The following is a 57,671-nucleotide window of genomic DNA, read 5'->3' as shown; positions in this document are numbered from 1 at the left end:
GTATCCTCCGTCGCATGCGCGCCGTCTTCGCCGAAAATGCAGACGCTTGTCCTCGTCGAGAGATACCTCCTTTTAGGGGCCTCCTCAGGATTGCGTGTTTGCTCCGGTGCGGACCGCCCCTCAGTTCCCAATCGAGGAGCGATTCTACAATTCACAAGTTTGGAGGTCGCTCGCTAGGTAACTCGTCTGTGAACCCTGCAAGCCGATGCTTCAGATGCCGCCCATGCAGAGGTATTTCATTTCGAGGTAGTCCTCGAGGCCATGGCGGGATCCCTCCCGCCCGATGCCGGACTGTTTTATCCCACCGAACGGCGCCGCTTCCGAAGACATCCGGCCGGTATTTACCCCGACCATTCCATATTCCAAGGCCTCGGCGACACGCCAGACACGCTTCAGGTTAGAGGCATAAAAATACGCCGCGAGGCCGTAGATCGTTTCATTGGCATCACGCACGACCTGATCCGCATCGTTGAAGCGAATAATCGGTGCGAGCGGCCCGAATGTCTCTTCTTGCGCCACGGTCATCTCGCTGGTGACACCGGTCAGGACCGTTGGTTGGAAAAACGTGCCATTCGTGCCGACGCGTTTGCCCCCGCATCGAATTGCGCCGCCTTTAGCTACGGCATCGGCAATATGGGATTCAATCTTGGCCAAAGCCTGCTTGTCGATGAGAGGCCCGATGTCCACTCCGGGGGCGAAACCGTCACCAACTTGAAGTTGGCGAGCCCGTTCCACGAATTTCTCGACGAACTCGTCGTGAACGCGCGACTGGACGTAAAGGCGGTTCGCTGAAACGCAGGTCTGGCCGGCATTGCGGTACTTCGCCTGGATCGCACCGTCAACCGCGGCATCGATATCGGCATCATCGAAGACGATGAAGGGTGCATTGCCGCCGAGCTCTAGGCTGACTTTTTTGATCTGGTCCGAGCACAGGCGCATAAGTAAGCGCCCGATCTCAGTAGACCCGGTGAAGCTGATCTTGCGGACCTTGGGATTTGTGCAAAGTTCGCGGCCGACCGCGTCACCTTCGGACGCATAGATCAGGTTGACGACGCCTTCGGGGAAGCCTGCCTGATGGGCGAGGGCGAACATTGCTCCAGCCACGAGCGGCGTCTGTTCAGCGGGCTTGAGGACAATCGTGCAGCCCGCCGCCAAGGCTGGCGAGATTTTGCGCGCCACCATCGAGGCCGGGAAATTCCATGGGGTTATCGTGCCGACCACCCCGATGGGCTGCTTGATCACCAGCATTCGGCGGTCCGTCGATGGTGCGGAGATCGTCTCGCCATAGACGCGATTTGCCTCCTCGGCGTACCATTGCAGATACGCCGCAGCATGCGATATCTCCGATTTGGCCTCGGCAAGCGGCTTGCCCATCTCCGCGGTGAGAATTGCAGCGAGATCGTCGGCGTGGTCGATGATCAACTCATGCCATCGCCATAGAACATCGCTGCGCTCACGTGCGGTAAACCCTGCCCATCCAGGCTGCGCGACATAGGCCTTCTCGATTCCAGCGCATGTCTCTTCGACTCCCATGTCGGGTAGTTCTGCCAGCACTTCGCCGGTCGACGGGTTGAGAACCTCGAATGTCCGCTCGCTAATCCGCGTGCCAAGTGTCGGCAGGCGATCAATGGATCGAAACAGGTCAGGGGATCTCAGGTGACGGGTCATCGGCAGGCACAGGGGCAATCGGTTTCCTCCTCAACGCCAGGCGTATATAGCAGGTTCGGTGTGTAGTCCGGACGTCCAAGCTCCTCATAGGACCTCGGCCAGACAGCTAGCAGACCACGGTTGCCAACTGGAAAGGGAGAATACCTGAATTCGCTAGAAGATGCCTCGCGGTTCTACTAGTCGGGCTCGGCCGGCGGTTGCGCGCGGGCAGGTCTGGCCCGCGCACAACCCTGCCAAAGGTCTTCGCGGCCAGCGCCTGGTTCTACGTGCCGGCCACGTTCGGTCGGCAATATTTGTTGTAGATCGTGAATGCGTCGGTGCCGTTCAGCTTTTCCATCTCCCGCATCCAGCCGTTTGACCGGAATGCGGTAGGGCTGATTTGGCCGCAATGTCGTGTTGACCTCCTCGTCCAGCAGACCTGCGGGTTCGTCTCTCTGCGCCAACGGCGCTCCTCCAGGATCACATTTCGCTCGGTCTTGATATCATCCTCGTTGAGGATGAGGTTGAACATGCGATCGCTCGAAGCCCATCATCTCGCCCAAAACGAGTCATAGGCGGTGAGGGCGTTATTGTAGCCGCCGCTGACTGAGACGGCTCGGTCGAACTCGCTGCCGGCGCGGTTGGTGGTCGCCTTGAAGATCAGACGCTCAAGGAAATGGGCAAGTCCGGATTTGCCGGGTGGCTCGTCGGCGGTGCTGACCTTGTACCATGTGAGTGACGACTGGCGCGCGGTGATCGGGGATGTCGACCCATGCCATTGCCGAGCAGGAAATCCGCGATCTTGCCGCCGTCGGTGGCGGCCAGAGCCGGAGCGGTCGTCACCAGGGCCAGGGCGGTGGCAGTGAACGCCTTGCGCAGCTAGGGGGGCGATCGATGGCTCCGTTTGGCAAGGCAAAGGGTTCGAGGCAAAAGTGATTTGTTCCTCATTTTGATGAACGCGCTGTGTCTTCGCCTCCCCGTGGGAGGATCAGCGGGCAGCGCCGAGCCAGATGAATCATGGGCCCAGGGCTCACTCGAGCCTCACCTTCGGATGGACCCAGGAGACCTGCGGCGGTGTTCTTGGCGAGGTGGTCATTGGAGGGATTTTCCTTGGTCCGCTACGTCTTGCGGACAACCAGGCATGCACCGTGCCAGATCAGAAAACCATTGGAGGCTGTTGACAAATCGGGCTCTGCCATGTTGCGCATCCGACATTGTTGGCGATCGAACAGGGCTGAAGGCGACGCGAGCACGCTGAGAATATCTTCTTCCTTCGGAAGACGGTCAGGCGCGCTGCCGGGGAGGGGTACAGGATGCGCTTCGAAGGCCGCTGCACCGACGGTCAGAATTGAAATGTTGTCGCTCCAGCGGACCGATGTCCTCGACAGTCAGACCGGGCGGTGCTGAAGGGTAGAGGCGTGAGCAGCGTAGCTAAGTGGGCGCGCGGAGCCAGCTCGCGCGCGAAGACGGACCTGAAAAAAAACGGCGGGTGGCGACATTCGCGAGGCGCTGGAAAACGAGGTCGTAGGACTGGGCGGGAAAAACGATGCCGTTGCTCTCTTCTGGCGTGATGGCCTGCCGCGAGGCCGTTGAACGTAATGAGTTGCTGCGGGAAGGGGAGTGTTTTCGCGGACCTTGGTCAACGTAAGAAACAAACGTCGAGCTCGCCTTGGATGGGGGCATGCAGCACATTTGCCGCTGCAGGACAGCAGCACGGAAGCTGTCCGCGCTTGCCGTCGTCCCTGGGCACCAAACAGCAGAATTTAGCGGTCGCGATTGATTTCATGTGCGTAAAATACCGCCTGGTGCGCTCGGCTGCAAATGCATGCCTGGCGGAGTGGTCGCTTAGGTCAAGAGCATCGCGTGAGTAACAGCCTGACCTTGCTCAATCTGATGCGCGCTAACCGCCTCGCCGGATTGTGGAACTGCTCGCGGGTGGCTTCTACCACAAACAGCAAGGTCATGAAATCAAGCAGGAAGTCGTCAATCGCTTGGGCGATTGTTTCTGACTTGCCCTTGAACTGGTCCAGCAAAACGCGCGCGCTATCGATCGCTTCCACGCTGGTCGCATCGATCAACCCCTCGACCCTCTTGAAACAATCCAAATCGAAACTCCTTCATGCGCTTGCCAAGCCGTTATGCTCGAAGGCAGTTCCGTGAACTACCCGGCCTTTGACCTGCGGCACGAGCAGCGGTCGGCCTTACGTCCCGTGCCTCCAAACACGAGCCACCGACGTGGCGCTGAGGAGCGTTGGAAGAAATTGGGCGCTTCCGGCCACGCTCGAGCGGTAGTGTAGGACAGTGCTTGCTGGCGGCTACGCCCACAAAGGAGTGCGCCAGCTGATCGGGGCTTAACAATTTTTCGCTTTTTGCTGCGCCCAACTCTCGGCTATGACTCGGACAGGCCTACTGGCCTGCCCACGTTGCATTGTAAAAGAAGGAACAAGTATATGCCGACTGGAACGGTAAAGTGGTTCAACAGCACCAAGGGGTTTGGATTTATCCAGCCCGACAATGGCGGTCCGGATGTTTTCGTCCACATTTCCGCTGTCGAACGCGCGGGCCTCTCGACCCTCGCTGACGGCCAGAAGATCAACTATGAGATCGAGCAGGATCGCCGCACTGGCAAGTCCTCCGCTGGCAGCCTCAGCAAAGCTGGTTGAAATTTTCTCCTGCGTCCTGGCAAGAGTAGGCACGTAGGTCCTCACGGCCGCTCGATGGGACCGAGCAAAAACTGAGGGCAGCAGATTGCTGCAGGCGTCGCGAAGTCCTCATGAAACAAAGTTGTTTGAAAGGAAGGCGGGGTTGGCCCCGCCTTTTTATATGACGCGCAGATTAAGCCGATGGCTGCAACGCTCCAGAACGAATCTCGATTGCCGAAATCAAGCCGCGACCTTCTTGCGGGTTCTCTTCGTCGGCGCAGGCTCCGGCGCTTCCGGCGCCTTCGGTTTGCGGCCGAGCCCCATCGTCTTCGCCAATGTCGAGCGCGCCGCGGCGTAGTTCGGCGCGACCATGGGATAATCCGCCGGCAGGCCCCATTTGGCCCGATATCCATCCGGCGTCAGCCCATAGTGGGTCGACAGATGGCGCTTTAGCGATTTGAATTTCTTCCCGTCCTCAAGGGAGATGATGTAGTCCGGTGTCACCGATTTCCTGATCGGGACTGCAGGCGTAAGAGCGACCGGCTCTTGCGCAGAGACACCTCCGGCCGTCGCTCTCAGAGCCGCATGCACTTGGCCGATGAGGGCAGGGAGATCCCCCACCGGGATCGGATTGTTGGAGACATAGGCCGACACGACATCGGCGGCAAGCTCAATGAGGGTGTCGACGTTTTTTCCGGCTTCTTCTGTCATGAAACTCTCCAGGCGGTGAAACATAGTCAGCGAAGCGTCGCTTCATAGGGCCGGTTGCCGCCGAAAGCAATAATGTCTCGACAGCGTTATTGCCAATGCTCGTCCAGAAGCGACATCGATGCGCCATATTTCCCGTCGTGACGCTGAGCCACTCGTTGTTGGCGACGCTGCCGAGGTGCGTGACGCGTCCCGGCTGTAACTTTGCGTCGAATTTGCTAGTAGTCTCGGGCCTAAGCGCGGTATTTTTGTCTCGGTATTACTTCTTTGGACTGTGAAATCGAGGGATCGTGATCGCTTGCTGGTGGGCGTCAGGGACGATGGACGTTCATTGGCAATGGCCAAATGTAAGTTCATCGCCCGGTGAGCCGCTCTTCCAAGGGGCTGGGAACCGCCGCTGGTAACCAAGGACATCAATGTATTTCGAGGCGTTTCTTAGCCGGTCCTCGCTGCGGACGACACCTGTTCCACGATATCGAACAGCGCGGCGACACAGGCAGCTTCTCGAATCTGGAGCGGCTTCTCGCAAGTTGGCGCCGCGCCGAGAGGCCGGGCAAGGACAGTGCGTCGCCTGCTTCAATCATACGCGTCAACCAGCCAGCGACGCTGTCCCATACGAATCCCGCGACCGGCCGTGTGATCTCGCCGGTAGTCGCCCCGGCCCTCTGCACGAAGCCTCGGGATGTGCTGATGATCAACCAGGCCACAAAGGTCGACGTCCTGAAGCAGGGATCACATGAGTTTGCCACTATGCGCAGGCTTGCCATGCGCTTCCGCGGCATTTTGCGGGGCCTGTGAATTGGGCGAGCTCGACACTTCGATCGACGTGGCGTCAACTCCGGGTCCGTCGCCATCACGCGTTTCGGTCGGGCCCTACGCCGTGACGCTGACGCCCTTCGCGATGCCATTGAACTACCGTGGAGCAACGGCCAGGCGGAAGGGCTGATCAACCGCCTGAAGACGATTAAACGTACCATTGGGCAGAGCGGGCTGCGAACTCATTAGGGCACGCATGCTGCCACTCAGCCGGCCTGATCACCACACAAAGCGAGGAAGAACCTGGTCAAGTGCAAAGCGACAATTGCCTCGACAGCGGGTCCCGGAAGGTTTATGCTGCCCAATGTTACCGCAATCCGGAATGTAGATTGAGTACCTTCACGAGTGAAGGGAGTGAAACTTCTTTGTCGGCCAAATTGTTGACGGAACGCCCGGCGCCCATTGTAGCTACATGTCTAGATTCTTGGGGCGTTTTGGATGATGCGATCCACCATCTCACTCCAAAGGGCAGTGGAATCTGGAACAATGTCGCTTTTGTTCGCACGACATCCTTCGTGCCGGATTGGCATATCGTCTTTAACTCTGCTTCTCTTTTCGGGCTCCCTGTTGATATCGAGGCGAGCCCAAACAGGACAATTTTTGCAATCGGCGAACCGCCGACGAAAGCTCATCGCGCGTTTCATGAAGGGCAGGGGAAAAATACTATCGTCCTGACGTGTGACGCAGAGCTGGCTGCTCGGCAGAATGCAGCGCGCCGATTCGTTTTGTCTCCACCTATCACTCGGTCTTGGTCTGTAAACAAGACATATGACCAACTTCTGGTCAGCGAAGTCGTGGATAAGCCGCTTCGGCTCTCATGGATTACCAGTGACATCGCCCTGCTTAAAGGACATCGATATCGGCTGGCGTTTCTGGAACGGCTGAGAAAGGAGCTCGATTTTGACCTGTTCGGCCGAGGTTTTCGGCTGATTGGAGATAAATGGAACGCACTCGCACCTTACCGTTACAGTATAGCGTTCGAGAATACTCGTGCTGATTACTACTTTACAGAGAAGCTTATGGACTGCTTCGTTGCTGAAACAATGCCGATCTATTACGGCAGCCCGGCAATCACGAGGTTCTTCCCTTCGGACTCTATGGTTCTGATTGACCCAGAGGACAAGAACGTAATCCCAAAAATTCAAGAAATCATCGACTCGGACCTCTGGAAGGAACGTCGCGGCGCAATAAGAGAGGCGAAGCGGTTGGTCCTCGAGAAATACAATACGTTTGCTTATCTCGCGCGCTTCATCGAAAGCGTTCAGGATAAACCCTTACCGCCGGAAATTATACACATCGATTCGCCTGAGGTCGATTTTGGAACAGACGAATGAAGTACTCCAACGCTCGCTTCGCGTGCCCGGCGGTCGGTGGTCTGGCGAGATCGGTCCGGAAACGCTCGGCGGAGAATGCCTGCTGCGCAGACGGGCCGGCACGGGCGCACGAGGTCATGCGCCCCCGGCTGCCGCTGATCAGACGAACTGGGGAAGGCCAGGAACGGAATTGAGGACCTCGTCCACGAGTTCGTCGCCGGCATGTTCCTTGGCGCAGGCGATCGTCTCGTTGGCGAGGCCGGCGATCTTTGCCATGCTGAGACCCTCACTCATCAATTGCTGGCCGAGCCCCATAAGGCCGCCACCCTCTGGGTCGTCGCCATGATACTTCGCTACTAATTCCGAAGCTCCCGGAATGGCCTCGATCATGCGCGCAACGGGACCGTCGGCCGCGTGGCTTTGCAGGAAACCCAGCATTAACCCAACGCCCTTCTCTGCGAGAGCCGGGCCGATGCCGACACCAGTGGCGATGCGCGGTAAGAATTCTTCCATGCAGGGTCTCTCTCTCTCTCTCTCTCTCTTTGAGGAGGTTTACACGGGGTCGGTCCGGCGCCCAGCGCCCTTGGCCGAACCACAATTGAACTCCACAAAAACAGGCCGGCGGAAGTGCTATTGCGCGTAAAGCCGCCTCTGTCAACGCAAGCTCCGTCGGACGTGCGTGTTTCGCAAACCGAAGATCATTCCAATTCACATCATTAATGGCAACCGCACAGTTTGCGGTGGCTCGCTTATGGGCTAATGCCCCGCGTCCGTCAAATGATGACGACAACGTGGTCATCGCCTAGGATCTGTGGATCAAGGTGTGAGGCAGTTACAGCCGGTGGACCTGCTCAAGCGCCGCGCCGCCACAAGGGCTAGATTGGCGATACTGCGCGTATTGGCCATGTCTTTCCTCGCGTGATGGGATGTTCGTAGAAGCGGAGCTATATGTCGGTGTGACGATCGACAAGGCGGACCGGCTATTCCGATAGGACATCCATACTGTCGCATAGACCGTCGCTGCTTAGGTATTGAAACCGCCATCGCTGGTGACATCACAATGTGCAGTCGGCGGGTGTCCACGCAATCAGCAGGTCAGGAGGAACGAATGAACCCTGAGGTTTCAGAAGTTCACTTTTCGCAAGGCGTGCAGCGCACATCGTGGAAGTGATTGCCAGTCTTGCGGCTGCTATCGACTTTCTCAACGATGGCGGGAAGATCGCAGTGACCGAATCTACGAAGCCGCCCCCAAGGGCGTGCTTTGATGCATACAAACGGTTGCCGAGCAGGGATACTCCTCCTCCCTGAAGTCCAATCGAGAAGAGCGATCACTTCCAAGAGGGTCCCAGCTCAGCCGCGAAAACAGGTGCCAGACCCCGATCCTCTCCCTCAACTGATCTAGCTCAGGGCGTTCATGAGCCGCAGATCGCATAGTGGCTGCGTGCACGACGCAGGAAGACCATTTATGAAAATCCTATTCAGAACGATGGCTGTCACCTTGCTGGCACCCACCGCCTTTGCTGCGGATTCGATCCCCACCGACCTCAGAGATACGGCATTGGCCACCTTCAGGGCTTTGCCATCCACCACGCCGACAGTCGCCAACAACCCGATCACCCCGGAAAAGATCGCTCTCGGCAAGGCACTGTTCTTCGATCCACGCGTCTCGGCGTCAGGCGTCTTGTCGTGCAACTCGTGCCACAACCTGGCCACCGGCGGCGACGACAATCACGAAACCTCGATCGGCCATGGTTGGCAGAAGGGACAGCGCAACGCGCCGACTGTACTGAACGCTGTCTTCAACATCGCCCAGTTCTGGGATGGTCGTGCCGCAGACCTGAAGGCTCAGGCGAAGGGACCGGTCCAAGCCGGCATCGAAATGGCCAATACACCGGACCAAGTCATCGCCACGCTCAAGTCCATGCCGCAATATGTCGAGTGGTTCGATGCAGCTTTTCCGGCTGAAGCCGATCGGGTCACCTTCGACAACTTCGCCAAGGCGATCGAAGCCTTCGAGGCGACACTGGTCACACCGGCCCCGTTCGACAGCTTCCTGAATGGTGATGAGCTTGCCATGACTTCCGAACAGAAACAGGGCCTGGCGCTTTTCATGGATAAAGGCTGCTCGTCCTGCCATGCCGGCATCAACGTTGGTGGGCAAGCCTATTTCCCATTCGGCCTCGTGGAACAGCCCAGCGCCGAGGTCCTGCCGGACAAAGACAAGGGCCGATTTGCCGTCACCAATGCAGCCGATGACTACTATGTTTTCCGCGTGGCGCCGCTGCGCAACGTTGCACTCACCGCGCCATACTTTCATTCGGGCAAGGTTTGGGATCTGAAACAGGCCGTCGCCATCATGGGGACCACCCAGCTTGGCGTAGTACTGGCGGACGAAGAAGTTGACCTGCTTGTTGCCTTCCTCAACTCGCTGACCGGAGAGGCACCCGAGGTCGCCTATCCCATCTTACCCTCCGAAACGGCGACAACGCCCCGGCCTGTAACGCAGATCTCAGGAAAATAAAGGGCCAACTGGCTGCGGACGTCGCAATCGAAAATGATTGCGGCTTTTACTTGTGCCACACGAATTGCCACATCCATCTCCGAATTGGCGGGAGGCTAGCAATACCCGAAACCTGCCACTTCGCCCGTACTGGGGAAGTGGACAGACGCGCAGCACCATATATTGTCGCCGCCTGAGCGAACGTGCCAAGCAGTCTACTTTGAGAAACGACGTGTGTACGATTTGTTCGAGGCGCGGGGCCTGTATGTTCCCAAGGACCAATACTATAGCGTAGTGTCACATTCATATTTCTGCGGGATGAGGACACGTGCCGAAGAAAAATCGCACATTTTCGCCGAGTGGCTTATTTCCAAGAGTGTGATCGGTTTGGCATATTCCCGGCCGACATCCGCCAGTCGGCAACTCCCCACACGGTGAGGAAGAGAAGCCTCACGCCTGCACTTTCTGCCGGAGCGCGCGTGCTGCAGCGACCATGTTCATGAGGGCAGGGCGGACCTCCTCCCATTTGCATGTTTTGAGGCCACAGTCCGGGTTTATCCACAGTTGGCCGTCGGACAGTCGCTCGCGGGCAAGCATGACTAAGTCCGAGATCTCGCCGGCTTCCGGGACGCGTGGTGAGTGAATATCATAAACGCCGGGACCGATTTCGTTCGGATATTTGGAGCCCGTGAAGGCGTCCAACAGTTCCATCTTCGAGCGCGACGTCTCAATCGAAATGACATCCGCATCCATTCCAGCGATCGCGTGAATGATCTCGTTGAACTCCGAATAGCACATGTGGGTATGAATTTGAGTCGCGTCCTTTACACCCGTTGAAGCGATCCGGAAACATTCGACAGCCCAGTCGAGATAGACTTTCCAGTCAGATTGGCGCAGTGGCAATCCTTCGCGAAGCGCGGCCTCATCGATCTGGACCATCCTTGCGCCGGATCTTTCGAGATCCGTCACTTCGTCGCGGATGGCGAGCGCGATCTGGCGGCAGGCTTCGGAGCGGGGTACGTCGTCGCGAACAAAAGACCAGTTGAGAATGGTGACTGGGCCTGTGAGCATTCCCTTCACGGGCTTTTCCGTAAGCGACTGGGCGAATTGCCACCAGCGCACTGTCATCGGATTGCGCCTCGATACGTCGCCGAAAATGATGGGGGGACGCACGTAGCGCGACCCATAGCTTTGTACCCAGGCATGCTGGGTGAGCGCGAAGCCGGACAACTGCTCGCCGAAATGCTGTACCATGTCGTTTCGCTCGAACTCACCGTGCACCAGCACGTCCAGCCCGATCTCTTCCTGCCAGCGAATTGCAGCCTCGATCTCCTTCTTCAGGAACGTCTCATAGTCGACATAGCTCAGATGGCCCTTCGCATGAGCGGCCCGCGCCTTGCGTACCTGCGGCGTCTGCGGGAAGGACCCGATGGTCGTCGTCGGGAACGGCGGCAGCCCGAGTGAGCCGGCTTGGACTCTGGAGCGCTCGCCAAAAGCGCTCTCTCGTCGCTTCGCGCTGTCCTCAATGCTAGCGATCCGCCCCTGAACAAGCGGGTCATGGATCCTCGTGGATGTCACGCGCGTGGCGGCAGCCTCGGCAGACGCTTTCAACGCGCCTGCCACCGCATCCCTGCCTTGGGACAGGGCCCGGGCCAGCAAGACCAGCTCGTCGTCTTCTGGGCCGCGAAGGCGAGCCACGACCTGATGTCGGCGTCGAGTTCCGTCTCCATGCGCAGATCAATCGGCACATGCAGCATCGAGCAAGAAGGCGCGATCTCGACGCGGTCCAAGGGCCAGCCGGCGACGATCGGTTTGATGCGGTCGAGAATGGCGGGCAGGTTCGCACGCCAGACGTTGCGGCCATCGATCAAGCCAAGCGAGAGCACCAGATCCTTCGGAGCGAGCCGACCCACCGTTTCCAGCTGCTCGGGAGCGCGCACGAGATCAATATGCAGCCCGGCCAGGGGCAGAGAAACCGCGGTTTCGAGATTGTCTCCCAGCGACCCGAAATACGTAGCCAGCATGATCTTCAGCTCGGGCGCGGCTTTCGACAGCTGGCCATAGGCGAATTCGAACGCAGCTCGTTCGTTCGGGTTCAGATCGAGGACAAGCGCTGGCTCATCGATCTGCACCCAGTCGGCTCCCGACAGCTTCAGCTTCTGCAGGACTTGCTCGTAAACGGGCAGCAGCCGCGGTAGGAGCGCGATGGGACCGAACCCCTCGGCAGGCGATTTCGCCAGCTTGAGGAAGGTGATGGGTCCAAGGATGACTGGGCGTGTGTGAATGCCGAGAGCTTTAGCCTCGAGGAAGTAATCGACCGGCTTCGATGACGAGAGGGCGAACGTCTGATCATCATCGAGTTCCGGCACAATGTAGTGGTAGTTGGTGTCAAACCACTTGGTCATTTCCATCGCGGTTACACCAGGTCCATGAGCCTCCTCCTGGTGACCAGCGTGTCCACAATCCTCCGTCTGACCCTGGTTGCCGCGCGCCATTGCGAAGTAGATGTCAAGTGGGACCTCGCCGCTATTCCAGCCGTAACGGGATGGAACGGCCCCGATCATGGCTGCGGTGTCGAGCACATGGTCGTAAAGCGAGAAGTCGTTCGACGGGATTTTCGACACGCCGCGATCGCGCTGCTCTTCCCAGCTAGCGGCACGGAGCGCCTTCGACGTCGTGAGAAGGTCGCCAGCGGACGATGTTCCGGACCAGTAGCTTTCAAGCGCGAATTTCAGTTCTCGCCGACGACCGAAGCGCGGCACGCCGAGCGTTGCTACAGGAATCTCCTGAGAGTCAGTCATGTCATACCCCGATGGTTGGGGCGTCGATGACAAGGAAGGCGCTAGCAGGCCGGCACGAACGCCGGCTTGCAGCGGCCACCGAGACACCCCGCCCGTGGACGTAATTCGCCGTGGCAGGTCTCCTGGCTCGCGGGGTCATAGCCTCTACCCGTCTTCCTGAGGGTATTCGCCTCAGTGACATGAGTGGGGTTGGCTCGCCGCTAACAGTTGCGGGGGCAGCGCCGGCATTGCACCGGCTTCCCTCTTAGCTCCGCTGCGGCAGCGCCGCACGCGAGAACCACGACACGCAGACAATCACAGCAGTCCGCTCTTTTGTCAATGACGCATAACGAAATGTTTATGTCGTTATGTGATTTCGCTTTTACGCTTGTCTAACATTGTGAAATATTCAGTCGCCCATTGGCGGCGCTGCTCCGCTGCCACCATTGTCCAACTAATGGATCCCTGTCGGGCTGCGACATCCCTCGCAGGTCGCCGATGAAGGATTTCGGACAAGACTTCAAGCGCGTGACAACGTCATTAGAATGCAGAAGATCGCATTGGTGGCGATGTTTTACGATGCGGCCGCAAGCCGTGCGTGCGTGGTAGAAGCGGTTTTCTCGGAGTGAGCGCCAAACTGCGGGAATTGGCACGCCAGTCGTCATCACGGGTGACTAGGCAATCGTGATGACTCCGCTCGGCGGCAAGAGACAAGAGACCACACTGACCGAGCCTGGCTCAAGGGTCTGATGCAAAGCCCGACTGTGGTCCCGATAAGCCGCTTAAGCCGCATTCAGGCGGTCAGTATAAGTATCTCTCTCCAAGCGCTCGGCATTGAGGGATGCGCAAATGCAGGCAAAGCTCGCGTGCTTCATATTCTGCATCATACGATCGGCAGGACCCAGTTTTTATCCAGTGCACGCGTCAGCGCGGTGTGCAATTCTGGCTCGGTCCGATACGAAGGCATTTGGGCCTCGCTGATCCAGCCCAAGCCAACATAGTGGAAGTGATCCGCAGGGACCGTAACCCGGCTGCTGTCCAGTTGCCGAACGAAGTCCGCTGACCAATGGTGGATCGTATACGATTCAAGTTTGTCCATCATCCTCCGCCAGCGTTGGATGCGTTCTTCGCGCGGCATGCTGGCCGCTCTTGAGATCGCGGTAGCTATCTCGTCGGAGAGCCTCGGATTTACCAGCAGGGCGTCCTCGCCGAAGTCTTCGGCCGCGCCGGCAAACTTCGATAACACCAGAACGCCAGGGTCGCTCGAATCTTGTGCAGCAATGTATTCTTTCGCCACAAGATTCATGCCATCGCGCAACGGCGTCACAACGCAAACACGCGCCGCTCTGTAAAGACCCGCGATCTCAGCTTGGGTGAACGACCTGTTCTCATAGATAATCGGCATCCACTCGTCCGTGCCATGCCGGTTGTTGACTTGATTGACGAGTCTTTCGACGTCGCGCCGATATTCGCTGTACGCTTGGATGTCGCCACGTGAGGGAGTTGCGATTTGCAAGAGCGAGACACGTTGCGGCTCGACTGCCAGCAGATCGAAAGCTTTAATCCGATTGTCGATGCCCTTGGTGTAGTCGAGCCGATCGACGCCGATAACTAGCTTTGCTCCACCAAGTTTCAACTGCGAAATGTAGGCTTTCTGCGCCTCAAGCGAATCTGCGGCACACTGTTCGAATTGCTTCGGATCGATACCTATAGGAAACTTTTGGCATTGCGTCTGGCCATGGTCCGAGAAAACGACCCCGTTCTTGCTCTCCAGCCCCAAATGAGATTGGACACAGGCGAGGAAATTGCTCACATCACGGTCGGTCTGGAAACCGAGCAGATCATACTCGAGCATACATTTCATTAGCTCGCCAGAATTGGGCACGCGCTCCATCATGTCAGACTCGGGCCATGGCGTATGCAGGAAATGGCCGATCGGCCGGTCAATGCCGAGTCTGTGCAAATCAGCGCCGAGCGGCAGGAAATGATAGTCATGAACCCAGTAGACTGAGTTATCTTCCAATTCGGACACCGCGCGCGCCATGAAGGCATTGACGTCGCGATAACTTTTATAATCCTCTTCCGAGCCTGAGATCCGGTCGGGCAGCGAGTGGAGCGCCGGCCACAATATTGAATTTGCAAAACCTTGATAGTACCGAGGATAGTCCGCTGCCGGCCCATCGAGCCACCCGATTTGACCTTTGCCACGCTGCACGAGGGGCACCTGTTGCTTATTGCCGTCGCCCAGATGTTCGGAAAAACCTACCCAGACCGCGCCGGAACGCTCCACGACGCACTCCAGGGCCGCCGAAAGCCCGCCTGTCTTGGGCTGATCAGAATTGACGGTCGCACCGCGGTTGGAAATTGCGATAAGACTCCTATGTGGCTGCTGGGCCGCCGTGTTGAAGCGCTGGTCTGCGGCTGAGACAACAGGACGGGACGGGCCAACTTCGGCTTGTTGTTGTCGCTCCTGTGGCAAGTCTCTCAGGGGTTGTTCAAAAGCGATTAGTTCGTGAACAGCCCCAGTTTGCCATGTGAGGTTCCGGCGCGGCGAGTTGGCGTTGTTCAATGCGTCCATTTCATGCCTCCGTTGAATATTTCCCCATGATGGAGCAACTGGCATTCCCAGATTGGCACACCCCCTGCTGACGAGAATCTGACGAGCGTCAGAGCAAATGGCGACCGATTGTCGCGTTTCGCCTTCGGCGCCCTCAGGAACCGGCTTATCGCGAAAATAGCTGGCGACGCGATCGAGCGGACCGTGCTTGCGGTAATTGTCGATTGTTCGGATAAGAGATACACCCAGTAGATGCCAGCACCTGTTGAAATGAACTGAAACTATGTTGCTGCCGCCAAGGCTGCCGGGCCCCGTGATGCGATCCTGCGTCTGCCGAAGAGTTTTGACACGGAGATCGGAGAGGGCGGGATAGTCCCTTTCCGCCCGTCAGGGCCCGTTTTTGAATCCCTTCGTCGTTGCCCTCGACGATCCCAAAATCGTGGAAGCCAGACCGCGATGTGAATACCAGCCAGGCGAGCACTTCCTAATATCCGCGAATGCCGGGCTCCACATCCGGCGCCTCGTCGAGATTGACGAAGATGAAGCCCTGCTGCCAATTCCGCTGGTCCCATACCAATGGCGAACCAGTATGCCCGCATTCAGCATCGTGGGACGTGATCGCAAGTCAAGTGCTCCGACGGCCGCCGCGAGTTCTCCGACCTCAGGAACCTTACTGGCCTTCCCCAAGCTGAGCTTCTGGAAAATGCCGGTGGCGATCTCGATGACGGTGAATGCCGTCAAGGCAAGCCCGCCTTGCACCGCTCTTCCAGCGAGCTTCACGGCAGCAGAATCGGTCAGTTCTCCGAAGCGAATGGCTGTCGCTATCAGCGAGCTTTGACACAGTTCCGCCACTGCGATGATCGCGTCAGTAGGGCGGCTGGTTAGTTGCCCGCGCATCTACAGCAACCCAGCCCGTTGCGCCTCGCGGCGCAAATTCTGCCTTGGCCTTGGGCCGATCTGCTGGATCACCAGGCCGGCCGCCAGCGAGCCAAGGTCGCCGCAGGTCTTGAGGTCGCGGCCCTGCGTGTAGCCATGCAGGAAGCCGGCGGCGTAGAGATCGCCGGCGCCCGTCGTGTCGACCAGCTCCTTGATGGCGGTCGCATGGATGACCACGGTCTCGTCGCCGCGCACGATAACCGAGCCTTTTTCCGAGCGTGTGACGGCGGCGATCTTGCAGTCCTTGCGGATCTGCGCCACCGCTTCGTCGAAGGACGAGGTCTGGTAGAGCGACTTGATCTCGTCGCTGTTGGCAAAGACGATGTCGACCGTGCCCGAGCGCATCAGATCGAGGAACTCGTCGCGGTAGCGGTCAACGCAAAACGAATCCGACAGTGTCATCGAGACTTCGCGCCCGGCCTCGTGCGCGAGCTTCGCCGTCTGCCGGATAGCCTCCTTGGCGCGCGGCGGGTCCCACAGATAGCCCTCGAAATAAGTGACCTTGGCGCCCGAAGCCTTGTCCGCTTCGACATCCTCCGGGCCGAGTTCGACGCAGGCGCCGAGATAGGTGTTCATCGAGCGTTCGCCGTCGGGGGTGACGAAGATCATCGAACGCGCCGTCGGCGGCTCACCCTTGAGCGGCGTGGTGTCGAAGGCGACGCCCTGCGCATGGATGTCGTGCGCATAGATTTCGCCCAGCGCATCGTTGGACACCTTGCCGAAGAAGGCGGCGCGGCCGCCGAAGCTGGCGACGCCGGCCGCCGTGTTACCGGCGCTGCCACCGGAGGCCTCGATCGCCGGCCCCATGTGGCTGTAGAGCAGCTCGGCGCGCTTGGTATCGATGAGGTTCATGGCACCCTTGATGATGCCGTTGGTCACCAGAAAAGCGTCGTCGCACTGGGCGATGATGTCGACAATGGCATTGCCGATGCAAAGCACGTCATAATCCGGCATCAATGTCTCCGCTTGGGAACCCGCCAGCTCTCTTGCCACGCGGGCCGGGCGCGGGTCTGCCCGGTGGAAATGGGCTTTCCGCTTGCCAATTCGCTCGCCGGCGGCTCTCACGGGGCGGCTAGTCCTGCCTCGCGACGCAATTCGTCCGCCCTGTCTGTCTTCTCCCAGGTGAAATCAGGCTCTTCACGGCCGAAATGGCCATAGGTGGCTGTATTGCGGTATATAGGGCGCAAGAGATCAAGCATCTTGATAATGCCTTTCGGTCTGAGATCGAACAACTCAAGAATGAGGCGCTCGATCCTGCTTTCCTCAACCCTGGCTGTCCCGAACGTGTTGGCCATAACGGAAACCGGACTGGCCACGCCGATTGCGTAAGCAAGCTGCACCTCGCACACGTCCGCAAGTCCGCTGGCGACGATGTTCTTTGCGACATAGCGGGCTGCATAGGCAGCCGAGCGGTCAACCTTGGACGGGTCCTTGCCCGAGAAGGCGCCGCCGCCATGACGACCCATCCCGCCATAGGAATCGACGATGATCTTGCGTCCAGTGAGACCGCAGTCGCCGCGCGGCCCGCCGACTACGAACCGCCCCGTCGGGTTGACCAGAATTCTGATGCCTTCCGTCTCCAGGTGGGTCGGCAGGACAGGCTTTATGATTTCCTCAATGACGCCCTCGCGGACAGTCTCTTGGGAGACCTGCTCGTCATGTTGCGTCGACACGACGATGGTATCCAGGGCGACCGGGCGCAACCCCTCATAGCGCACTGAGACTTGGGATTTCATGTCAGGACGCAACCAGCCAAGCTGTGCCTTCCGGACATACGCCTGCCGTTTCGTCAAGCGATGAGCGAGCTGGATCGGCAAAGGCATCAGGGTATCGGTTTCGCGGCATGCGTAGCCGAACATGAGGCCCTGATCTCCCGCTCCCTGCTGGAGGTCTTGCCCTCTTCCCTCGTCAACGCCTTGGCTGATGTCGGGCGACTGCTCGGTGAGGGCATGGACGACGGAGCAACGCCGGCCGTCGAAGCCGACGGCCTCGTCGTCGTACCCAATGTCGAGAATCGTATCGCGCGCAACTTGGCTGTAATCCACCTGGGCATCGCTGGTAATCTCGCCAGCCAGAACGACTATCCCTGATTTTACCAACGCTTCACAGGCGACGCGCGCCTTGGGATCTGTGCGGAGGATGGCATCGAGGATGGCATCCGAGATGTTGTCGGCCAACTTATCCGGGTGCCCCGCGCCAACCGATTCGGAAGAGAACACGAACTGCCTACCATGAATACCTCGCTTCGGGTGTTGGATGTGGTATGGGCATTTTGCTTGGCCCACCTTACTTGTCGGAGATGCCCGGGACCTCGAACGCAGCGCACAAGTCGGCAACGTCTCTTCGCACGCAGGCATGGAGATCTTCGTCGTCTGGCCGCTGGAGGACGGAGTCAATGAAGCCAGCAATTTGCTCCATTTCCACATCGCGCATGCCCATTGACGTCACTGCTGGTGCCCCCAGGCGAATTCCGCTTGTGACCGCCGGATCCCGCGGGTCGCCAGGCACCATATTAAAGTTTGTGATGATTCCTGCCTTTGCTAGTCGCTCGGCATAGGCCTTGCCCGATAGTGGCCGATTGCGAAGATCAAGGATCAGCATGTGATTGTCCGTCCCCCCGGTCACCAGGTCATGACCTCGCTCAAGCAGTGCATGTGCCAGAGCCTTGGCGTTCTTGACCGTCTGTTGGCCGTAGCTTCGGAAGGACGGGTTCGCGGCTTCGTGCAAGGCAACCGCTAGCGCAGCGATGGCATTCATGTGAGGCCCGCCTTGCAGGTGAGGGAAGACCGCCCGGTCTATTCGTCTGGCGAGATTGTATTTGCTCTTTGTATGATACAGGGCCTGATAGCGATCTTCGTTCCTTGACAAAATGAAGCCACCGCGGGGACCGCGGATCGACTTGTGGGACGTGCTGCTGACCACGTCGCAATGGCCCACGGGATTCGGGTGCGCTCCCGCGGCAATCAGGCCGCTGATGTGCGCAATGTCGGCTATGAGATAGGAGTTCGCTTCCAGGGCAATTTCTGCCATTGCCGGGTAGTCAAAGACACGCGGGTAAGCAGTTCCGCCGACCCAAATGAGCCGCGGCCGTTCCCGCTTGGCTGTCTCGCGCAAGCGGTCATAGTCAATCTGCTGTGTCGTTTCATCCAACCCATAGGGCACGCGTTGATAGTCAGTACCGGAAAAGTTGATGGCCCAACCATGAGTCAGATGGCCCCCTTCCGGAAGGGGCAAGCCCATGACTTTGTCACCGGGACTCAAAAGCGCACGATAGACAGCCTGGTTGGCCGGCGAGCCGGAATAAGGCTGGACGTTGGCATGCTCGCTGCCAAATAGTGTTTTCAGGCGCTCAATGGCCAGATTCTCAAGCTCATCAACGATCTCGTTTCCAGCGTAGTAGCGCGCACCGGGGTACCCCTCGGCGTACTTGTTCGTGAAAATCGAGCCGTTCGCTTCCAGCACGGCCGAGGACGCAAAGTTCTCTGAGGCGATGAGCTTGAGGGTCGTCCGCTCCTGCCGCTCCTGTCTCAGAAGCAGCTCGTGAACGCGGCAATCAACCGCGGCCAAGGAAGACCGCCCGTGGGTGTCGGGCTGTGCGATCGCGCCGTCTGCGGAGTTGTCCATGGTAGCTTCGCGCTCCAATTGAATTGACCTATTTCACGATCAAGCACGCGGTCCCCTTCGGCCGCGTGTCTCGTACCGCTTCGAGCCGCTGCAGGTCCTGTTTATGATAGCCGTCGCGATGGGGCAGGAGATCGACTAATAATTGAACCAGCCCGCCGTCGTTGGATCCTGCGTTGAGATGGTACGAGCGCCACGGAGGCTGTTCGTTGCAGCAAAGAAAGTCGGCTCTGGCGAGCAGCCGGACGTGTCGCGCAACCCGCTCTCGACACACGCCCAGAATCTCCGCTAGCTCGCAGACAGTTAGGTCCGCATGCGCACAAAGGCCCAGGATTCGAAGGCGGTCAGGATGCGCTGCCATGCGTAGGCGACTAACCAGTGTCATCATGGCTCAGGACCAAGTCCTACCGAATTTCTCATTTCGCGTTCTCCACAGAAGTCACAGCTTTCGAAGGTTGTCCAACGACCGGACAAATCTCGGTGGCTGTGACGACCGCCGATATCGCCCTGTCGAACAACAAAGGGCGCTCTTTTGCCTTTAGCCGAAATCGCAAGCAGTTCGGCGAGTCGGAGGATAAGCGGCGCCACGGTTTGGAACCACTGACCTCAGACGTTGCAATAAGCCTACCATTCACAGCGAGCCGGAGTTGCTAAGAGTCTATGAATTCCGTTGAAGGATCTGTTGCAACGCTTGCCCAGCCTGGCTTGCTCCCGGTTTGCAGCGGTCATGGTCAGGCGATCCATCGCCTCTGCGAGCACGATCAGGAATTTGCCCTGCATCGCATCGCTGATCAGCTCCTGAAGGCCGGGACGCAACAGCGACGCGCCGCAGAGCGCGCGGTGGGTATTGCTGTCGACGGACTGTCCAGCCTTGCTTTTCAGCACGCAAGCAACAGAGCTGCAACTGATCCTCGATCGAGGCGTCTAGGTGATTGTCAGTTGAGTAGCGAGCGCCAAGCGCGACCTTCATGAGGCGGCCCCTTGCTCCGGGACGCGGTCTCGCGTTTGGCTATCGGTTTCGGCTTGAACGAAACCCCGTGCGGCTTGTCGCGCCAGCAGCCGGACCAGATTGACGAAGCGTCGATCGGGCTTCGGCAACGCAGGCACAGCCGATTCGCGGGCCGCGCCGGCGACCACACGAAGCTTTCGGCTGTTGCACGTTTCGGTCGCGCTATGATCGCGTTCCTGTCCTGACGCGAAATACTCCGTTTCGCGACAAGGATGCCAAGTCACAGTGCTTCGACAAGATGGAAATTCTTTGTGATCAATAACGCGCGTCGCGCAGGAGCCAGTGCTGGCCGATGACGGGGCACCTTGTGCTCCGAAGAAGCCATGGCTATCTATCCGGATAGAGAACGGAGGCACGCGATGGGCAACACTGCACAGAAGAGAGCCATCGAGAATTATCGCTCTCGTTTGGCTGAGCGCGGCATCGCGCGGTTCGAGATCCTGGCGTTCGACGCAGACCGCGATCTACTGCGAACTCTTGCCCGAAAATTAACGGAGAGCGGGCCGGATGCCCGACAGCTTCGTCGGACCATACAGCAAGCCGTGGCGGGTGAGCCACCGAAAGCGGGCAGCATTCTCGCCGCGTTGCGTCGCTCGCCTCTGGTTGGCTCCAATCTCGACCTCAGCCGGCCGCGCGAAGAGGGGCGCAAGATCGACCTGTGACGCGCTACCTTCTTGATACCAATATCATCAGCAAAGTCATAAAGCCGGAGCCTTCGGGCTCGTTGCTGGCCTGGATGGGCGCGCAGAAGGACGAAGCCTCTTCATTGCTTCGCTTACTGTCGCCGAAATTCGCCGAAGCATCCTAGAGAAGCAGAAGGGGAAAAAGCGCAGCAGCCTTGAAACTTGGTTCGAGGGCTCCGAAGGCCCGCAAGCGCTGTTCGCTGGCCGCGTGCTATCGTTCGACGAGAAAGCCGGCCTCGTGTGGGCGCGGCTGATGGTCAACGGCAAAGCCAGAGGCCGTTCGCGGAGCGCCCTAGACACAATCATTGCCGCTGTAGCCGAAGCCAACGAGTGTGTCGTAGTGACCGACAATGGAAAGGACTTCGAGGACGTTCAGATAATCAACCCGCTCCGTAGCTCTGGAAGCCAAGCGGGTGATGATAGCTCCAACGGTCCGGCCGATTCAATTTGAGGATTTCAGCGGCACGGAGTCCGAACGTCTCGTGTTCGCCTACCTTTAGCGATGGCTGGATTGATCTTGCTTAGTTCGGCCAGGGACGTCTCTTCCAGTTCCGCTTTAATGCCATCCCGGTTCATCTAGTCAGCTCGATCTACCAACAGTTCGCACGCACGAGCGCCGCGGACAAGGCGCGATCGCAGGGACTGCGCGATACGCGTGTCGAGCTCGTCCATCTTACACTCGATCTCGCCTTCGAAGGCTTCTCGCCAAACGCCACTGTAGTCGATCCCGCGTGCGGCTCGGGGGCCTTCTCATCGAGGCTTTCTCGCGACTGGTCTGGCGCGCTACCAATGGCAAGTTCGCCCGCCGGGAACTCGTCGGTCTGTACTTCCAGCTCTGGGCGTCCACATCAACTGCGGAGCTCTTGGCATCGCCGTGTTCTGCCTTTAGCTGGCAGCTCTCGAGCTCGACGAGCAGCCGATCAGCGACACCCGCGACCTCAAGTTCGACCCGGTTGACTCGATAACACCCTATTGGCAGATTCGGTCGGGGAGGATCTGCCCACTCCGATCACAAGCCGATCTTTCGACCCCGTGGTCGGGAATTCTCCATGGACCTTCGTGAAAAAGGAATGCAGCGCCGAAAGCCGAAGCGCTTCCGATACATCGACGCCCCTTCCGAGACGGAGCCCCGATTAGGCATTCCTGCCACTCTATCTAGCCGACCCCCGTGGCCGCGTTGCCGATCGGTGCGCACTGGTCGCCTACATCGCCCCGGCACGTGAAGATCGTCTCTGCTGACGCTCGTACAATTCAGGCCGCCTCCGGCTGGCGTTTGATCAGCGTCAGCGTCAACCAGCGCGCGGTCAGCGCCGGCTTTTTCGAGCCCTCGATCTCAATCGTCACGCCCAGCGCCGTCTGCACCCAGCCCGACGGCCTGACCTTGACGTCGGCCAGTACGAAACGGGTGCGGATGCGCGATCCGGTTTTCACCGGCGCCAGGAAGCGCAGCGATTCGAAGCCATAGTTGACACCCATCTTGCAGTTTTCGAGCGGCCGCATGGTCTCGAAAGTCATCGCCGACAAAAGCGAAAGCGACAGGAAGCCATGTGCGATGGTGCCGCCGAACGGCGTCTCGCGCTTGGCGCGCTCCGGATCGCAGTGGATGAACTGGTGGTCATCGGTGGACTCGGCGAACTGGTCGATCATCCGCTGCGAGACCACCCGCCACGGCGACACGCCGACTTCCTTGCCGACGCTGGCCAGAAGTTCGTCGAGACTGATCGGTTCCACGCTAATGTCCTCCATTTCAACCGTCCGAAGCGCGAGCGGCTTCATTCCGTGAACAGTGTCAGCCCATGCTGCACCGACTGCCGGCCATCCATCGGCAGGATGGCTTCGGTGAGATGACTGCCGTCACGGCTGCACGAATAGAACGTTCCGCCGGCAATCTCATTCGGCGCACCGATGGCGGCCGATCCGAACATGGCCGCAGACGGGCTGGCTTGTACCTCGGTCGCGGTGCGCGTCCTGCAGGCCACTGAAAACAGCTCGTCTTGCTACCGGTGATCATTCCGCCGGCGCCGCTATGCGGTATTGTCGTAGATTGATAAAATCAATTGTCTGGATAGGAACCATCCGTGTCTCGAATTTGGAGGAGTCCAGCAGACGGGGTTGGCTTGTGGTCCTTGTTGAAGCGCGCCGACCTCATTGGCCGCTAGCTCTGAGCCGGCAAGAAGCGCCAGTTCAATGACATTGGGTGTCGACACGGCAAAGCGGCATCAGATGCTACTTTATGATGCGGGATGGCGCTTGCTTCAAGAAGCGTTCGGCCTGACGTGTAAGCAGCACCGGATCTGGATTGTCGGTATGCGCGGATATTCGCGCAGCACAGTGGCAACCGCAGCGACGATCGATCTCAGCCGTTGCGAGCATGCCGATGTTGGTGGCGGCCACTCTGTTAGGCTGAAGCGTAGCGCGCATCTGATCCGCCACCAGACCGGGTTGCGTAACTTGGATTTCCAAGGCGTCTTCATGGGTTTGCACCGTCAGCGCGCTGACAGCAAGGCAGGTGCGCACGCCAAGGCAAGCGATCGTCTCGATCTCGCGGGCAATTCCAGCCCCCACCCCTGGAGTCTGACCCGACAACAACGAGCACATGCGGTTCTCGCCTCAGCGCCATTGCTCTGTCTTTCGATCCCTTCTCGCGTGCGCGCTTCTGGGGCGTCGTTCAGCGCAAAGTCGGTGACCACGGCTGCGCTTCCCGCGCCAGCCTCGAAAACCGCCTTCGAGCCGGTCAGGTTGAGGCTGCCGATGGAGACCAATGGGATCGGCGCGACCTGGTGCTTTCCACTCGCTGATCCGCTCGAGCCCTTGCGACGCCCATTCATCTTCTTGAGGCTAGTTGGATAGACTGGGCCGAGCGCCACATACTCCGGCTCACTGGCGCCGTTTCCAGTTCGGTGTGATCGTGGATCGAAAAGCCGTGCTTCAATCCGGCGTATTTAATCGTCAGCATCGGCGGCAGCCAAATCCTTTTGACCAAGATGGACGAAGTCGCAGCCTTCCTCGATTGCCGTGCGCCAATTGTCGTTGACGCTCACTTGGCAACCATGGACCGCGCAGGCGTCGTTCGCGCGGCGGATTCCGTCTGCAGTCCTTTCTCGTCCATATCCTTTATCCGGAGCTGCACCAGACTCACGCCGAGCGGCACCAGCCGGTCAATCCCGCCGGCACGTCCACGACTTCATGAGAAGACGGCCCTGCCGATCGTCGGTGGGTAGCGCGGTTCGAGCATTCCCGAGCTGAAAGCTTCACGACCGCCATCGACCGCTTTGCCGAACGCACGCGCCATGCCGACCGGATCGGCCGCCCTCGGGACCGCCCTGTTCAGGAGCACGGCGTCAAACCCGAGCTCCATGACGGTCGCCGCGTACGACGGCCGTCCGGGCCGTGCATCCACAATCAACGGAATGTAGGGGAAATGTCCGCGCATCAACTGGACCTCGGAGCTCAACGCTTCATCGCATTAGAATGAGCGTTCGAAACGTAGGATACCGCCGACACTGCTCTTCTTGTTGGCATGGGTCCAGTTCACTTCGGAAGCTTTCACCTTTCCGACGGCGGAGCCTCCGTAGCGGTCATAGTCGAGTTCAGCCGTAACTGTGAAATCTGGAAGAAGCGCGTAGGCGACGTTCGCAGCGACACCATAGTTCTTGAGCTGATCACCCGAGAGCTGAAGGTTGAACGAAGTTGTCTGGTTGAGCTCGTAAGCGGCGCCAGCCCAGAAAGCCCAGTTCCCGCCCCAAATCTTATAGAAGCCGCGACCATGAGCGTCGATCGCGTTCATGGAGTCGTCGTTGAGCTTGCCATTGGAACCGTAGCCGAACATTCCGAACAGCAACAGTTCGTTGGTGACATTGATGTCGACACGGACCTTGGCGGCCACCGATTCGTAGTTGCTATCATAACCAGCAACGCCGGTGATCGCTCCCCAGCCATGTGTGTATTTCAAGCCGCCGACTATGTGCGGAGCGTAGTTGTCGATTGTGCCGACCACGCCTGAGCCTTCTTCGAGCGAAACCACGGCCGAAAAGCCGTTCCCGGCGTCGAAGTAGTACTGGACCACATTGGTATCGAAAGCGCCGTACGGAACCGGCGTCTGGTTGAGTACGTCACCCGCGCCGCCAATAAACATGTCGAAGGCCGACCAGTCCTTACCAACTCGGAGGCCACCAAGCTGAATCCAGGCGAAAGTCAAGATGCTGTCTCCATTGAAGGCATAGGACCGAGAACTGTCCGACACCGAAGTGTGGCGGTTACCGAAATTCACGCGGGTTTCGGTGTAGGTCTTCAACGTGCCGAGTTCGGTCTCCTGGCCGGTCCAAGCTTTCAGTGTGAAGCGCGTATTGTTTTGCCATGTACCCTGATCCTCACCAGTCCTCACATCTGAGGTTCTTGCGTGGTAAAACAATCCGACATCGCCCAAGCCCACGTAGTAGCTAAGATAGCCGCCGATGCGCAGGCAGGTCTCGGTGCCTGAAATATAGACGTAGCTGGAGCCGTAGACGTCGCAGATCTTGAGGTACTCAGTGGGATCAGGCTCGGGGACGATGATCACGGCGCGAGCGTCGGAAGCGGCGATCAGTGCCGCAGTTGAGCCGAGGAGGAGGCTCCCAATGGTCATTGTTGATCTCCGTCTAAATAGTAAAAGGAATCGAGACCGATGAATGATTTTTGCTAAGCGAACGATTGACAGCGAACCAAGCTTAATTCTAGGAGTGTTGCTGCACCTGCCGTGCTAATGCTTAGGAGAATTTAGAATGTGGTTGAGACTTGCTGTCACATTTATTAAGTAGTTATCACTCCAGACGATCATACAACATTTTTGTACAATTACCCTTTTCACCTCCGCGGCGGGCCTCACAAAGGGTACTACTGCAAATGACGTGCCACCCTGACGACCCAGATGCGGCTTGAAGCTCAAATGTGCGGGCGGACCTTGGTTCGCGCTTCCGTTCTTTTTGCCTTGCGGATCCACCCAAGCACGAACGGCAAACGTTTCGGCTACGGTTCGTCTGTTCGCTTCGCGACAGTTTGGCTTAATGGCGACGGCATTGTTTGCTGTGAGCCCCGCCGTTGAGGCATCATCTGGCGGCCACCGCTCGGTACGACGCCGTCACTTTGGCGAGCTGATGGTCGATAACCACGCGCCGCAGCCTTGCACCACTGAGTCAGTAGGCGCCAGCCTTGGCATTGCGGCGGACCTGACGGTCGCGTCGAGCAGGTTCTCGTCCTGAAAGCGGCGCGCCACAGCTAATGCTTCTTGCCAGCAATTCACACAACGAGCTCATCGAGACGGCAGAGATCATTATGGGCGGCGCTAGCTGGCGTGCAAAGTCTGGATCCAACACCGTATTGTCTCATCGGAGGCGGCATCTGCGCTCAGAAGAATCTCCCACGCGCGGTGGAAAAACGATTCGCGTGAGGGTTTCGGCGGGAACACCATCGTCAGTCGCTGACCGAGTGCGCTCAGACCATCGCTGTCCAGCCAAGACTGAACGGCGGCCATTGCTAAAAAATTTCGAGCCCAAAGCGGGACGGACTGACATAGCGCAAAGACGCAGGCCAGCGCAGCGGTAAGGTTGGATGTTATCAGCATGGGACGGTGACCGTTGCAGACCACGAAATTTCGAGAGGCCCGGCTGCCTTGGTACACTATCTATCCGGCTGTGTCGGAGTTCTCTGGGGCGGTCGGCGCCGAGGCTTATGAGGAATGGCTCAGGAACCTGCCGGCTGATGATCCGGTGTCACTCTATCTGCACGTTCCGTTCTGCCGATCAGCCTGCTGGTATTGCGGCTTCCCAACCACCATCACCCGCCATGATGCGCCCATCCTCAACTATCTGGCGGCGCTGCGTGACGAGATCCGTCTGGTTTCGGAGCGAGTGCCGAAGACGCTGCCCGTGAGCGACATACATTTCGGCGGCGGAACGCCGTCTCTCATCGGACCAGCCGAGTTCCTCGCTCTGATGGAGTTCCTGCGATGCCGCTTCGCCATCTCGAAAACAGCTACGGTCGCCATCGAGATCGATCCACGCACGCTCACGCCCGAGATGGCGGAACGCTTGGGAGCGGCCGGCGTGAACCGCGCGAGCCTGGGCGTACAGAGCTTCGATCCCATTGTTCAAAAAGCGATCAACCGAATCCAGAGCGAGGCCCAGACGTCGGCTGCCGTGGAAGTGCTGCGCCGGCATGGAGTAAGCCGCATCAACTTCGACCTCATCTACGGCCTGCCGCATCAAACGGTGGAGTCGTGCGTCGAGACAGTGAGGGCGGCGGTCGCCATGCGCCCCGACCGGCTTGCCTTGTTCGGCTACTCGCACATCCCATCCCAAGTAAAGAATCAGCGCCTCATCGAGGCGGAATTTCTTCCCGACAGCGCTGCCCGCGCTGAACAGTATGCGGCTGTCGCCGTGACGCTGGTTGCCGCCGGCTACCGGGAGATCGGGCTCGACCATTTCGCCTTGCCGGACGACGAGCTCGCGCTGGCACAGGAAACCGGTCGCCTGCGACGTAACTCGTTGGGCTACTCTGCCGATACCTGCAGAACCCTGATCGGTTTCGGCGCGTCGGCTATCGGCCGCATCGGCCAGGGGTACGTTCAAAACGAAGTTACACGGGATATCTACATCCGGCACATCGCAGTTGGCCGACTGGCGACATCGAAGGGCCATCGCCTCACAGACGACGACCGCGTGCGAGCCGCAATCATCGAGCGATTAATGTGCGATTTCGAGGCTGACGTGCCGGCAATCTGTGTCGCCCACGGATCTGATCCGATCCGTCTTCGCGGTTCAGATGAGCGTTTGGCGATGCTGGCCAAGGACGGAATAGTGGACTTCGAAAACGGTTTTGTCCGCGTACGGCGGGAGCATCGCTTTGGGATTCGCGCTGTCGCTGCCGCATTCGATGCTTTTAGGGATGGCCTTACGTATCCCGCAGTTGAGGGCAAGCACACACACGGAAGCTAACACAGGGAGTACCTTTTGCCGGAGAGAACGAGCTGCCATCGTGCGGTGCCCGGTTAGTAGTGAAGCGCCGTAAAATGTCGACATAGGCGTTGGTGAACTGGACCGAACGACGAGAACAGCCTATCCAGTGTGTTGTCGGCAGTTAGTTCGCAAAACTAGGGCTTCTAGCGGTAAACACATGCTAATCCATTTGATTTACGGGCCGACCTGCAGCGGCAAGACAGACGTTTCAATTTAAATTGCACGAGAGACCGGACGGCCGGTCATTGCGTTGGATCGTGTACAATGCTGTTCTCAAACGCTATGGGCAGCGGGGGTGCCTGGGATCCCGAATTGCAATCTACCCAGCGGGTTTACTTGGATACGCCCCCTAACCGCGGGCACATCCACGCCGTGACTGCGTAAGCTGATCATGCACGTGGATGAGCTTAGATCTCAGCCAGGGCTCACTCGAAGCCAGCTCGTCTCCCTTCTCAATTCACATGCGCGAGTCAGCATCGGGCTGGCGCTTTCAGTGGCATGTAAGGCGGTTGCGGCTCGGCAACTCCGACGCCTTTGTAGAGAGAGCAAAGCATCGGGTCACAGACATGTTTGTCCCAAGACAAGGACGACCTTCATCGCTACAGGAACTTGTGGCTCACTGGAATGACGATGCAGTCCGTCCCACGTTAGAATACTTTGACGGATATCGTTGCGCCATTCGTTTTGCGAGAGAGCACAGCCTGACCATCAGCGAAATGCCGCGCCTTCGCGAAGAGCTCCAACAACGTTGGCAAGAAGGCGATTTTTCAGAATGGCAGCTTAGTGGGAGCCTCCCTAACTCGCTGCGGTGCTGGGACGGTAGCTCCTGATAATTATGTTAAGTGTCTGCGGGAGCAAGACTAAGACTGGTGCTGGGCGACATAAGCCGTGTGGCAGCGGAAGCATTGCTCTTGCTACGGTGGATACGGAGGAGGCCACATGACTGAACCGCTCATTCGGGCATGGGATTGGAATGCGATGGCAAGTGATGGCGCGGTACGCTTTCGGCGTGGGCCGCAAGATTTGCGGCGGTGTGCGAATCTTGACTGGACATCGCGAGGGCGACGCTGTCCTGGCGCTGCTATGACTGATGCGCACGACGGGGTATTAAGCCTGCAACGGGCGCCTTGTCGAGCATGGCGTCCGCCCGGGAGCCGCTTCAGCCGCCGTTCTCGTCCTTCAGGCTCTTCAGATGCGTTGCCAGAGACACCTCCGTGCCGCCGAAGCCGGCCTTCCCAATGGTGGGTCGAGCCGTCGCTTACCCGTGCTTGCCTCACAGATCCGCGACCGAGAACCCAGCCTCATGCTCCAATAGCAGCTGCGAATCACGTAATGCCGTCCTCTGAGTGGGCCATGAACTTCAATCCGGACTTGATCGCAGTGGCAACGTCAACACGCACAAAATATCATGAGAACCCAGATTGTCGCCGACAGGTCATCCCCTGCTATCGGCTCCGGCTCATTTCACCCTCCGTTGAAGACGTCCGTAGGACCTACTTTCGGATTATCTCACCTCTTAAGGCAATATCGCTGCGAAGGCGCGAGCCCGATGCACCCCCTGGTGAAGGCCGTCGGCCATGGCAGCGATGCGCCAATGTAGCTCGGGCGCAAGCCCCGCCATGCCTGCTCCAAGGGCTCGGAGAGCCGAGACGCGTTCTATGGGCAGGTTGAAAACCTCGGCGAGGGCGACAAGACGCTGCTGGAGCTCGGGGGCAAGCCCTGCGATGCCCGCTCCGAGGGCCCATAGCGCCGTGATGCGATCTGTAGGCCGGGCGAGCCCCTCCGCGAGGACGACAAGACGCTGTTGGAGCTCGGGTGCAAGCCCTGCCACACCCGCTCCGAGGCCAGTCAAGGCCGAAGCGCGATGCTGGGACGGACCGAGCCCTTCGGCCAGGACGAGGAGACGCTGCTGAAGCTCAGGTGCAAGCGCTGTCAAGCCCGGTCCGAAGCCCAATAGGCCCGCGGCGCGACGTCCAGGGTCGTCAGGTGCTTCGACGAGGACGACGAGACGCTGCTGGAGCTCGGGGGCAAGCCCTGCCACCGCCTTTGCGAAGCCCTCCAGGGATTTGGACCGAGACCAAGGCTCAAGCCCTTCGGCGAGAAGGACGAGACGCTGCTGGAGCTCGGGGGCAAGGCCTGCCACGCCCGCTCCGAGGCCCCTCAAGGCCGAAGCGCGGTCCCCGGGCTGGTCAAGCCCCTCGGCGAGAACGACGAGACGGCGCTGAAGCTCGGGGGCAAGCCCAGCCACACCTGCTCCGAGGCCCTCCAGGGCCTTGGACCGAGGCCAGGGCGCAAGCCCTTCGGCGAGGAGGACGAGACGCTCCTGGAGCTCGGGGACAAGTCCTGCTACACCCGATCCGATGCCCCTCAACGCCGAGCCGCGACTATCATGGTCGCCAAGTCCTTCTGCCAGGACCACGAGACGCTGCTGGAGCTTGGGGGCAAGGCCTGCCAGACCCGCTCCGAGGCCCCTCAAGGCCGAAGCACGGTCCTTGGGCGGGACCCCCTCGGCGAGGGCGACGAGACGTTGCTGGAGCTCCGGCGCAAGCTCTGCCACGCTTGTTCCGAGGCCCTGCAGCGCCAAGTAGCTATACAAGGGCCCAACTCCCTCGCCCAGGGCGACGAGACGCTGCTGGAGCTCGGGCGCAAGCCTTGCCACACACGCTCCGAAGCCCGATAGGACCGAGGCACGAATGCAGGGGTGAAGCAGTCCCTCGGCAAGCGCCACCACGCGCTGCTGGAGCTCGGGCGCAAGCCCTCCTGTGCCCTTGCCGAGGGCTCGGAGGACCGAGCCGCGTTTCGACTGGTCAACCGTTTCGACTAGCGCGACGAGGTGCTCCAGCTGCACTCTGGTGAGGCAATTGAAGTTGCGCGCGAGTGATTCCATCACGCCGGGCTGCATCAGCAGCGGGGCGCCGGGTTGGGGTTGCGTCAGCCTGCTCCAGATCGCCTGAACCTGGATAGCCCGTTGACGCGTTTCTTGAGGCGCCGCGACTATCATGGCTGCCACACGCAGCTGTTGATTTGTTTGTGACATGCTCAGCAGACCGATCGGGCTGAGCCGCTGAGCAATCTCACCGAGAATCTCCGGCGGCAGATCAAGGATACTGCTGGTGTGCTGGCTGCTCAGAGGACGAAACGCTTGATCTTGAGGCTCAGAGCGCGTCTGCTCCACCACAGAACAGGATGATTGACCGGGTCCTTCAACGCCAGCCGGCGGTCCGATGAGAGAATTGTCCCTGATATCACGCTCGACGGGGTTGAATGCCGAGATGGGCGCCTTGCCACGCTCCTCAATGCCCCTCATGATTCACCTCCTATTGCTACCAACTGAATGAGATCATCGTGATTATCGCGCAGCGGAATCCTCAAGGATCGGGCAGTTCCTAGAGCGTCGCTGGCTTGACGAGGTTGAGCCCGCGAATTGCTCGATCCGACAAGTTGCTTTCGGTTATCGACCATGCGGTGAGCTGCCCTGTCAAAGGAGATCCGGATGAAAGCCGCCAGTTCCAGGCGGCCCTCCAACGACTTGACCAACATCGGCGGCACCAATGGTGGCGAATGTCAAACCGCTAGAAACAACCAGCATTTGGAAATTCCGAGTCACCAGCAGTACGGACCTGGGAGATGTTCAGCATCATGGCTCGTCGGGGCGCTCCTGTGGTTTGTGGGAGGCATCAGTTCGATGTCTCGGACCGTCTTCATCGTCAAAATGGTTTCATGCAAAAGACGTACCGCTTCAAACGATCGACATTGATCCGAGCGCTTATGTCGAGGGGATGGAGACTTTACCTGCTTAGTCAGCGGCGTGGATGTCGGCACTGGCCACGGCGGAGCTTCTGCCTGCGGCGTTGCCCCGCGCCGTTTGGAGCCTGGTTGAAATTGCTGGGATTCTGGATCGATTGTATGTGGTATCCATCGTTGAGTTTCCAGTCGGTTGACGATTTCCTGTGCAGGAGACCCATCTCATCGCTCTGCGCCCGATCCGGCATGTGCGCGACGAGCTTGCAAACCGGCACATAAAGCTCTTCGATCAGCGGCCAGACCCTCTAGATCGCAGCGCAGATCGGTCTGCGGTCGTCACGAAAGAACTGGCGTCAGAGCGTCTTTCGCGCGGGCCAAGGTTCCGCTCCTTCTGCCCGGCGACCTCGGCGAGTTCGCCTGCCCTGGTGGGATGACGCCTTAATCGAAGTCGAACGCTGTGTCGGTAATGCTCGCTGCAACGATCCGGCAAGGTAAGTTGCGGGCTCCGCGATTGCTTGCCCGCTTCGATATATCGATCTCTCCGCTTCGTTCGAAAGTGGCATGCCGAATGTCAACAACCCCCCAATCTGTTGCAAACGGAACCAATGCCCACCAAAGCGACCTGTATATTCGGTTGCGCAAACTGGTCTGAATCTTGCTGTGCTTTGTCGATCTTGCTGTGCTTTGTCGCAGCATGAAAAGATTGGGTGCCGGAGGGCGAGTTCACAATATGGGATCGTGAGTGAATGCTCCTTGCGACTATCCGCTTGGCTCCCTGGTGAATTTCGGAAGACAGGCGCGATTAAGTGCTCCTCTGGTCGTCAGCAAGGTGGCGGTTGCCGGGAAAATGATATGTTGAAACAGGGACGGGTTGTACCGGCCCCAAGCATTAAGCGAGGGACAACCGTGGACTATAGTGCGGGAACTGATGTATCGCTGGAACCCCGCAGTGTGTGCAAAATGTGGTGGTCGCCAGCCAGTGCGGAATGGGGTCACTCTCGGCTAAAAGCAGGGGCGCTGCTGCCGCAGCCATGAGCGGATACAGCCGTATTCTAATTCTCTTCACCCCTGCCAAGACTATCCCATGCAGCTACGCCACCTCCGCTATTTCGTGAGCATCGTTGATGCTGGGAGCTTCTGCCGGGCAGCGGCCACTATCCATGTGGCGCAGCCGGCCCTCAGCCAACAGATCGCTGGGCTTGAAGCCAGGCTCGGCGCCACCCTGTTGCATCGCAGCGCACGGGGCGTTTGCCCGACCCGTGCGGGCAAGGCCTTCTACCGGGAGGCCGTCTCCATCTTGGAGCGGATAGAGCAACTGCGCGGCATCATTCGCTCCGCGGAGGGAGAGCCAGAAGGTTCGGTCGGGGTCGGCATGTCTTCGACGCTCGCCGTCTCCCTCGCTGCCACCTTGGTGGGCGCCTGCAGGACGGCACTCCCCAAAGTGACCCTGCGCTTGGTCACTGGGGATTTTCTCCGCATTAGGTCGCTCGTTGAATCGCACTCGCTCGACGTTTGCATGGTCTTCGAGGATACACCTACCCTCGGCGTTTCCCGCAAACCGCTGTTCCGCCAGCGCCTCTATCTTGTCCAGCCTGCCAACACAGAAGACGTCGCGCCTTGCGTGTCCCTCGAGGAGCTGGCGGCACTTCCTCTCGTGCTGCCGGCACGGCCGCATATGATGCGTGACGCACTGGACCGGGCATTTGGAGTGGCCGGCGTGCTACCCAACTGCGTGGCTGAGGTTGATACACTCTACAGCGTGCTCTCCTTAGTCAAAGCCGGCGTAGCAAGCGCGATCGTTCCCAAGGGGGATTTCTCGGATATTCCAGGCCACGAAGCTCTGAGGCCCGCGGTCATCGATCCGCCGATACATCTGACGGCATGCCTCATCTCATCCGCCAACATGCCGCTCACCTCCGCCGCTGAGGCGGCAAGTGCCCTGCTCGTCACGCAGATAGAAAAGCATCTTAGCGAAGCGCGGCCCTTCGAATGGGAGCGCGTTCCAATTCAATCATTGTCCAGAGGCGAGTAGGGGCCTGTCTTTGGACGACATCTCTTTGGCGACCGAGCGATTTCGCTACAGACCCACTGAGCTGGTTTCAGCTGATGCCCTGCGAGCGCTTCCGGTTGCAATTTTCTGCGCATGGCGCACATGGCGGTTGATGATGTTCATTTCACCTGATTGCCCCAGACATCGCCACCCGACCAAATGCTGAAAGTAAGATCGGCAGCGCTGCCCTCCAAGACATCCTGCTTTCGAACCTGCGTTCGAACCCCGGTCTGCGTGATCGGTGCGGTGATGGAGGAGGTTCTCAAGCCCAGATGGACGAGGTGCTGGGTGTTCTAAGGGGGAGCCTACACCGGAGACACTTTGGCGATCGGACGGGCTATTACGGCCCCCCTCTCAGCCGTATCGGCAAGCTTGAGCTCCGGGTTCGTAGGACCTGGCCGGCCCTTTCCACCGAGCTATTCAGCGCCAGCGTTCGGAGCGGGTTTTTGCGACGCTTGCGAAATGTACGTTGATCATGTGTCGACCCGCAAGGCTAGTCGATCACCAATGAACTGTGAGGTCATGCTTTCTCGGCTGGCCGAAAAGCATCAACAAGCGGCTGCAGGCGGGCTTCAGGCTGCGATGGCCCGCGTTTGTTGCGTCTGGGATCCTGATCAGCGCGTGCCCCGCCAACCTTGACCTTGCTGCACGTTACGCCTTTGATTCTGAGTCGCCACTGCCTATCAAGACCATGAGGGTGAATGTACGTCAGAGCTCATTCATAAGAATGGCGGATGATCCAATATCGACACGGTATTTGCGTCTGGCCCGCGTTGGGTCGATTGGATGTAAACGACAGCTCAACGATTGAGCGGATGGCCTTCCCGCAAGTGCAATCATTCGGGACATCCGTTGCCGTGACGAGAAGGATTCATTGGAACCCGATGATTTGCATCAACAGCCTGCCCAAACCGATCGCGTCATTGGGCAGCTTACCCGCCTCGTGAATGAATAGCCGAGAAGGCACGTGATCGATCTGCCTTGCTATAGTTCGCGAGAGGCCGCCGCCATTTCGCTTCTCGCAGCTCGCTTGCCGGCTGCTTTCAGCCTCACCGGCATCGACGTGGCAGCCGTCATGCCGGATTCGACACCACCGCGTGTTCCGATAGATTGCCGTCGGTTTATGTTGCGCCTGAATGGCCATGATTTCCGCATCTCGATCGACCCGACGCTCCTTCCGTCCAAAGCGGTGAGACATTGGCCAGACATCACGTCGCTGCCACTGGATGACAGCTTGCGGGAAATTCTGTTTGACACCGTCCTGCGCGATATAGCGGTTCAGGTGGAACGATGGTGCGGTGAGCGGCCCATCTGGTCGTCGTCCGAGATCAGCGGAGTGCTTCCCTACGCAGTTAGGCTTGTTCGCTTGGGGGGGGCAAACAAACTCCTCGGGCTTGTAGAATTCGGTGCCGGCGGGCTCGATTGGATCGCCGACTGCTGCTGCGATGCGCTGCCGGTCGTGTGCACAGTGCTCGACGATCTGGCCTTCTCTCTCGATCTGAGGGTCGCTCGCGTGACCCTTGCCTTGGCGGAACTACAAGCACTCGCGCCGAGTGACATCATCCTGCTCGACACCTCACCGGTCGCTCGTAACGGCGCGATGACCGTACTGCTGTGCCTATCGGGCAATTCACGATTTCGGGCCTCGATCATGGACGGCCGCCTCGCAGTCCTTTCAGCAGTGGACCACATGATGGAAAAACCAGAGCCTCTCCCTCCGGAAACCTTCGACAGCATCGACCTACCGGTCGATGTGAATGTTGGACGCCTGACCATGTCATTCAAGCAGCTTCGTGAACTCGCTGTGGGCCAAGTACTGGATCTTGGTTTCGACGCAACGAGCAATATCACTTTGCGAGTTAACGGCAGGGTGGTCGCTGCGGGCGAGTTGGTGCGCATCGCCGATCGAACCGGTGTGCGTGTCTTAGACATGCGCCTACAACGCGGCGAGCCATGAACACCGGGTTGCCTGATCCCGTTGTCTTGATCGTCTTGACCGGGGCGCTCGCAGTCGTCCCATTCCTTGCGATTACCGTCACGTCGTATGTCAAACTGGTGGTCGTGTTCGGCCTGGTCCGCAATGCTCTCGGCATTCAGAACATCCCGCCGAACATGGCACTGAATGCGGTCGCCATCCTGCTCTCCGTTTATATTATGCAGCCAGCGGCCCAAAACGCATATGAAGCAGTGCGCAACAAAGAGATCGCGTTTGAAGATCTCCGTGGGCTCGGCGAAACCATACCGCTAGTTATAGAGCCATTTCGCGACTTTCTCCTGAAGAACACGTCGCGACAGGAACGACAATTCTTCGCCCAGACCACCCGTGAACTATGGCGCGAAGCGGACGCCGCCGCGGTTACTGATAGCGATTTTATGATTTTGATCCCGGCATTCATCACATCCGAGTTGGCGGATGCGTTTAAGATAGGTTTCCTACTATTCCTGCCTTTCATCGTCATAGACCTGATCATATCGAATATTCTTTTGACAATGGGAATGATGATGGTTTCACCGATGACAATCTCTCTGCCGTTCAAGCTGTTCTTGTTCGTCGCTGTGAACGGATGGCAGCGCCTGATCCACGGCCTGGTACTGTCCTATGCGGGACCATCGTGATGAGTACCGCCACTCTCGCCAACATTACCATCGACGCGCTGAAACTGACTCTGATTCTATCGATGCCCATGATCGTCGTCGCTACAGCGGTCGGGCTGGTTGTCAGCGTGGTGCAGGCGCTAACCCAAATTCATGAGCAGACGCTTCCGTTCGCGGTGAAACTGATATGCGTAAGCCTGGTTCTGCTGGCAACTGGGAGCTGGATCAGTGGGGAGTTGTATCAGTATACGCTGAACATCTTCGACAAGATAGCAGCGATGTAAGTGCAAAGGTGGGAGATGCTCAATCGGTCTGTTATCTCGCGCGGTGACTATGAGGGCCATTCCAACGAGTCGCTCTCGATCAACTTATCTGATCCGCCCCATGTCGCAATTGATCCGTCTCTCTTGCATACTGCCGTTGTCGTCTTTGCACTCGCATCCACGCGTACTGCGGGCATGATGCTGATTATACCCTTTTTGGGGCGTGGCATTGTAACCGGACTGGCGCGGAACGGCGTAATCATGGCATTGAGCCTCCCGGTGATGGCGCATGCTTGGGCAACCAGGCCCGCGAACCTCGAGATTTGGCATCTGCAGATGTTCCTTGGCTTGGGGCTGAAGGAACTCTTACTCGGGATCGTACTCGGTATGCCGATTGCCGCGACTGTCTGGGGTGTTGAGGCGGCGGGCACCTTCGTTGACAACCAGAGGGGCGCCGCGATGGTCAGCCTCTTGAATCCGGCCAGCGGCAATCAGGTCTCGCCGCTTGGAACGCTGCTGGCGCAGCTCTTCGTCACCTCACTGTTTGTCACCGGGGGCTTCTCCGAATTGATCAATACGCTCTATCGCTCCCACGACGTCTGGCCTCTGTGGAGCTTGCTGCCTGCATTCGGTCCGGCATTTGCTACGGGGGTTCTGCATCTCGCAGATGTTGTCATGCTACTGACTTTACTTCTCGCCGGTCCAGCCATCGTTGCCATGTTCCTCAGCGAAATCGGTCTGGCACTGATCGGCCGCTTCGCACCACAACTGCAGGTCTTCTTTATCGCCATGTCGGTTAAGAGTGCGGTGGCCCTCCTGCTCTTGATCCTTTCGCTCACAATCGTTCTGGCCGAGGCGGATCAATACGTGCCATCACAGTTCGCCGTATTCAACCTCGTCGCGAAATGGTTGCCATGAACGGCCAAAAGACGGAAAAGCCTACTCCCAAAAGGCTTCGCGCCCTGCGCAGGAAGGGACAGGTGCCTCGGAGCAATGAAGTCGTATCCGCGGCGCTGACCATCGCATTCTTCACCCTGTTCTTTGCCTCCTTGTCTGGCATGATAGACCGGCTCGAGGCAATGATCCTATTGCCTATACCGCTTCTCGAGGGTGACCTCCTGAGCGTCACTCACAAGCTTCTGCGGTCCTATGTTGCCGAACTACAATTTTTGCTCGCGCCCTTCATCGGCATCGTTCTGGTGATCGGCGTAGGCGCCAACGCCCTACAGAATGGCCCGATGTTCGCGCCCAAGGCGGCCGCGCCGACGCTGAAGAGGCTCAGTCCCAGTGAGAACATCAGGAGGATCGTTTCGCTGGCGAGCTTCATCGAAGTGGTCAAGTCGATTGGAAAGATTCTGATACTCGGCTCTGTTCTGCTGCTTGTTTTGCGAGAAGGTATGCATGCACTCGTCTGGACGCCGAGTTGCGGAATCTCCTGCCTGAGGGCGGTGACAGGTAACCTGCTTCTCGGTATCGCAATCTATACCGCATTGAGTTTTCTCACGGTGGCAATTGCACACTTCGCATTCGAGCGCTGGCAATTCACCAAGAAAAACATGATGTCGAAGGATGAAGTGAAGCGGGAATACAAAGAGACTGTCGGCAATCCCTTGGCCATGGCAAAACGCAAACAACTACATGTGGAGTTGCTTGCAAAAGGTATTTCGGCCAAGCGCGCAGGGCGGCCGTCTTGATCACCAATCCGACGCATGTTGCCGTGGTTTTTATTACGACCGGCGGCACGCACCCTTGCCTCTGATCGGTGCAATGTACCGATCTCGCGCCGCGGCATAAGCCTGCGCTGTGGCTACCTCTGTGCCGGTCGTGCGAAACATTCCGATGGCGCGCCAGCTGCTAAAGGACGGACAACGACCAGACGAGTCTATTCCATCAGTTTTACGCAAATTCGCGGGGCTTCTCCGAGCGCTTGGTAAGCGCAACCAAAGCCGGCCATCGGTCGCGTAAATCTCCGTTCAAGGTGAAAAACAAAAGCTTTCGGCTGCTGCTGGTGGCTCCGTCGGGCGGCTCATATTTTGTGAATATGCAGACATAACGAGCTTATATTTGTCGCCCGTGGAATGACATCATACTACTGTTGTGGCGGTTTGTCTTGCGCACCAGCCAATCGGGCCGTTCGGCTCGATGGTGTGTTCCCCAGATGTAACTGCCATGGGAGCAAGCACCGAAACGAGTTGATGGGAACATGTGGATCCGCGCAGCCTTGCACCACTCAGAAAGGATGGCAAGTCTGCTCCCAAAGGGTGGGACAGTGAATTGCCGCTGGGATCCAGAAGGACAGGATTGGCCAGCCGCTAAGCGATCCGTCGCCAGAGCGCACCGAGCCAGGGCGATTCATGATCCGAAATCGCCGCTTCGAGCCATTCTGATCGGGTGGCGATTCGAGCCTGTCCCGGTGCCCGTGGACTCATGGCGCACTGAAGCTGTGGAGGCAAAGGAAGAGCGCAAGTGGCGGGTGATCAGAGCGTCGGTGCAGAGCTGCATGATTTCTATCGGGCCACGCTCTCCAGCGGCCCAGGACCGCTTCGGCTTTATAGGGAGATCCTCAATAAGTTTGGCGTCGAGGGCTTTGCACGGCATATCGCCTTTCTTACACGTACGCTCGGCCAGGACATCGCTTCGGCTGGTCCGTCGGTCGAGCCTGCCCGGCTGCGTGAGATCCTCGGCGGATTGTCGGCGTTGCGGGTGCTCGATACCGTGCACGAGTTCTGCGAAAAGATGGTCGATCGGATACAGCGTCGAAGTATGATCGACATCACCGCTACCGGCGTGATGCAGCAGTTGTTGCCGCTCGTCGAAGATGCCGTTCCTAGTCCATCCAAGATCATTCCCATTCCGGAAAGGTTTGGAATCTCTGCCGTTCAATTGGATCTGCACATCGCCGTGCTGCGCGAATCCCGAAATCTTCTCGCGATGATTCCGGTCGGGGTCTACCGCGACATGGAAGCCCGAAAAAAGACATTGCGGGCAGTAGAGGCGGCAATGGACCTCCGCATTGAACAGGAAGAGAGTGCATGAGCGAAGGCGCCTATTCACGCTTTTTTGCTCGGGCTGGTCTTAACACGGATGTTCCCATCAAGGCTGTTGATGCCACAGCGCAGTGATCCATGAATAAAATCAACTTTGATAACCTGAATCATTCAACTTCGACTGCGCGTAGGTCGGCGGAACTGCGCCCAACGCGCCTCGACTTTGGCGGCCTGATCCAAACCGAACTTGTGGCGCTGCTGGAAGCTGTTCGCAAACCCGTGGTCGACACTCGGCCGGCTTCACAATTCGATCTGCTATACGACGCCCCCACGGTCGACGACCTGATGATGGCAGCCTTCGCCCCCCCGATCGCAAATCCCGGAGTCCTCGACTCGCCGACATACGCCACGACCCTCAAGGCCGCACATGCATCGCTGGGCGATCTCGCAGCACAGGCGCAGGACTCAGATTGCGCGGTGTACCGCGACGCGCTCTCGGTACTTGATCAGGAGCTAGCCGACCGAGTTCTTTTCGAGAGCGCCTGCCGCGCTCTGATGCGAGGATAATGCTGATGAAGCCTCTCCTCAGTTCCGACAAGCGCGATGCTGTATCGGCCCTTGCGTATCTCTACCTCAAGTTTGGCTACTTTCACAATGCAGCCAAGCTTCTGCTCGCCCTCGACCATCTTGACTCTGGACCGGGTTGGGCACGACAGGCACGCTGTCTGGCGTTGCTGCGAGCGGGGCACTGCGAAGAAGCCGCTGTTGAGGCGGGCCGGCTTCTTGTCCATGCACTGGATGGCAAGGACCGATTCCGGGTGATGCAGGTGCGGGCCAAGGCCTGTTGGAAACTCGGCCTCAGGTCCGAGGCGAGAGCCTGTCAGCAAATGGTCGCAATACTGCTGACAGAGGCGGCCGCGCCGGGTGCGTCGTGGGGGAGGGCAGTGTGAAATTTCTCAACGGAGTCCTGGCTGTTGCGACTGGCCGGAACGATATCATTCTGGCGGGGCTGTTAATTGGGATCATCTTCATGATGATTATTCCCCTGCCGCCGGTTCTGATGGATGTGCTGCAGGCTGTCAACCTTGGAATCTCCGCGCTCCTGCTGATGGTCGCAGTCTATATCAAGTCACCCCTCGCGTTCGTCTCATTTCCGTCGGTGCTTTTGCTGACAACGCTCTTTCGGTTGTCGCTCGGCATCGCTGCGACACGCATGATCTTACTGCACACGGAGGCCGGCCGGATCATCAAGACTTTCGGCGATTTCGTAGTGGCTGGGAATCTCGTGGTGGGTGCGGTTACCTTCTTGATCATCACAATCGTGCAGTTTGTGGTCATCACGAAAGGGTCCGAGCGCGTGGCTGAAGTCGCTGCACGCTTTTCGCTCGATGCGATGCCGGGCAAGCAAATGAGCATTGACGGCGATCTGCGAGCGGGCGGTATCGATATCCAAGAAGCACGTCGACGCCGCACCGCCGTCGAGCGCGAATGCCAGTTGTACGCGGCCATGGACGGTGCCATGAAGTTCGTCAAAGGCGACGCAATCGCAGGCTTGATCAGCATCGTCGTCAACATCTTGGGCGGCCTCGCAATCGGTACACTGCAAAAGGGCATGGGCTTACACAAAGCCCTTGAGATTTACACGATCCTGACCATCGGGGATGGCCTTGTCAGTCAGATCCCGGCTCTCTTCACCTCAATCTCGGCAGGCTTCATCGTCACGAGGGTGGGCGACAAGGACAAGGGCTCAGATCTCGGCACCGAAATTGGAGATGAGGTAACTGCCCAGCCACGTGCGCTGATCGTAGGATCCTTTAGCCTACTCCTGTTCTCGCTGGTACCTGGTTTTCCTTCGATGATTTTCGTTATCTTGGCAGTATTGTCTGGAGGCGGCGGCTGGTTGTTGCAGCGCAGTCGTGCGCCTTCTGCGCCGTCGGTGAGTTCCTACTCGATCGGCGGCATGAGAGCGCTTGAGACGGCGTCGGACGGGCCGGCTGAACCTGGCGGCGGAGGCGGGGATGCCATCACGCTCACGATCCCGGTGATGGTCGACATTGGTCGCGACGTTCAGGGCATCATCCGGCCGGACTCGCTTAACAAGGAATTGGCCGCTGTGCGACATGCGCTGCTTCTCGATCTCGGTGTTCCCTTTCCCGCCATTAATCTGCGTGTCAACGACAACAACAAAGATGGCACGTACACTATCATGGTCAACGAGATTCCATGTGGTGAAGGATCCTTACCAGCGCAGCACCTGCTGGCTCGTGATCTCCCCGAGAACCTCGACATGGTGGGTATTCCGTATCTTCCCGGTAAGCCCTTCCTTCCTCAAATCGAGGCCACCTGGGTCGACGTCGCACATCGCCAGTCGTTGCAAGCCGCCGGTATCCCATTTTTGGAACCGGTTCAGATAATCAGCTACCACATTGGTTATGTCCTGCGCCGGCAAGCGGACGAGTTTATCGGAATCCAGGAAACGAAAATTCTGCTGAACAACGTGGAGGCATCTTTCCCGGAACTCGTAAAAGAGGTGCTGCGGACAGTTCCCCTGCAGACGATTTCTGAGATCTTGAAGCGACTGGTGTCCGAGGAGGTCTCGCTGCGCAACATGCGCACTATCGCCACCGCACTGGTCGAATGGGGACAGAAGGAAAAAGACACCGTTCTGCTCACTGAGCATGTGCGCTGTGCGCTGAAAAGGCAAATCTGTTTCCGGCATTCGGTCGGCAGGAACCTGTTGCCAGCTTACATTCTTTCGCCGGAGGTGGAAGACACGGTGCGTAATGCCATTCGGCAGACGTCCGCTGGCAGTTATCTCGCCCTCGACCCTGGCACAACACGGCAAATCATTGATAAGGTGCGGGAGGCGGTGGGCAATGTTGGCCAGCAGTCACACCAGCCCGTTCTGCTGACTACAATCGATATCCGGCGATACTTGCGCAAGATCATCGAAGTCGATCTTCGTGCGCTACCCGTGCTCTCCTATCAGGAGCTTACTCCCGACATCTCGGTACAGCCGCTGGCAAGGATATCGCTGCCGTGAGTGAGCCGAATGTGGAAAGCGTTACTGGCACTGGCGATGATGCCCAGCTGATCTTGCGCGTGCTGTCCGGTCCCAACCGGGATGCAGAGACGTCACTGGAGGAGGGAGTCTGGTCGATCGGTGCAAGTGATACCGATGACCTCACCTTCGCCGACCCAGAGCTGGCCGCCACACATCTTCGCATTGGCATCGAGGCGGGACGCATCGATATTATTGCCCTCGCACCGGGCGTACGCATCGGCGCCAAAGATCTCCCAACAGACGACTGGACAGTGCTCGGACCGCTGACGCCAGTGCAGGTTGGTCGGACGATCTTTGCGATCGGCCCGGCCCGGAGCAGCTTTCCCGAGATCGACCCCTTGGTGCGAAGCAGGGAGCCGGTTGGATCGACGCATCGTTCCGCCCGCCCCGAACTGGCGTCGGCGGCTCTGCACGGCCGGCAGATACATCTCATGAGGGGCTCGGGGACGCGGCGACTACGGCTCGGCGCGGTGGCTTGCGCTCTCCTGATTCCGCCGGTCGTCGGGGTTTGGACGGCAATAGGACGAGGTCCCCCCTCCGCCCTGAAAGCGGCGGCGGACGCTGACCCGATGAGGACAGCGCCGGATATCAGTCCCGAATTAGACGTCGCGCGCAACGACAACACCGCAGGAGACCTACGACCTGGAGACGATGCTAAGCTGAGGGCCGCCCTGAGCAACGCCGGCGTTGAAGCGGAAGTGTTATCGAAACGACCGGCCACTGTGTCGGATTCGCAGCTCATCGATCTCGTAACGACGGTCATACGCGGCTTCGGGATCGAAGGTGGCGTTCGGGTGATCGGCACCGGGCACATCACGATCACAGGATATGGACCCAGCGATGCGAAGGTCGAGGCGGCGCTTCATCGCCTACGGCAGGATATTCCAGGCCTAAGAAAAGTTGAAAACGCCATCGTGACACCCGAATGCGCTCGCGCTTTTCTAGAGACGGCCATGACGGCCCAACTCCGTCGCTCCACTCACATCTTGACGAAGTCCGATGGCCTGCTCGTTTCGGGCGCTCTGACTGCGATTGCTTTTGAAGCCTGGGAGAACGTCGCTTCCCGCTTTCAGCAGAAGTTCGCGCCCTACATCCAGCTTGAGACGCAGTTCACGCCGGTCATATTGCCGGCGCTGAGAGGTATACACCTCGGCCGAATCCCGTTCATCGTCCTTGAGAATGGAATGCGCCTGAAGGTGGGCGACCGTCTCGAGACCTTGGGCCAGATCGTTGCCATCGATCGAGACGGAGTTTTTGTGCGCCTCGGCGCGGATGAGGTGCATGTTCCTTATCAGAGCACGCCCAGTTGGATAGCGGAGGAGAAAGGATGAGCGAAATCATGGCCCAGTTTGAGCTGCAAAGGCAGCTGCTAAGTGATTTCGACGGTGCAAGGAGATCTGCCCTGGAGAGGGAATTCGATACATGCCGGCAATCGTTGAAGCGTGAAATGGATGGTGGCGTTTTAAGGCAGGAATTCGAAGTCTTGGCAGCCATTGTGGACGCGATAGATGCGGCGAAAGAGGTGATCAACGCGACATGGGAAGCTATCCCGATACACAAATGTCGCTAACTTGGAGATAGAGATGGAAATCAACCACGGCCACAGCCCTAATCTAAGCAGAAGCCTTGGAAGCGCCACTGCTGCAGCAGAAAGAAATCTTAACAGCTTCTTGAATTCCATGGACCCCAGCAACGCGTCCGATCTTATTAAGCTTCAATCTATCAGTCAGCAATGGAGCCTCAGCCTAAATTTGGAGTCCGGCATGATAAAGTTGATTTATGACGCCCTGAAGGGGGTGTCCCAGAAAATCAGCTGAAGATTTTTGCTAGATACCAGCAGTTCATTTCTGATGCGAGCCGGCATGCTGTTTTGGCAGCGCTGTGCACCCCTATGCATGGAGCGCAGGATTGCCTCAGCGAGGGTCGGGAGCGATTGCGGGTGACGGCTCGTGCATGCGCTTTCACAACGCGTCAATCGCGGGCAGCAAATGCAGGCGGATACGACACTCCGGCCGCGCCCGCGGCCTTGACCCGAGGCCTACGCGAAATGCGTGATGCTCGACGTCAGCAGACCGGGAAAGCCCACCGGCAACGCCTAGATCGAAGCGTTCAACGGCCGCTTTAGGGAGGGTGGCTGAACGCCCATTGGTGGCGCGGAGCCGAGGCTCTAATCGCCACTGGATGAAACTTTCGTGGCACGTCCGGCGGCAAGGCGCGTTTTCTGGGCATTTCCAAACGGCGAGGAAAGGACGATTTTCCGCAACGTACAATCACCGTCGTGGGGATCTTGCTTGCCTTTTCACTCGGCTTCGTCATGCACTGGGCTGCCAACCCCATGCCATGGGAATTTTACGACTTGGTTGCCGTTGTGCCGATCCTGTTCGGTTCGCGTTGCAGATGCGGGCTTTCGATGTTGCTCGACATGAGTTCGCTGCGCCGACCCATCTACGAACGCGCTAACCGCATGTTGATGGCGGGTATCATCCTGACCGCATGCGTGGCGCTGGCCATCCTGCTCGATCTCTTCGCGACGTCGGTGAAGGGCACGCTGCCCGGCGCTTGAAGGCCTGTTACCTGCGCTTTGGTGCTGCCATCGCAAGGCTCAAGAGTTGAATCCGGAGGCCGCTCTTCGGACTGCTGCCTCGGAATCTCCGACGTCAGATCCGATGCACGGCTCCAAGCCGTCTTCCTTTCGGAACCAACCGCGTGCAGGCGCGCCTCTGAGGGGCTTTGTAAGCGCAGCTTGGTGGGCCCGCCGGTCTGCGGACCTTCTGCTCGGCCTCGAAACCGAAGACGAAAACGATGACCTGCGGTGTCTCCGCTTGCGTGTCTTTCGAGCGCCATTGGCGACGTCCTGCATCAGCGGATCGACAACTGGCGGACGGTAGTGCGAATCCGGCACACATTGCTGCACTTGGCACAATTTTCCTCCAGGTCGTTCCTGTAAGCCCCGAATGGCACGATTGGCGGCAATCTGCGCCAGGATCGGCGCTGAAAGTGCCGGCCGTATGCTGCCGTGTTCGGACACCTTCACTGCACTGGCGCCAAGGTAGCCCGTCAACGGACCGCCTGTTAACGTCGAAAAGCCGCCCCGGTGGTTATTTGCCGGACTGCACACCTCACCGCTCCTCAATTAATGCCGATGTGCTGGCTCATCAAGATGATCCACTTGATGCGCAAACGACAGGCGGGGTACACCCACTATCCAGGCCGTGGGTTGTTCAGCAGTTCGAAATTCTCGCTGTCTAGCTAGTGGACATGCTAAACTCCATGTTCTCGGGCTACAGCAGGATTGATCACCGACCCGGCAATAGTGCTGCCCAGGCGGCAGCTATATCCTCCGGCTGGTCAAGTCCGTCCACAATGGCAGTGATGCGCTGTTGTAGCTCGGGCGCAAGCCCCGCCACACCTGCTCCGAGAGCTTGGAGAGCCGAGACGCGATCTGTGGGCTGGTCGAGCCCCTCGGCAAGGACGACGATACGCTGCTGGAGCTCTGGGGCAAGCCCTGCCATGCCCGCACCGAAGCCCCACAGCGCTGAGATGCGGGCTGCGGACTGGTCGAGCCCCTCGGCGAGGACGACGATACGCTGCTGGAGCTCTGGGGCGAGCCCTGCCATGCCCGCTCCGAGGCCTCTCAGGGCCGTGCCGCGATTCTCGGGATGAGCGAGCCCCTCGGCGAGGACGAGGACACGCTGCTGGAGCTCGGGGGCAAGCCCTGCCATACCCGCTCCGAGGCCCTCCAGGGCAGAGGCGCAATCGGCGGGGTCGAGCCCCTCGGCGAGGACGACCAGACGCCGCTGGAGCTCGGGTGCAAGCTTTGCCACGCTTGCACCGAGGACCCCCAGGGCCGGGCCGCGATTCTCGGAGACGTCAAGGCCTTCGGCGAGGGCGACAAGACGCTGCTGGAGGGCAGGAGCAAGCGATGCCATCTTCGCTGCTAGTCCCTGCAGGGCCAAGGCGCGATCGTCGGGCTGATTGAGCCCCTCGGCGAGGACGACGAGACGCTGCTGGAGCGCCGGGGCCAGCCCTGCCGCACCTGCTCCGAGGCCCTCCAGGGTCACGGCGCGGAGCTCAGGGTCGCCAAGTCCCTCGGCCAGGACGATGAGACGCTGCTGGAGCGCGGGTACAAGCGCTGCCAAGCCCGGGCCGAAGCCCAATAGGCCCTCCGCGCGATCTTCCGGGTCGTCAAGTGCCTCTACGAGGACGACGAGACGCTGCTGGAGCTCGGGGGCAAGCCCCGCGACACCCACTCCGAGGCCGTACAGAGCCGAGGAGTGATGTAAGGGGTGGTCAAGTCCCTCGGCGAGGGCGACCAGACGCTGCTGCAGCTCGGGCGCAAGCCTTCCCACGCCTGTCCCGAGGCCTCGCAGGGCCGCGCTACGTTCCCAGGACTGGTGAAGTCCCTCGGCAAGCGCCACGAGGCGCTGCTGGAGGTCGGGCGCGAGTTCTACCAAGCCCGGTCCGATATCGTCGAGGATCCAGTTGCGGTCGTCGTAGTCCTCAAGCCCCTCGACTAGCGCGACGATGTGCTCCTGCTGCACTCTGGTGAGGCAATCGAAGTTGCGCGCGAGTGATTGCATCACGCCGGGATACATCAGCGGCTGCGGGCCGGGTTGGAGTTGCGTCAGCCTGTTCCAGATGGCCTGAACCCGGATCCTTTCTTCAGGCGTCGCGATTGCCATCGCGGCGACACGCAGCTGTTGATCTGTTTGTGACATGCCCAGCAGATCGATCAGGCTGAGCCGCTGAGCAACCTCACCGAGAATATCCAGCGGCAGATCATGGATACTGCTGGTATGCTGGCTGCTTACAGGAGAAAACGCTTGATCTTGAGGCTCAGAGCGCGTCTGCTCCACCACAGAACAGGATGATTCACCCGGTCCTTCAACGCTAGCCGCCGGTCCGATGAGAGAATCGTCCGTGATATCACGCTCGATGGCGTTGAATGCCGAGATGGGCGCCTTGCCACGCTCCTCAATGCCCCTCATATTCACCTCCTATGGATACATCTTGAGATCATCGTGATTGTCGCGCAGCGGAAGCATCAAGGATCGGCAGTTCCTAGAACGTCGCTGGCTTGACCAGGTTGAGTCCGCGATTACTCGATCGGACAAGATCCTTTCCATCGTCGACCATGAGCTGCCCTGTCGAAGAAGACCGGATGAGACCGCCAGTTCCAGGCGGCCCGCCAATGATTGCCCAATATCGGCCGGAACCAATGGTGGCGAATTTCAAAGCGCCAGAAACAATCTGCCTTTGGAAATTCCGTAATGTTCAGCATCATGGCCCATCGGGGCGCTCCTGTGGTTTCCCGCAAAACACGTGCCCCTTCAAAAGGTCAACATTGATCTGAGCGCTTCGCCACAGCCCTCAGCCTCTCAAGACCACTAATCGCCGTGGTCCCCGCATCGCTGACAACGGACGGACGCTCCACATTCGATGTAGTTTCACCGACAGATTATGTCTTGCTTACTACCCAAACTGTTCCGCCGTTGAGCGAATCTTCCAATTCCAGATCCGCTGAGCGTTCTTCCTCCAGGGTGGCGTTGGTGCGCAAGCGGCGAACGAAATCCTCGAATTTGCTAACCTCGCGCCACGCCTCACGTGCCACGCTGTGCGCCTCCTCACGCGCCTGCCGACTGCGGGCGGCCTCAGCTCTGGTCGCATCGAGGCGCTTTTGGAGCAGCTGTTCGTGTTGGCGCAACGAGACGACCTGCGCATTCACCTCGTCAAGATCAATGAGAGCCGCGGCTTTCCCGATTAAGGGATCGTATAGCGCGGCTTCGCGACGGGGTCGGTCTTCCTGCCATCTGCGAAGATCTGTCGAAGCGGTTTCGATTGCCGCGACAGCATTGTCGAGAGCCGCCTGCCGCAGGCGCAACGCATCTTCAGCGCGGCGGCGCCGCAGTTGCTTGAGTTCGAGAATGCGATGTACGGCTTTAGGAATCATGCCAAGCAGGCGGCGAGCGCATCGACCATTGCGTCGAAGCCGATCTGCTCTTTTGTCGACTGTCGCAAGAAGCTTCGTATCTGGTCTATTTTGGCGATCGCTGCATCAGCGAGTGGATCTGCTCCCTCCTTATACTCGCCGACACGCACCAACAGTTCCACCTCGTCGTATTTTGCCATCAGCTGCCGCAGGCTGCCCGCCAACCATTCATGATCGGACGACACGATTGCGCTCATGACACGGCTGATACTCGCCAGAATGTCGATAGCGGGATAGTGGTTCGACATTGCCAAGGCGCGTGAGAGCACAATGTGACCATCGAGGATGGATCGGGTTTCATCAGCCACCGGTTCGGCCATATCATCGCCCTCCACAAGCACAGTGTAGAAGGCCGTTATGGATCCGCGGTGATTGTTCCCCGCGCGTTCGAAAAGCCTCGGCAGTGCAGCGAAAACCGATGGCGGAAAACCACGCCGTGTCGGCGGCTCACCGGCCGCGAGACCAATCTCCCTCAGCGCACGCGCGAAACGGGTTACCGAATCCATGAGAAGCAACACACGCTGTCCTTGGTCGCGGTACCATTCGGCGATGGCCGTCGCGACATAGGCCGCTTTGGCCCGTTCCGCTGCGGAGCGGTCGGAAGTAGCAACGACAATAACCACTCTCGATAGCGCTTCTGCGCCGAGATTGTGTTCGATCAACTCCTGCACCTCCCGGCCTCGCTCGCCGATCAGCGCTATCACAGCCACGTCGACCGCTGCGCCACGCACCAGCATCGACATCAGTGTACTCTTGCCTCCGCCCGCAGCGGCAAAGATGCCGGTGCGCTGCCCCTCGCCGCAGGTTAGAAGACCATCGATCGCCCGTATGCCGACAGGAAGGACTTTGTCGATGATAGGCCGGGATAAGGGGGCCGGTGCGTCCCTGTAGACAGGCACGCGGGCTTCCGGAAGCAGCGGCCCATTGGTGGATTCGTCGAGAGGTCGGCCGAAACCGTCGAGGACGCGGCCCAGCAGATTCCAGCCGGTGGGTACCATGAGGGGCTTTCCCGTTGGGACCACTTCAGTGAGCGTGGAGAGGCCCTGCATTTCCCCAAGCGGTGTCAGAATGGCGACGTCGCACTGAACGCCAACGACCTCCGCCGACAGTTGCAAGTCGTTCTCCGGATTACGAAGAGTGCAAAGGTCGCCAATGCGGGCGCCCGGCGCCGTGGCACGGATGACCGTTCCAAGGATCTGAAGGACCCGGCCGCGGACGTGCATTGTCGACGCCTGCGCAATTGCTGATCTTGCGAGCTGGAAAAAACGATCGATGTCCTCCTGCTCAGGGGGAATGACTGCGTTCGCCGGCTCGGCTGGCTCGGAGATCGATTTAGGCATTTGGGACATTATCATGCTTTGAGTTTGCAGAGGTTTCTAGGCTGCTGCGTAGGCAGCTTTCGATCGCCGCAAGCTGGCTCTCGATGGTGGCTTCGACCAGTCCGGCATCGGTCTCGATGATGCATCCGGCATCATTCACGCGCGCGTCCGCAATTAGGTCGACGGCGCGCGATGTCAGCCTCGGGAGGATCTCGTCTAATCGGCTGCGGACCGCCTCGAGGAGCGACGGTGCCACGCGTAGCCGGACGAGGGATTTGTGCCCCGCGAATTTCAGACCGCGCAAAGCAATCTGCACCGCCGCCTCCACTGGCTCAACAGTTTCGATGATCCGCCGTGCGATCTGCAGGCCCATGTTGACGATCTGCTCTTCATTTTGCGCCATAACCCGCAGAGAATCCGTAGCGATCGCGGTCAGGCGGGCCTCGATTGCCGCTTGTGCCGCAGCCAAGCCGGCTTCTTTGGCGTTCGCCTCGATCACCCGGGCCGATACACGCGCCGCCCCGATGAGCGCATCGGCTTCGCGCCGTGCCTGCATAAGCAGTTGCTCGGCGTCCACCAGCGCCTGTGCGCTGCCCGCCGGCAAGATTCGCCCAGGGCCGAGTATGCCGGCCGATGCAGGTGTCAGCTGAACCAATGCGACCATTTGGGTATTCTCTTACGGACCAGGCGCCGCATCGCATTAAATGCGTCCTCGCCAGCACTGTCGTCACGACAGGCGTCCACCGCCGCCGCCCAGAGTGGCGCGGGACGGCGCAAGCGTAACCGAGTCCGCAGCATTTGCGGAATGCCGCCAATCGCAAGACCGAAGATCGCCGCGCCGCAGTGGAGCAATGCACTGGGCGCGGTCGGAATGTCACAAGCACCGATCGCCGACATCAGTGCGGCAGTCGGCCGCGGCAGGAGTGCGGCCTGCGGAGCGAATGCGACGGCTTCTTCGCCAAGCGCCGCGCGAACCGCCGCGATATCGCTCGTGCGAATAAGTCCTGTCAGGCCGGATGCACCCACCCAGGCGCCAGCTAGCCGCATAAGGCGCACCGCGTCCTGTCCAGGGAGGAACGCGAGCCGGCTTCGTCGCGCGGCGCAAGCGGAAATGATGGCTGACGGTTGGTCACTTTGGCCACGAAGCAGCCAGCGCCCAAGCTTAATACGAGTGAATGGTTCCGCCAGAGCGATATCCAGCGGCATCCATTCTGGCCAACCATGCGCAATTGTGAAATCGAGATCAGCGGCAGGATCGGCAATGCAGCACATCACCGCCTTCGCCCACGGTGCATCAAGCCATTCATCCGACATCGCGGCGGATGTCCCGGCGATCGCTGTTGAATTGTTCGATCCGCTTGATCTCATTGAGACGCTATGGCGGATGTCTGGCGGACGCGACGCCATAGCAGGAACGCGAGGACACCATTGCCGATAAGCGATGCCGCTGTGCCGCACACGAGCCCGACCAGTAGATAGCGTGCGCCCCTGTCCTGTGTCGTGAGGACGGCCGATCTATCGACCGAACGCAGTAAAGCATTATCCTGGCTCGCCGCCAGCAGGATGACGGAAACCCTTTCATAGGACAGGCCCTCCAAGCTGTTTGCGACGAGCTCCTTGATTTTCGGTACTATCTGATCGACGGTGGTGCTGGGTGCGTAACGGACAAGCACAGCAGCGCTCGAGGGGAAGGGCGGGTTTCGATCGTCGCTCATTTCTTGCGGCAACACCACATGGACCCGGGCATTGAGCACGCCATCGATGCTGGTCAGGGTCCGCGACAACTCCTGTGTGATGCCATAAATATAGCGCACACGCTCCTCTGTCGGCGATGAGATCATACCTTCTTTCTTGAAAAGACTGCCCATGTCGGCATAGACGTCGTGAGGCAGTCCGGCGCCGTTCAACACTTCCATGGCAGGGGGGACATCCTTAGTATCTACTGCCAACGAGGCAGTGCCGCCGCTGTCCGTCGTTTTTTCGGCATAGATGCCTTGATCCATAAGCAGTGCGAGCATTTCGTTAGCTTCGTGCGCCGGAAGATTGCGGTAGAGCTCGAGCTTTGATCCGCAGCTCACCATCGTGAACATCAATAGGATTATCGCCAGCTGCTTCAATACAAAGGTCACACCCGCGCACCAGCGTAGATCATTGGTTTTTCAGGAAAGTCTCAAGGCTTTGTGTGGCCTTGCCGACCACCTTGGCCAGCATGTCGCACTGTAGGGACAAAGCTGATATCGTGACCTGTGCGCTCAGCCAATCAGCCGAGTGGATTTCTCCCGGTTTCATGTTCGCCGAAGTGGCTTCTATGGCTTGGGTAAAGCTGGTGCTCAGCTTTTCCATGCTGCTGAGGATGGCGTCTCCCGGTGTCCGGGCGACCCCAGATCCGCGCGCCACCTCGGTCGCTGACCTGTCGTGCTGTAGCGACAACTCGGGCCGAACGGATGCGGGACGAACGGGGTCAATGGATTCAGCCGAAATATTCGACACGAATGCACTCTCCGTTGGCAAAACAGACCTCAGAGCCCCTGGGCTAATGCTGTTCACGCTCACCAGATGTCCCTCTCTGACGGATGTGCGACCGAGCTCTTGCCAAGCGCCACGACGAGTCCATCGACGTCGGGATCTCCACCCGGAACCTGCTTGAGCACGGCATCACGCTGGCTGAGTCGTCCTGCCAGATGGAGAGCCAGAGCCTTGAATGCAATCCCATACGCGTCATTGATATCCGAAAGCGGACGCAGCTTTTCCAGCGCTGCCTCGATATCTCCAACCGTCAAATCGGCCACGGCGTAAGCGATGACGGACTCCCTACCGCCCGGCGCAATGGCATTAAGTCCTTTCGCAATACGTCTGGCCCGCACCACGTCATTCGAAACGCAAGCCAGGAAGGCCGCCTCGGCAAGATGCCGCCGAAAGCCAAGCCCGATCTCAGTGCGACTCCCGGATGAGCCGGACGTACATGAAGGAGACATCGTTATCGAGTTCCTTTCTCTTGGGGATTTGCGCGCCTGGGGATTTGCGCGTCATTTTCCGGCAACCATGCCATCGAGCTGCGGACCGAATTCTAACACGCTCCAGCTTGTTCAAATCGCGCCGCGCCGGCAGGCAAATGGTTTGTTAACTTGCATCCGGGACGACATGATCCATACGCGGCAGCCACTTTGACAAAGGATTTTGCTAACAAGTACGCATCAAGGCGGAAGAGCTCGCCGCCAGTGTTGTTCGATATCGCGCCAGGCACAAATACAAAGACGATATGCATCCATACTCGCCGCATATGAGGCCGTAACCGAGAGCATGTTTGTCATTCCTGATCGGGCTGATGTTCGATGCCATTACGCCTGATGATGAGCACATATCGAAACAATATTACCGGTCTGGTTTAAAAGCAGATATCGACAGTATGACTGGCGATTTATTTGGAGTTCCAGCATGAAGCGCGAGCATCAAGCCGTTGCGGGTAAAGCTCTCGCCTTGAGGCAAACGGAATGCCGGCGTGACGCAAACATCGGCAGACCGTGTCTTGCAGTGGCTGAAGGATTCAGATCATTCGTCCGCCTTGTCGTAGGTGTGAAGCGCGTTGAGCTCACCGACGACGGCGCTAGCACAGTCCTTGAGGGATGGAATGTGCCGTGGGCATCGACCATCAGGCAGTCGCTGCTCTCCAGAGGTCAAAACTTTGCCCGCGAGGCGCAACGCCTGCCATTCCACGGGGGAACGAATGAGTAGCAAAGATCTCGATGAGACGATGGAAACCGCCCGGCAAACGATCGCCCAGGTGGAGAGCTCCTTGAAAGAAAGTCGCGAACAGCTCGCCAGGCAAGCTGAGCTCTTAGGCGATTATGCCATCAGCGGCGATATCGACTCCGCATTCGTTGGAACTCGAGATGAGGACTTTCGGCAAGCTTACACATGTGAACGGCAGGCGGCGCTCACGTCCGATCAGCGACCGGTACGTGGGTCGGGCGTCAAGCTGATACGGCAGATGGTCTGAGGCGGCGATGCAGAAGGTAGAGGAGCAGCGGGTAACGGGGGATGGAGAAGTGGGCACTGTTGAGGCTGCAGGGCTGGCGCGGATTACGGAAGAGCTGATCGCAGGACGAACGGATTTGGCGGCTGTTATTGGGATGACGGATGACGAGCTCGAGGCAGTCTACGCGCTCGGCCATCGTTTCTATTCTGCCGGTAAATACTGCGATGCGCTGAACTTCTTTCGGTTTCTATGCATGCATCGGTACATCGACCCGAGATTTTGGTTCGGATTCGGTGCTGCTAGTCAGATGTTGGGCGATTCAGCAAATGCCGTGCGTGCCTATGGAATGGCTGCGCTGCTGAATGACGAGGATCCGCAGATTCCGTTTCGCGCTGCCAAATGTCTTATCAAGCTAGATCAGCCGGCGGCAGCCGTGAGCGCGCTTGATAGTGTATTGGCGCTTAGCTGCGGCAAACCTGAGCATAAGGATTTGGCTCAGCGGGCGTCGCTGATGCTGCGTCGGCTCAACCCTGAAGCTGATGGTAAAGGAGACTGCGATGCGTAACGTCAACACTACAGAAGCGATCGGTGGACTGAGACTAAAATCCGGGGTGCTAACTGAGGTCGACGCACTCACCAGCAATCTTGTCGCTGGTTTTGGCAAATCTGGCGCTGAACCTTCGCTACCACCAGTCTCTGACGGCGCTGTGGCGCCGGACAGGGTGCCAACGCTACCCCCGCCACGGGCCTTCGATACGATCCAACTCGTCGAGAAATTTCTGGCCCTCAAGATAAAGATGGGCAACGCCCAAGCTGCCGCGGGTACGGAGGATGTACGGCACTGGGGTGAACTGCAGAAGCAGGAGAACGAGAAAATTGCCCGAAAGATTTCCGAGGCGGCGGAGAAGGTGAGAAAAGCGAAAAAGAGTTCGAAGGTCATGAGGATATTTGGGTGGATTGCGATCGCGTTCACCGGGGTAGCAGCCGTAGTCACAGGCGGGCTTCTCGCCGTTTCGACCGCGGCAGTTGCACTCGCCGTGGGGATCCTGACCGAGACGGGCGTCATGGACAAGATGATGCAGGCCATTGCGAAAAGCCTCATCAAAGATCAAGGGATGTCACCGCACCAGGCCGAGCTTTGGGCCACTATCATCACGGTTTTCATCGTCGTTGCTTGTTCGGTGGCCACCTCGGCTGCCGGTTTCCGCAGTGGGGTAAATGGGGCCGCGAGCATTGCCGCGAAGATCACAAGCCAGGCCGACAAGGTAGCGAAGATTGCCATGGCCGGTCAGCACCTTGCGACAGCGGCCCGAACGGGCGAAGTCATTGCTACGTTAGCCGAGGCGTTCGCAGGCGGCGCGAGCGGATTCCTGCAGAAGCAGGCGACGGACGCCCAGGCAGAGACGTTGGATATCAGGAAATTCCTCGCCAGATTGGCGAATCTTCAAGAAGACGAGATCGCACGCATCCAAGAATTGGTCCTCAGCATGACGACCATGACGCAAAGAGTTGTCGATGCGATCGAGGAGCAGAGTCGATCCGCCTCAACTGCCATACGGCACATCGGCTGACGAGCCATAGCTGTCAAATCCCTGCCCAACGCCAGGAGGATATACATGCTACACACCGTCATACAGACAAACCGAATTGGCGGTCATCTATCGCCTGACGGCGCTTCGCAGGAACATCGACCCTTGTTGGTAATGTCCGCGACCTCTAGTGGCCTGGGTACTAGGAACGGCGAAGTTGCGTCAACGCTTGCCGATTCCTGCAAGTTGGCGTGGGCAGGTTCGCCAATGCTCGCAGACATCGACGTTCAAACCGCGGCTGCCGAAACTTTGGGAGCACGGCTCGCCTCAGTTGACATATACGCAGTTGGCGCGTTGCTGCACAGGCTAAATCTGCAGTTCCGTGATTCTGCGAGATTGGACCGGCAGGTTGCACGTGATTGCGATATCGCGGCGCAGAACGCCGCTGCCAAGGCACTTCGCGCTTCCGGGTTATGCCAGCTGGTCGGCACGGTCCTAACCTCCGCCTTCGCAATAGCCGGTGCGGGCCTGAGCTTTCAGGGCGCGCGCAAAGCACAGGCACGGTTCGATGCTGAGATTGGTGGTTGGAAGGCACGCAATGGCAAGACGAGTTTTCAGACCGAGGTGTCCAAGCCGGCTACTAAGCCGGATCCCGAAATATCCCTAGAGGGCAGCCAGCCGCCTCACGTCGCGGTCACGCCGGTTACTAAGCCGGACCCTGAGATAGTGGAGGTTGACCAGCCGCCGCCCGACCTTGGCAAGGCGGCTACTAAGCGGGACCCAGAGACACTCCCAGAGGATAGCCAGCCGCCCGGCGTTGACCTGACTGGGATCTACAGAGCCCAGCAAGTCGCGCAACAAACGACGATGACCTGGAGCGGCGTCGCCACGGGCATATCCGAGCTCGGCAAGATTGCAGGTGCCGGCTTGAACATGGCAGCAACGATAGAGCAGGAGAAAAAGGCGAAGCTGGACGCGGAGGACACCGAGATACGCTCTCGCGCCGAGGATGAAACCGAATACAAGTCGGCATATGAAAGGATGATCAACGATGTTCTGGAAACGCTTTCTGAAGTGAGACGCGCCGATGCTGAGACGCGGAGCAAAATCGCCAACATGGGATGAGCTTTGGAACCAGTTAAACCTGCGCAGGAAAAGGAATGAGGAATGTCGGACGTAAGCTTCCCAACTGTGACGTATGCCAATATTGCCGGGGGACGGGGCCGGGCGGCCGCATTGGCACAGCGGCTCCAGATGGAACGATATGATTATCTCGAGCATCAACTCACAGACGAATTCGAGGACATGGAGAAGCTGAACGATTGGCTGAAGAGCTCGAACTCCGCTTTGGCCGAGTTACGCGTCAACCGGCCCGCTGACGACAAGCAAGAGAATGAATATGGCACGTTTGTGGACGCGCAGGGCAAAACCCAGAGCGTCCACCAGTGGATGATCGACAACGGCATCCCTATTGACAAGAGCGGTGATACCAAGGGTCGTCAGTCGGATTTCGATGCCGCCATCTCCAATCTCAAAGCGCGCGTCGATACCATGAATAGTGACTCGCAGATGGAGCTCATTCGCCTGCAGTCCCTGATGGACAAGGTGAATCAGTGCGTTGAACTCGCGACCAATTTGGTGGCCAAGGATGGCAAATCCAAGGAGAACATCCTGGGCAATATCAGGTAAAGAGCGGATTCGTGGCAGATTTGACGCAGAACGATCATCAATGGCTCGCGAATCGATTGGCGTTTCTAGTTGGTCGCGCAAGGGGTGCGTGGGTTGCTATCGTCGGCAGGAATACTGCATTGCTCTGCGTCCCCTGTTTACTTCTACCTTTGGCGGGGTGCTCCGGCAGTGGTACGATTGCCGAGCGGGGGGTCTTGCTGAACTCTCCGTCCTCCGTCCCGTCTGGCTCCGCGTCTGTGCGAGAAATTCGCGGACCGCAGAC

51 protein-coding genes, 5 pseudogenes and 1 riboswitch are annotated in these 57,671 nt (G+C 58.9%); of the genes and pseudogenes, 29 read left to right on the top strand and 27 right to left on the bottom strand.

The window, feature by feature from the left end:
- Positions 1 to 210: 210 nt before the first annotated feature.
- The 4 genes from NKH97_RS26910 to NKH97_RS26900 form a co-directional block, all read right to left on the bottom strand.
- Positions 211 to 1,686 (bottom strand): NAD-dependent succinate-semialdehyde dehydrogenase, encoded by a 1,476-nt coding sequence (locus NKH97_RS26910; protein ID WP_352799132.1) that lies wholly within the window; start codon positions 1,684 to 1,686, stop codon positions 211 to 213.
- A 244-nt stretch (positions 1,687 to 1,930) separates the two neighbouring features.
- Positions 1,931 to 2,179 (bottom strand): hypothetical protein, encoded by a 249-nt coding sequence (locus NKH97_RS33355; RefSeq protein WP_502897096.1) that lies wholly within the window; start codon positions 2,177 to 2,179, stop codon positions 1,931 to 1,933.
- 18 nt (positions 2,180 to 2,197) lie between these two features.
- Positions 2,198 to 2,563, bottom strand: a complete 366-nt coding sequence (locus tag NKH97_RS33350; protein ID WP_502897095.1) for an insulinase family protein — start codon at positions 2,561 to 2,563, stop codon at positions 2,198 to 2,200.
- Positions 2,564 to 3,497: 934 nt separating this feature from the next.
- The gene (locus NKH97_RS26900) at positions 3,498 to 3,752 is read right to left on the bottom strand and encodes a hypothetical protein (RefSeq protein WP_023671853.1); all 255 of its coding nucleotides are present in this window, start codon (positions 3,750 to 3,752) and stop codon (positions 3,498 to 3,500) included.
- Positions 3,753 to 4,097: 345 nt separating this feature from the next.
- Between NKH97_RS26900 and NKH97_RS26895 the strand changes: the two genes are divergently transcribed.
- Positions 4,098 to 4,310 (top strand): cold-shock protein, encoded by a 213-nt coding sequence (locus tag NKH97_RS26895; protein ID WP_023679670.1) that lies wholly within the window; start codon positions 4,098 to 4,100, stop codon positions 4,308 to 4,310.
- A gap of 219 nt (positions 4,311 to 4,529) precedes the next feature.
- Here NKH97_RS26895 and NKH97_RS26890 read toward each other — a convergent pair whose 3' ends face one another.
- The gene (locus NKH97_RS26890; RefSeq protein ID WP_023783325.1) at positions 4,530 to 5,000 is read right to left on the bottom strand and encodes a Ros/MucR family transcriptional regulator; all 471 of its coding nucleotides are present in this window, start codon (positions 4,998 to 5,000) and stop codon (positions 4,530 to 4,532) included.
- A gap of 401 nt (positions 5,001 to 5,401) precedes the next feature.
- Between NKH97_RS26890 and NKH97_RS33345 the strand changes: the two are divergent.
- A pseudogene (locus NKH97_RS33345) lies at positions 5,402 to 6,045 on the top strand (transposase); the annotation flags it as partial.
- A 97-nt stretch (positions 6,046 to 6,142) separates the two neighbouring features.
- The gene (locus NKH97_RS26885; RefSeq protein ID WP_352799131.1) at positions 6,143 to 7,147 is read left to right on the top strand and encodes a glycosyltransferase family 10 domain-containing protein; all 1,005 of its coding nucleotides are present in this window, start codon (positions 6,143 to 6,145) and stop codon (positions 7,145 to 7,147) included.
- A 138-nt stretch (positions 7,148 to 7,285) separates the two neighbouring features.
- On the opposite strand, the gene NKH97_RS26880 is transcribed toward NKH97_RS26885, so the two are convergent.
- A complete protein-coding gene (locus tag NKH97_RS26880) occupies positions 7,286 to 7,639 on the bottom strand; it encodes a hypothetical protein (RefSeq protein WP_352720646.1) in 354 nt (117 codons plus the stop codon).
- Between the two features lie 952 nt (positions 7,640 to 8,591).
- On the opposite strand from NKH97_RS26880, the gene NKH97_RS26875 reads away from it, so the two are divergent.
- Entirely contained in the window at positions 8,592 to 9,647 is a 1,056-nt protein-coding gene (locus NKH97_RS26875) for a cytochrome-c peroxidase (RefSeq protein ID WP_023737107.1), read from the top strand.
- A gap of 429 nt (positions 9,648 to 10,076) precedes the next feature.
- Here the strand turns inward: NKH97_RS26875 and metE are convergent.
- Positions 10,077 to 12,427, bottom strand: a pseudogene (gene metE, locus NKH97_RS26870) (5-methyltetrahydropteroyltriglutamate--homocysteine S-methyltransferase).
- Positions 12,428 to 12,522: 95 nt separating this feature from the next.
- A riboswitch (cobalamin riboswitch) is annotated at positions 12,523 to 12,724 on the bottom strand.
- 565 nt (positions 12,725 to 13,289) lie between these two features.
- Positions 13,290 to 14,984, bottom strand: a complete 1,695-nt coding sequence (locus NKH97_RS26865; protein WP_352799130.1) for an alpha,alpha-trehalose-phosphate synthase (UDP-forming) — start codon at positions 14,982 to 14,984, stop codon at positions 13,290 to 13,292.
- Positions 14,985 to 15,363: 379 nt separating this feature from the next.
- Here NKH97_RS26865 and NKH97_RS26860 point away from each other — a divergent pair, with 379 nt between their 5' ends.
- Positions 15,364 to 15,801 carry a hypothetical protein gene (locus NKH97_RS26860; protein ID WP_352799129.1) on the top strand — a complete coding sequence of 146 codons (438 nt, stop codon included), beginning with the start codon at positions 15,364 to 15,366 and terminating at the stop codon, positions 15,799 to 15,801.
- Between the two features lie 59 nt (positions 15,802 to 15,860).
- On the opposite strand, the gene NKH97_RS26855 is transcribed toward NKH97_RS26860, so the two are convergent.
- From NKH97_RS26855 to NKH97_RS26835, 5 genes are all read right to left on the bottom strand, one after another.
- Positions 15,861 to 16,853: an adenosine kinase gene (locus tag NKH97_RS26855; protein ID WP_352799128.1), complete on the bottom strand. Its 993-nt coding sequence runs from the start codon at positions 16,851 to 16,853 to the stop codon at positions 15,861 to 15,863.
- A 107-nt stretch (positions 16,854 to 16,960) separates the two neighbouring features.
- Positions 16,961 to 18,136 (bottom strand): methionine adenosyltransferase, encoded by a 1,176-nt coding sequence (gene metK, locus NKH97_RS26850; protein ID WP_352799142.1) that lies wholly within the window; start codon positions 18,134 to 18,136, stop codon positions 16,961 to 16,963.
- Between the two features lie 49 nt (positions 18,137 to 18,185).
- Entirely contained in the window at positions 18,186 to 19,523 is a 1,338-nt protein-coding gene (gene glyA, locus NKH97_RS26845; protein ID WP_352799127.1) for a serine hydroxymethyltransferase, read from the bottom strand.
- Between the two features lie 28 nt (positions 19,524 to 19,551).
- Positions 19,552 to 19,881: an ArsR/SmtB family transcription factor gene (locus tag NKH97_RS26840; RefSeq protein WP_245260337.1), complete on the bottom strand. Its 330-nt coding sequence runs from the start codon at positions 19,879 to 19,881 to the stop codon at positions 19,552 to 19,554.
- A 263-nt stretch (positions 19,882 to 20,144) separates the two neighbouring features.
- Entirely contained in the window at positions 20,145 to 20,405 is a 261-nt protein-coding gene (locus NKH97_RS26835; protein ID WP_352799126.1) for a recombinase family protein, read from the bottom strand.
- Positions 20,406 to 20,888: 483 nt separating this feature from the next.
- On the opposite strand from NKH97_RS26835, the gene NKH97_RS26830 reads away from it, so the two are divergent.
- A complete protein-coding gene (locus tag NKH97_RS26830; RefSeq protein ID WP_023778360.1) occupies positions 20,889 to 21,191 on the top strand; it encodes a hypothetical protein in 303 nt (100 codons plus the stop codon).
- Positions 21,188 to 21,663, top strand: a pseudogene (locus NKH97_RS26825) (type II toxin-antitoxin system VapC family toxin). The gene NKH97_RS26830 and the pseudogene NKH97_RS26825 overlap by 4 nt, the downstream one beginning before the upstream one ends.
- Before the next feature lie 800 nt (positions 21,664 to 22,463).
- On the opposite strand, the gene NKH97_RS26820 reads toward NKH97_RS26825, so the two are convergent.
- From NKH97_RS26820 to NKH97_RS26795, 5 genes and pseudogenes are all read right to left on the bottom strand, one after another.
- Positions 22,464 to 22,958 carry a MaoC family dehydratase gene (locus tag NKH97_RS26820; protein WP_352799125.1) on the bottom strand — a complete coding sequence of 165 codons (495 nt, stop codon included), beginning with the start codon at positions 22,956 to 22,958 and terminating at the stop codon, positions 22,464 to 22,466.
- Between the two features lie 26 nt (positions 22,959 to 22,984).
- Complete coding sequence (locus tag NKH97_RS26815) at positions 22,985 to 23,137, bottom strand: hypothetical protein (RefSeq protein ID WP_352799124.1); 153 nt, start codon at positions 23,135 to 23,137, stop codon at positions 22,985 to 22,987.
- Between the two features lie 561 nt (positions 23,138 to 23,698).
- A pseudogene (locus NKH97_RS26805) lies at positions 23,699 to 24,295 on the bottom strand (thiamine phosphate synthase).
- Positions 24,296 to 24,396: 101 nt separating this feature from the next.
- A pseudogene (locus NKH97_RS26800) lies at positions 24,397 to 24,660 on the bottom strand (thiazole synthase); the annotation flags it as partial.
- Between the two features lie 18 nt (positions 24,661 to 24,678).
- Positions 24,679 to 25,836 carry a porin gene (locus NKH97_RS26795; protein ID WP_352799122.1) on the bottom strand — a complete coding sequence of 386 codons (1,158 nt, stop codon included), beginning with the start codon at positions 25,834 to 25,836 and terminating at the stop codon, positions 24,679 to 24,681.
- Positions 25,837 to 26,824: 988 nt separating this feature from the next.
- Between NKH97_RS26795 and hemN the strand changes: the two genes are divergently transcribed.
- The 3 genes from hemN (at position 26,825) to NKH97_RS26780 (ending at position 29,034) form a co-directional block, all read left to right on the top strand.
- The gene (gene hemN, locus NKH97_RS26790) at positions 26,825 to 28,183 is read left to right on the top strand and encodes an oxygen-independent coproporphyrinogen III oxidase (protein ID WP_352799121.1); all 1,359 of its coding nucleotides are present in this window, start codon (positions 26,825 to 26,827) and stop codon (positions 28,181 to 28,183) included.
- Between the two features lie 271 nt (positions 28,184 to 28,454).
- Complete coding sequence (locus tag NKH97_RS26785; protein WP_352633213.1) at positions 28,455 to 28,580, top strand: hypothetical protein; 126 nt, start codon at positions 28,455 to 28,457, stop codon at positions 28,578 to 28,580.
- A gap of 25 nt (positions 28,581 to 28,605) precedes the next feature.
- A complete protein-coding gene (locus NKH97_RS26780) occupies positions 28,606 to 29,034 on the top strand; it encodes an isopentenyl transferase family protein (protein ID WP_352799120.1) in 429 nt (142 codons plus the stop codon).
- Positions 29,035 to 29,720: 686 nt separating this feature from the next.
- Here the strand turns inward: NKH97_RS26780 and NKH97_RS26775 are convergent.
- A complete protein-coding gene (locus tag NKH97_RS26775; RefSeq protein ID WP_352799119.1) occupies positions 29,721 to 31,511 on the bottom strand; it encodes an F-box protein in 1,791 nt (596 codons plus the stop codon).
- Positions 31,512 to 33,032: 1,521 nt separating this feature from the next.
- Here NKH97_RS26775 and NKH97_RS26770 point away from each other — a divergent pair.
- The 14 genes from NKH97_RS26770 (at position 33,033) to NKH97_RS26705 (ending at position 45,470) form a co-directional block, all read left to right on the top strand.
- On the top strand, positions 33,033 to 33,980 hold the full coding sequence (locus NKH97_RS26770) for a LysR substrate-binding domain-containing protein (protein WP_352657468.1): 948 nt from the start codon (positions 33,033 to 33,035) through the stop codon (positions 33,978 to 33,980).
- Positions 33,981 to 34,965: 985 nt separating this feature from the next.
- The gene (sctQ, locus tag NKH97_RS26765) at positions 34,966 to 35,955 is read left to right on the top strand and encodes a type III secretion system cytoplasmic ring protein SctQ (RefSeq protein ID WP_352799118.1); all 990 of its coding nucleotides are present in this window, start codon (positions 34,966 to 34,968) and stop codon (positions 35,953 to 35,955) included.
- Positions 35,952 to 36,614: a type III secretion system export apparatus subunit SctR gene (sctR, locus tag NKH97_RS26760; RefSeq protein WP_352799117.1), complete on the top strand. Its 663-nt coding sequence runs from the start codon at positions 35,952 to 35,954 to the stop codon at positions 36,612 to 36,614. Before sctQ ends, sctR begins: the two co-directional genes overlap by 4 nt.
- The gene (sctS, locus tag NKH97_RS26755) at positions 36,614 to 36,877 is read left to right on the top strand and encodes a type III secretion system export apparatus subunit SctS (protein ID WP_352633219.1); all 264 of its coding nucleotides are present in this window, start codon (positions 36,614 to 36,616) and stop codon (positions 36,875 to 36,877) included. Before sctR ends, sctS begins: the two co-directional genes overlap by 1 nt.
- A 15-nt stretch (positions 36,878 to 36,892) precedes the next feature.
- The gene (gene sctT / locus NKH97_RS26750; RefSeq protein WP_352799116.1) at positions 36,893 to 37,774 is read left to right on the top strand and encodes a type III secretion system export apparatus subunit SctT; all 882 of its coding nucleotides are present in this window, start codon (positions 36,893 to 36,895) and stop codon (positions 37,772 to 37,774) included.
- Complete coding sequence (locus NKH97_RS26745; RefSeq protein ID WP_352657454.1) at positions 37,771 to 38,550, top strand: EscU/YscU/HrcU family type III secretion system export apparatus switch protein; 780 nt, start codon at positions 37,771 to 37,773, stop codon at positions 38,548 to 38,550. The genes sctT and NKH97_RS26745 overlap by 4 nt, the downstream gene beginning before the upstream one ends.
- A 772-nt stretch (positions 38,551 to 39,322) precedes the next feature.
- Complete coding sequence (locus NKH97_RS26740; RefSeq protein WP_352799115.1) at positions 39,323 to 39,892, top strand: TyeA family type III secretion system gatekeeper subunit; 570 nt, start codon at positions 39,323 to 39,325, stop codon at positions 39,890 to 39,892.
- Positions 39,893 to 39,981: 89 nt separating this feature from the next.
- Positions 39,982 to 40,410: a type III secretion apparatus assembly protein SctX gene (gene sctX / locus NKH97_RS26735; protein WP_352799114.1), complete on the top strand. Its 429-nt coding sequence runs from the start codon at positions 39,982 to 39,984 to the stop codon at positions 40,408 to 40,410.
- 5 nt (positions 40,411 to 40,415) lie between these two features.
- Positions 40,416 to 40,793 (top strand): hypothetical protein, encoded by a 378-nt coding sequence (locus tag NKH97_RS26730; RefSeq protein WP_352633224.1) that lies wholly within the window; start codon positions 40,416 to 40,418, stop codon positions 40,791 to 40,793.
- On the top strand, positions 40,790 to 42,886 hold the full coding sequence (gene sctV, locus NKH97_RS26725) for a type III secretion system export apparatus subunit SctV (RefSeq protein WP_352799113.1): 2,097 nt from the start codon (positions 40,790 to 40,792) through the stop codon (positions 42,884 to 42,886). The genes NKH97_RS26730 and sctV overlap by 4 nt, the downstream gene beginning before the upstream one ends.
- On the top strand, positions 42,883 to 44,238 hold the full coding sequence (locus NKH97_RS26720; protein ID WP_352799112.1) for an FHA domain-containing protein: 1,356 nt from the start codon (positions 42,883 to 42,885) through the stop codon (positions 44,236 to 44,238). The genes sctV and NKH97_RS26720 overlap by 4 nt, the downstream gene beginning before the upstream one ends.
- Complete coding sequence (locus tag NKH97_RS26715) at positions 44,235 to 44,477, top strand: EscE/YscE/SsaE family type III secretion system needle protein co-chaperone (RefSeq protein ID WP_352633227.1); 243 nt, start codon at positions 44,235 to 44,237, stop codon at positions 44,475 to 44,477. The genes NKH97_RS26720 and NKH97_RS26715 overlap by 4 nt, the downstream gene beginning before the upstream one ends.
- 13 nt (positions 44,478 to 44,490) lie before the next feature.
- Positions 44,491 to 44,724 carry an EscF/YscF/HrpA family type III secretion system needle major subunit gene (locus NKH97_RS26710; RefSeq protein ID WP_352633228.1) on the top strand — a complete coding sequence of 78 codons (234 nt, stop codon included), beginning with the start codon at positions 44,491 to 44,493 and terminating at the stop codon, positions 44,722 to 44,724.
- 497 nt (positions 44,725 to 45,221) lie between these two features.
- Positions 45,222 to 45,470, top strand: coding sequence for a hypothetical protein (locus tag NKH97_RS26705; protein ID WP_352799111.1), 249 nt, complete (start codon positions 45,222 to 45,224; stop codon positions 45,468 to 45,470).
- Between the two features lie 733 nt (positions 45,471 to 46,203).
- On the opposite strand, the gene NKH97_RS26700 is transcribed toward NKH97_RS26705, so the two are convergent.
- The 8 genes from NKH97_RS26700 to NKH97_RS26665 all read right to left on the bottom strand — a co-directional run bounded on the left by NKH97_RS26700 (position 46,204) and on the right by NKH97_RS26665 (position 53,079).
- Positions 46,204 to 47,895: a hypothetical protein gene (locus NKH97_RS26700; protein WP_352799110.1), complete on the bottom strand. Its 1,692-nt coding sequence runs from the start codon at positions 47,893 to 47,895 to the stop codon at positions 46,204 to 46,206.
- 470 nt (positions 47,896 to 48,365) lie between these two features.
- Positions 48,366 to 48,857 (bottom strand): type III secretion system stalk subunit SctO, encoded by a 492-nt coding sequence (gene sctO, locus NKH97_RS26695; protein ID WP_352799109.1) that lies wholly within the window; start codon positions 48,855 to 48,857, stop codon positions 48,366 to 48,368.
- The gene (sctN, locus tag NKH97_RS26690; RefSeq protein ID WP_352799108.1) at positions 48,854 to 50,236 is read right to left on the bottom strand and encodes a type III secretion system ATPase SctN; all 1,383 of its coding nucleotides are present in this window, start codon (positions 50,234 to 50,236) and stop codon (positions 48,854 to 48,856) included. The genes sctO and sctN overlap by 4 nt, the downstream gene beginning before the upstream one ends.
- Positions 50,229 to 50,879: a FliH/SctL family protein gene (locus NKH97_RS26685; protein WP_352799107.1), complete on the bottom strand. Its 651-nt coding sequence runs from the start codon at positions 50,877 to 50,879 to the stop codon at positions 50,229 to 50,231. Before NKH97_RS26685 ends, sctN begins: the two co-directional genes overlap by 8 nt.
- Entirely contained in the window at positions 50,858 to 51,529 is a 672-nt protein-coding gene (locus NKH97_RS26680) for a hypothetical protein (protein ID WP_352799106.1), read from the bottom strand. Before NKH97_RS26680 ends, NKH97_RS26685 begins: the two co-directional genes overlap by 22 nt.
- Positions 51,530 to 51,579: 50 nt before the next feature.
- Positions 51,580 to 52,344: a type III secretion system inner membrane ring lipoprotein SctJ gene (gene sctJ, locus NKH97_RS26675; protein ID WP_352633237.1), complete on the bottom strand. Its 765-nt coding sequence runs from the start codon at positions 52,342 to 52,344 to the stop codon at positions 51,580 to 51,582.
- A 19-nt stretch (positions 52,345 to 52,363) separates the two neighbouring features.
- The gene (gene sctI, locus NKH97_RS26670; RefSeq protein ID WP_352799105.1) at positions 52,364 to 52,705 is read right to left on the bottom strand and encodes a type III secretion system inner rod subunit SctI; all 342 of its coding nucleotides are present in this window, start codon (positions 52,703 to 52,705) and stop codon (positions 52,364 to 52,366) included.
- A 59-nt stretch (positions 52,706 to 52,764) separates the two neighbouring features.
- Entirely contained in the window at positions 52,765 to 53,079 is a 315-nt protein-coding gene (locus NKH97_RS26665; protein WP_352799104.1) for a hypothetical protein, read from the bottom strand.
- Positions 53,080 to 53,939: 860 nt separating this feature from the next.
- On the opposite strand from NKH97_RS26665, the gene NKH97_RS26660 reads away from it, so the two are divergent.
- The 5 genes from NKH97_RS26660 to NKH97_RS26640 all read left to right on the top strand — a co-directional run bounded on the left by NKH97_RS26660 (position 53,940) and on the right by NKH97_RS26640 (position 57,409).
- Positions 53,940 to 54,212: a hypothetical protein gene (locus tag NKH97_RS26660; RefSeq protein ID WP_352799103.1), complete on the top strand. Its 273-nt coding sequence runs from the start codon at positions 53,940 to 53,942 to the stop codon at positions 54,210 to 54,212.
- Between the two features lie 7 nt (positions 54,213 to 54,219).
- Positions 54,220 to 54,756 (top strand): SycD/LcrH family type III secretion system chaperone, encoded by a 537-nt coding sequence (locus tag NKH97_RS26655; RefSeq protein ID WP_352799102.1) that lies wholly within the window; start codon positions 54,220 to 54,222, stop codon positions 54,754 to 54,756.
- Positions 54,749 to 55,762: a type III secretion system translocon subunit SseC family protein gene (gene sctE / locus NKH97_RS26650; RefSeq protein WP_352799101.1), complete on the top strand. Its 1,014-nt coding sequence runs from the start codon at positions 54,749 to 54,751 to the stop codon at positions 55,760 to 55,762. The genes NKH97_RS26655 and sctE overlap by 8 nt, the downstream gene beginning before the upstream one ends.
- Positions 55,763 to 55,987: 225 nt before the next feature.
- On the top strand, positions 55,988 to 56,845 hold the full coding sequence (locus NKH97_RS26645) for a hypothetical protein (RefSeq protein ID WP_352799100.1): 858 nt from the start codon (positions 55,988 to 55,990) through the stop codon (positions 56,843 to 56,845).
- 42 nt (positions 56,846 to 56,887) lie between these two features.
- Positions 56,888 to 57,409, top strand: a complete 522-nt coding sequence (locus NKH97_RS26640; protein WP_352799099.1) for a hypothetical protein — start codon at positions 56,888 to 56,890, stop codon at positions 57,407 to 57,409.
- The last annotated feature ends 262 nt before the right edge of the window (positions 57,410 to 57,671 follow it).

Source organism: Mesorhizobium sp. M0870 (assembly GCF_040319775.1).
Lineage (GTDB): Bacteria > Pseudomonadota > Alphaproteobacteria > Rhizobiales > Rhizobiaceae > Mesorhizobium.
Note: the sequence above shows the minus strand (reverse complement) of the source record. Positions and strands in the feature narration are given on the sequence as shown.

Excerpts from the sequence above, each read along its gene's own strand:
- NKH97_RS33355 (WP_502897096.1), bottom strand. The coding sequence starts at position 2,179 with ATGTTCAACCTCATCCTCAACGAGGATGATATCAAGACCGAGCGAAAT.
- NKH97_RS26895 (WP_023679670.1), top strand. The coding sequence starts at position 4,098 with ATGCCGACTGGAACGGTAAAGTGGTTCAACAGCACCAAGGGGTTTGGA.
- NKH97_RS26890 (WP_023783325.1), bottom strand. The coding sequence starts at position 5,000 with ATGACAGAAGAAGCCGGAAAAAACGTCGACACCCTCATTGAGCTTGCC.
- NKH97_RS26880 (WP_352720646.1), bottom strand. The coding sequence starts at position 7,639 with ATGGAAGAATTCTTACCGCGCATCGCCACTGGTGTCGGCATCGGCCCG.
- NKH97_RS26875 (WP_023737107.1), top strand. The coding sequence starts at position 8,592 with ATGAAAATCCTATTCAGAACGATGGCTGTCACCTTGCTGGCACCCACC.
- NKH97_RS26865 (WP_352799130.1), bottom strand. The coding sequence starts at position 14,984 with ATGGACGCATTGAACAACGCCAACTCGCCGCGCCGGAACCTCACATGG.
- NKH97_RS26855 (WP_352799128.1), bottom strand. The coding sequence starts at position 16,853 with ATGCCGGATTATGACGTGCTTTGCATCGGCAATGCCATTGTCGACATC.
- glyA (WP_352799127.1), bottom strand. The coding sequence starts at position 19,523 with ATGGACAACTCCGCAGACGGCGCGATCGCACAGCCCGACACCCACGGG.
- NKH97_RS26840 (WP_245260337.1), bottom strand. The coding sequence starts at position 19,881 with ATGGCAGCGCATCCTGACCGCCTTCGAATCCTGGGCCTTTGTGCGCAT.
- NKH97_RS26830 (WP_023778360.1), top strand. The coding sequence starts at position 20,889 with ATGGGCAACACTGCACAGAAGAGAGCCATCGAGAATTATCGCTCTCGT.
- NKH97_RS26820 (WP_352799125.1), bottom strand. The coding sequence starts at position 22,958 with ATGGAGGACATTAGCGTGGAACCGATCAGTCTCGACGAACTTCTGGCC.
- NKH97_RS26815 (WP_352799124.1), bottom strand. The coding sequence starts at position 23,137 with ATGTTCGGATCGGCCGCCATCGGTGCGCCGAATGAGATTGCCGGCGGA.
- NKH97_RS26795 (WP_352799122.1), bottom strand. The coding sequence starts at position 25,836 with ATGACCATTGGGAGCCTCCTCCTCGGCTCAACTGCGGCACTGATCGCC.
- NKH97_RS26780 (WP_352799120.1), top strand. The coding sequence starts at position 28,606 with ATGAGCTTAGATCTCAGCCAGGGCTCACTCGAAGCCAGCTCGTCTCCC.
- NKH97_RS26775 (WP_352799119.1), bottom strand. The coding sequence starts at position 31,511 with ATGAGGGGCATTGAGGAGCGTGGCAAGGCGCCCATCTCGGCATTCAAC.
- NKH97_RS26770 (WP_352657468.1), top strand. The coding sequence starts at position 33,033 with ATGCAGCTACGCCACCTCCGCTATTTCGTGAGCATCGTTGATGCTGGG.
- sctR (WP_352799117.1), top strand. The coding sequence starts at position 35,952 with ATGAACACCGGGTTGCCTGATCCCGTTGTCTTGATCGTCTTGACCGGG.
- sctS (WP_352633219.1), top strand. The coding sequence starts at position 36,614 with ATGAGTACCGCCACTCTCGCCAACATTACCATCGACGCGCTGAAACTG.
- sctT (WP_352799116.1), top strand. The coding sequence starts at position 36,893 with ATGCTCAATCGGTCTGTTATCTCGCGCGGTGACTATGAGGGCCATTCC.
- NKH97_RS26745 (WP_352657454.1), top strand. The coding sequence starts at position 37,771 with ATGAACGGCCAAAAGACGGAAAAGCCTACTCCCAAAAGGCTTCGCGCC.
- sctX (WP_352799114.1), top strand. The coding sequence starts at position 39,982 with ATGAATAAAATCAACTTTGATAACCTGAATCATTCAACTTCGACTGCG.
- NKH97_RS26730 (WP_352633224.1), top strand. The coding sequence starts at position 40,416 with ATGAAGCCTCTCCTCAGTTCCGACAAGCGCGATGCTGTATCGGCCCTT.
- NKH97_RS26715 (WP_352633227.1), top strand. The coding sequence starts at position 44,235 with ATGAGCGAAATCATGGCCCAGTTTGAGCTGCAAAGGCAGCTGCTAAGT.
- NKH97_RS26710 (WP_352633228.1), top strand. The coding sequence starts at position 44,491 with ATGGAAATCAACCACGGCCACAGCCCTAATCTAAGCAGAAGCCTTGGA.
- NKH97_RS26705 (WP_352799111.1), top strand. The coding sequence starts at position 45,222 with ATGCACTGGGCTGCCAACCCCATGCCATGGGAATTTTACGACTTGGTT.
- NKH97_RS26700 (WP_352799110.1), bottom strand. The coding sequence starts at position 47,895 with ATGAGGGGCATTGAGGAGCGTGGCAAGGCGCCCATCTCGGCATTCAAC.
- sctO (WP_352799109.1), bottom strand. The coding sequence starts at position 48,857 with ATGATTCCTAAAGCCGTACATCGCATTCTCGAACTCAAGCAACTGCGG.
- sctN (WP_352799108.1), bottom strand. The coding sequence starts at position 50,236 with ATGCCTAAATCGATCTCCGAGCCAGCCGAGCCGGCGAACGCAGTCATT.
- NKH97_RS26685 (WP_352799107.1), bottom strand. The coding sequence starts at position 50,879 with ATGGTCGCATTGGTTCAGCTGACACCTGCATCGGCCGGCATACTCGGC.
- NKH97_RS26680 (WP_352799106.1), bottom strand. The coding sequence starts at position 51,529 with ATGTCGGATGAATGGCTTGATGCACCGTGGGCGAAGGCGGTGATGTGC.
- NKH97_RS26660 (WP_352799103.1), top strand. The coding sequence starts at position 53,940 with ATGAGTAGCAAAGATCTCGATGAGACGATGGAAACCGCCCGGCAAACG.
- NKH97_RS26655 (WP_352799102.1), top strand. The coding sequence starts at position 54,220 with ATGCAGAAGGTAGAGGAGCAGCGGGTAACGGGGGATGGAGAAGTGGGC.
- sctE (WP_352799101.1), top strand. The coding sequence starts at position 54,749 with ATGCGTAACGTCAACACTACAGAAGCGATCGGTGGACTGAGACTAAAA.
- NKH97_RS26645 (WP_352799100.1), top strand. The coding sequence starts at position 55,988 with ATGCTCGCAGACATCGACGTTCAAACCGCGGCTGCCGAAACTTTGGGA.
- NKH97_RS26640 (WP_352799099.1), top strand. The coding sequence starts at position 56,888 with ATGTCGGACGTAAGCTTCCCAACTGTGACGTATGCCAATATTGCCGGG.